At 36.1% G+C, this 57671-nt stretch carries 55 protein-coding genes (1 of these 55 running past the window's edge); 30 read left to right on the top strand and 25 right to left on the bottom strand.

All coding sequences use genetic code 11. The features are described from left to right. Positions 1–174 precede the first annotated feature (174 nt). From AS161_RS06810 to AS161_RS06820, 3 genes are all read left to right on the top strand, one after another. The gene (locus AS161_RS06810) at positions 175–2712 is read left to right on the top strand and encodes a hypothetical protein (protein ID WP_164542244.1); all 2538 of its coding nucleotides are present in this window, start codon (positions 175–177) and stop codon (positions 2710–2712) included. A gap of 117 nt (positions 2713–2829) precedes the next feature. Beyond that, a complete protein-coding gene (locus AS161_RS06815; protein WP_011993442.1) occupies positions 2830–3570 on the top strand; it encodes an ABC transporter ATP-binding protein in 741 nt (246 codons plus the stop codon). Between the two features lie 42 nt (positions 3571–3612). Beyond that, complete coding sequence (locus tag AS161_RS06820; RefSeq protein ID WP_164542245.1) at positions 3613–5178, top strand: hypothetical protein; 1566 nt, start codon at positions 3613–3615, stop codon at positions 5176–5178. Between the two features lie 63 nt (positions 5179–5241). On the opposite strand, the gene AS161_RS06825 is transcribed toward AS161_RS06820, so the two are convergent. Together AS161_RS06825 and AS161_RS06830 are read right to left on the bottom strand one after the other, a co-directional pair. After that, positions 5242–6168, bottom strand: coding sequence for a DUF4382 domain-containing protein (locus AS161_RS06825; RefSeq protein WP_164542246.1), 927 nt, complete (start codon positions 6166–6168; stop codon positions 5242–5244). A 236-nt stretch (positions 6169–6404) separates the two neighbouring features. Continuing rightward, positions 6405–7475 carry a glucoamylase family protein gene (locus tag AS161_RS06830; protein WP_241241352.1) on the bottom strand — a complete coding sequence of 357 codons (1071 nt, stop codon included), beginning with the start codon at positions 7473–7475 and terminating at the stop codon, positions 6405–6407. A 165-nt stretch (positions 7476–7640) separates the two neighbouring features. Here AS161_RS06830 and AS161_RS06835 point away from each other — a divergent pair, with 165 nt between their 5' ends. After that, positions 7641–7901, top strand: coding sequence for an SHOCT domain-containing protein (locus tag AS161_RS06835; RefSeq protein WP_164542248.1), 261 nt, complete (start codon positions 7641–7643; stop codon positions 7899–7901). Positions 7902–7954: 53 nt separating this feature from the next. Here AS161_RS06835 and AS161_RS06840 read toward each other — a convergent pair whose 3' ends face one another. The 6 genes from AS161_RS06840 to AS161_RS06865 form a co-directional block, all read right to left on the bottom strand. Further along, positions 7955–8887, bottom strand: coding sequence for an MraY family glycosyltransferase (locus tag AS161_RS06840; RefSeq protein ID WP_011993436.1), 933 nt, complete (start codon positions 8885–8887; stop codon positions 7955–7957). 74 nt (positions 8888–8961) lie between these two features. Further along, positions 8962–10341 (bottom strand): aspartate ammonia-lyase, encoded by a 1380-nt coding sequence (locus AS161_RS06845; protein WP_164542249.1) that lies wholly within the window; start codon positions 10339–10341, stop codon positions 8962–8964. 16 nt (positions 10342–10357) lie between these two features. After that, positions 10358–11569 (bottom strand): [FeFe] hydrogenase H-cluster maturation GTPase HydF, encoded by a 1212-nt coding sequence (hydF, locus tag AS161_RS06850; protein ID WP_164542250.1) that lies wholly within the window; start codon positions 11567–11569, stop codon positions 10358–10360. Positions 11570–11608: 39 nt separating this feature from the next. Continuing rightward, positions 11609–12529 (bottom strand): ABC transporter substrate-binding protein, encoded by a 921-nt coding sequence (locus AS161_RS06855; protein WP_164542251.1) that lies wholly within the window; start codon positions 12527–12529, stop codon positions 11609–11611. Then, complete coding sequence (locus AS161_RS06860) at positions 12526–13248, bottom strand: ABC transporter ATP-binding protein (protein WP_206518794.1); 723 nt, start codon at positions 13246–13248, stop codon at positions 12526–12528. The genes AS161_RS06855 and AS161_RS06860 overlap by 4 nt, the downstream gene beginning before the upstream one ends. A gap of 33 nt (positions 13249–13281) precedes the next feature. Next, positions 13282–14028: an ABC transporter permease subunit gene (locus AS161_RS06865; protein WP_164542252.1), complete on the bottom strand. Its 747-nt coding sequence runs from the start codon at positions 14026–14028 to the stop codon at positions 13282–13284. 167 nt (positions 14029–14195) lie between these two features. On the opposite strand from AS161_RS06865, the gene AS161_RS06870 reads away from it, so the two are divergent. Further along, positions 14196–14465: a hypothetical protein gene (locus AS161_RS06870; RefSeq protein WP_011993430.1), complete on the top strand. Its 270-nt coding sequence runs from the start codon at positions 14196–14198 to the stop codon at positions 14463–14465. 51 nt (positions 14466–14516) lie between these two features. Here the strand turns inward: AS161_RS06870 and hydE are convergent, their stop codons facing one another. From hydE to AS161_RS06905, 7 genes are all read right to left on the bottom strand, one after another. Beyond that, complete coding sequence (gene hydE / locus AS161_RS06875) at positions 14517–15566, bottom strand: [FeFe] hydrogenase H-cluster radical SAM maturase HydE (RefSeq protein ID WP_011993429.1); 1050 nt, start codon at positions 15564–15566, stop codon at positions 14517–14519. Continuing rightward, the gene (locus AS161_RS06880) at positions 15563–15823 is read right to left on the bottom strand and encodes a hypothetical protein (protein ID WP_164542253.1); all 261 of its coding nucleotides are present in this window, start codon (positions 15821–15823) and stop codon (positions 15563–15565) included. Before AS161_RS06880 ends, hydE begins: the two co-directional genes overlap by 4 nt. Further along, complete coding sequence (gene hydG / locus AS161_RS06885) at positions 15810–17219, bottom strand: [FeFe] hydrogenase H-cluster radical SAM maturase HydG (RefSeq protein ID WP_164542254.1); 1410 nt, start codon at positions 17217–17219, stop codon at positions 15810–15812. The genes AS161_RS06880 and hydG overlap by 14 nt, the downstream gene beginning before the upstream one ends. Before the next feature lie 28 nt (positions 17220–17247). Next, positions 17248–17511 (bottom strand): TM1266 family iron-only hydrogenase system putative regulator, encoded by a 264-nt coding sequence (locus AS161_RS06890; RefSeq protein ID WP_164542255.1) that lies wholly within the window; start codon positions 17509–17511, stop codon positions 17248–17250. Between the two features lie 384 nt (positions 17512–17895). Further along, on the bottom strand, positions 17896–19656 hold the full coding sequence (locus AS161_RS06895) for an NADH-dependent [FeFe] hydrogenase, group A6 (protein ID WP_164542256.1): 1761 nt from the start codon (positions 19654–19656) through the stop codon (positions 17896–17898). A gap of 256 nt (positions 19657–19912) precedes the next feature. After that, positions 19913–20335, bottom strand: coding sequence for a hypothetical protein (locus AS161_RS06900; protein ID WP_164542257.1), 423 nt, complete (start codon positions 20333–20335; stop codon positions 19913–19915). An 18-nt stretch (positions 20336–20353) separates the two neighbouring features. Beyond that, a complete protein-coding gene (locus AS161_RS06905) occupies positions 20354–20704 on the bottom strand; it encodes a hypothetical protein (RefSeq protein WP_164542258.1) in 351 nt (116 codons plus the stop codon). 121 nt (positions 20705–20825) lie between these two features. On the opposite strand from AS161_RS06905, the gene AS161_RS06910 reads away from it, so the two are divergent. Genes AS161_RS06910 through AS161_RS06920 form a run of 3 tightly spaced genes read left to right on the top strand, consistent with a single transcriptional unit; the run spans position 20826 to position 22771 of the window. Beyond that, entirely contained in the window at positions 20826–21656 is an 831-nt protein-coding gene (locus AS161_RS06910) for an HAD-IIA family hydrolase (RefSeq protein WP_049751066.1), read from the top strand. Positions 21657–21683: 27 nt separating this feature from the next. Then, on the top strand, positions 21684–22307 hold the full coding sequence (locus AS161_RS06915) for a sigma-70 family RNA polymerase sigma factor (RefSeq protein WP_164542259.1): 624 nt from the start codon (positions 21684–21686) through the stop codon (positions 22305–22307). 14 nt (positions 22308–22321) lie between these two features. Continuing rightward, positions 22322–22771 carry an HAD hydrolase-like protein gene (locus AS161_RS06920; protein WP_164542260.1) on the top strand — a complete coding sequence of 150 codons (450 nt, stop codon included), beginning with the start codon at positions 22322–22324 and terminating at the stop codon, positions 22769–22771. A 5-nt stretch (positions 22772–22776) separates the two neighbouring features. Here AS161_RS06920 and lpdA read toward each other — a convergent pair whose 3' ends face one another. Next, positions 22777–24141 (bottom strand): dihydrolipoyl dehydrogenase, encoded by a 1365-nt coding sequence (lpdA, locus tag AS161_RS06925; RefSeq protein ID WP_164542261.1) that lies wholly within the window; start codon positions 24139–24141, stop codon positions 22777–22779. A gap of 169 nt (positions 24142–24310) precedes the next feature. On the opposite strand from lpdA, the gene wecB reads away from it, so the two are divergent. After that, positions 24311–25378: a UDP-N-acetylglucosamine 2-epimerase (non-hydrolyzing) gene (gene wecB / locus AS161_RS06930; RefSeq protein ID WP_011993419.1), complete on the top strand. Its 1068-nt coding sequence runs from the start codon at positions 24311–24313 to the stop codon at positions 25376–25378. Between the two features lie 30 nt (positions 25379–25408). Here the strand turns inward: wecB and AS161_RS06935 are convergent, their stop codons facing one another. Continuing rightward, complete coding sequence (locus AS161_RS06935; protein WP_164542262.1) at positions 25409–26410, bottom strand: glycosyltransferase family 2 protein; 1002 nt, start codon at positions 26408–26410, stop codon at positions 25409–25411. A gap of 299 nt (positions 26411–26709) precedes the next feature. Here AS161_RS06935 and nuoE point away from each other — a divergent pair, with 299 nt between their 5' ends. Genes nuoE through AS161_RS06955 form a run of 4 tightly spaced genes read left to right on the top strand, consistent with a single transcriptional unit; the run spans position 26710 to position 31740 of the window. Then, positions 26710–27183, top strand: a complete 474-nt coding sequence (nuoE, locus tag AS161_RS06940; protein WP_011993417.1) for an NADH-quinone oxidoreductase subunit NuoE — start codon at positions 26710–26712, stop codon at positions 27181–27183. 1 nt (position 27184) lies between these two features. Beyond that, a complete protein-coding gene (locus AS161_RS06945) occupies positions 27185–29083 on the top strand; it encodes an NADH-quinone oxidoreductase subunit NuoF (RefSeq protein ID WP_164542263.1) in 1899 nt (632 codons plus the stop codon). A gap of 22 nt (positions 29084–29105) precedes the next feature. Next, on the top strand, positions 29106–31109 hold the full coding sequence (locus AS161_RS06950; RefSeq protein ID WP_164542264.1) for a [FeFe] hydrogenase, group A: 2004 nt from the start codon (positions 29106–29108) through the stop codon (positions 31107–31109). Continuing rightward, positions 31057–31740, top strand: coding sequence for a redox-sensing transcriptional repressor Rex (locus tag AS161_RS06955; RefSeq protein WP_164542265.1), 684 nt, complete (start codon positions 31057–31059; stop codon positions 31738–31740). Before AS161_RS06950 ends, AS161_RS06955 begins: the two co-directional genes overlap by 53 nt. A 169-nt stretch (positions 31741–31909) precedes the next feature. Here AS161_RS06955 and AS161_RS06960 read toward each other — a convergent pair whose 3' ends face one another. Next, complete coding sequence (locus AS161_RS06960; RefSeq protein WP_164542266.1) at positions 31910–33484, bottom strand: bifunctional aspartate carbamoyltransferase catalytic subunit/aspartate carbamoyltransferase regulatory subunit; 1575 nt, start codon at positions 33482–33484, stop codon at positions 31910–31912. Between the two features lie 197 nt (positions 33485–33681). Continuing rightward, positions 33682–35229 carry a Na+/H+ antiporter NhaC family protein gene (locus tag AS161_RS06965; RefSeq protein ID WP_164542267.1) on the bottom strand — a complete coding sequence of 516 codons (1548 nt, stop codon included), beginning with the start codon at positions 35227–35229 and terminating at the stop codon, positions 33682–33684. A 174-nt stretch (positions 35230–35403) separates the two neighbouring features. Here AS161_RS06965 and aglB point away from each other — a divergent pair, with 174 nt between their 5' ends. The 3 genes from aglB to guaA all read left to right on the top strand — a co-directional run bounded on the left by aglB (position 35404) and on the right by guaA (position 38706). Continuing rightward, entirely contained in the window at positions 35404–36828 is a 1425-nt protein-coding gene (aglB, locus tag AS161_RS06970) for a cyclomaltodextrinase (RefSeq protein WP_164542268.1), read from the top strand. A 37-nt stretch (positions 36829–36865) separates the two neighbouring features. Next, positions 36866–36997, top strand: coding sequence for a hypothetical protein (locus tag AS161_RS09385; RefSeq protein WP_277601798.1), 132 nt, complete (start codon positions 36866–36868; stop codon positions 36995–36997). Positions 36998–37137: 140 nt separating this feature from the next. Then, on the top strand, positions 37138–38706 hold the full coding sequence (gene guaA / locus AS161_RS06975) for a glutamine-hydrolyzing GMP synthase (RefSeq protein ID WP_164542269.1): 1569 nt from the start codon (positions 37138–37140) through the stop codon (positions 38704–38706). A 4-nt stretch (positions 38707–38710) separates the two neighbouring features. Here guaA and AS161_RS06980 read toward each other — a convergent pair whose 3' ends face one another. Further along, positions 38711–39769, bottom strand: a complete 1059-nt coding sequence (locus tag AS161_RS06980) for a SpoIIE family protein phosphatase (protein WP_164542270.1) — start codon at positions 39767–39769, stop codon at positions 38711–38713. A 4-nt stretch (positions 39770–39773) separates the two neighbouring features. Beyond that, on the bottom strand, positions 39774–41054 hold the full coding sequence (locus AS161_RS06985) for a hypothetical protein (protein WP_164542271.1): 1281 nt from the start codon (positions 41052–41054) through the stop codon (positions 39774–39776). A 131-nt stretch (positions 41055–41185) separates the two neighbouring features. On the opposite strand from AS161_RS06985, the gene AS161_RS06990 reads away from it, so the two are divergent. The 3 genes from AS161_RS06990 to AS161_RS07000 are packed head-to-tail and all read left to right on the top strand — an operon-like array spanning position 41186 to position 44372. Beyond that, the gene (locus AS161_RS06990) at positions 41186–42760 is read left to right on the top strand and encodes a PatB family C-S lyase (protein ID WP_241241353.1); all 1575 of its coding nucleotides are present in this window, start codon (positions 41186–41188) and stop codon (positions 42758–42760) included. After that, positions 42757–43413 carry a phosphatase PAP2 family protein gene (locus AS161_RS06995; protein WP_164542273.1) on the top strand — a complete coding sequence of 219 codons (657 nt, stop codon included), beginning with the start codon at positions 42757–42759 and terminating at the stop codon, positions 43411–43413. The genes AS161_RS06990 and AS161_RS06995 overlap by 4 nt, the downstream gene beginning before the upstream one ends. An 8-nt stretch (positions 43414–43421) precedes the next feature. After that, positions 43422–44372, top strand: a complete 951-nt coding sequence (locus AS161_RS07000; RefSeq protein WP_206518795.1) for an alpha/beta hydrolase — start codon at positions 43422–43424, stop codon at positions 44370–44372. 9 nt (positions 44373–44381) lie between these two features. Here the strand turns inward: AS161_RS07000 and AS161_RS07005 are convergent, their stop codons facing one another. Both AS161_RS07005 and pgeF read right to left on the bottom strand, forming a co-directional pair. Beyond that, positions 44382–45053 (bottom strand): Mpv17/PMP22 family protein, encoded by a 672-nt coding sequence (locus tag AS161_RS07005; protein ID WP_164542274.1) that lies wholly within the window; start codon positions 45051–45053, stop codon positions 44382–44384. A gap of 37 nt (positions 45054–45090) precedes the next feature. Continuing rightward, positions 45091–45891, bottom strand: a complete 801-nt coding sequence (gene pgeF / locus AS161_RS07010; RefSeq protein WP_164542275.1) for a peptidoglycan editing factor PgeF — start codon at positions 45889–45891, stop codon at positions 45091–45093. Between the two features lie 298 nt (positions 45892–46189). Between pgeF and atoD the strand changes: the two genes are divergently transcribed. From atoD to AS161_RS07065, 11 genes are read left to right on the top strand one after another with little or no spacing between them, the layout of a single operon-like run. Further along, positions 46190–46843: an acetate CoA-transferase subunit alpha gene (gene atoD, locus AS161_RS07015; RefSeq protein WP_164542276.1), complete on the top strand. Its 654-nt coding sequence runs from the start codon at positions 46190–46192 to the stop codon at positions 46841–46843. A gap of 1 nt (position 46844) precedes the next feature. Next, positions 46845–47495: a 3-oxoacid CoA-transferase subunit B gene (locus AS161_RS07020; RefSeq protein ID WP_164542277.1), complete on the top strand. Its 651-nt coding sequence runs from the start codon at positions 46845–46847 to the stop codon at positions 47493–47495. A gap of 55 nt (positions 47496–47550) precedes the next feature. Further along, on the top strand, positions 47551–47973 hold the full coding sequence (locus AS161_RS07025; protein ID WP_164542278.1) for a hotdog fold domain-containing protein: 423 nt from the start codon (positions 47551–47553) through the stop codon (positions 47971–47973). Positions 47974–47998: 25 nt separating this feature from the next. Beyond that, positions 47999–48826 (top strand): 3-keto-5-aminohexanoate cleavage protein, encoded by an 828-nt coding sequence (locus tag AS161_RS07030; RefSeq protein WP_164542279.1) that lies wholly within the window; start codon positions 47999–48001, stop codon positions 48824–48826. Continuing rightward, complete coding sequence (locus AS161_RS07035) at positions 48823–49860, top strand: L-erythro-3,5-diaminohexanoate dehydrogenase (RefSeq protein WP_164542280.1); 1038 nt, start codon at positions 48823–48825, stop codon at positions 49858–49860. The genes AS161_RS07030 and AS161_RS07035 overlap by 4 nt, the downstream gene beginning before the upstream one ends. A 38-nt stretch (positions 49861–49898) precedes the next feature. After that, entirely contained in the window at positions 49899–51167 is a 1269-nt protein-coding gene (gene ablA, locus AS161_RS07040) for a lysine 2,3-aminomutase (RefSeq protein WP_011993397.1), read from the top strand. A gap of 14 nt (positions 51168–51181) precedes the next feature. After that, positions 51182–51583 (top strand): MaoC family dehydratase, encoded by a 402-nt coding sequence (locus AS161_RS07045; RefSeq protein ID WP_164542281.1) that lies wholly within the window; start codon positions 51182–51184, stop codon positions 51581–51583. Next, a complete protein-coding gene (locus AS161_RS07050; RefSeq protein WP_011993395.1) occupies positions 51583–52581 on the top strand; it encodes a hypothetical protein in 999 nt (332 codons plus the stop codon). Before AS161_RS07045 ends, AS161_RS07050 begins: the two co-directional genes overlap by 1 nt. A gap of 36 nt (positions 52582–52617) precedes the next feature. After that, a complete protein-coding gene (locus AS161_RS07055) occupies positions 52618–54045 on the top strand; it encodes a DNA mismatch repair protein MutS (RefSeq protein WP_164542282.1) in 1428 nt (475 codons plus the stop codon). Positions 54046–54065: 20 nt separating this feature from the next. After that, positions 54066–55616 carry a lysine 5,6-aminomutase subunit alpha gene (locus AS161_RS07060; RefSeq protein ID WP_164542283.1) on the top strand — a complete coding sequence of 517 codons (1551 nt, stop codon included), beginning with the start codon at positions 54066–54068 and terminating at the stop codon, positions 55614–55616. A 31-nt stretch (positions 55617–55647) separates the two neighbouring features. After that, entirely contained in the window at positions 55648–56436 is a 789-nt protein-coding gene (locus AS161_RS07065) for an OAM dimerization domain-containing protein (RefSeq protein ID WP_164542284.1), read from the top strand. A 65-nt stretch (positions 56437–56501) separates the two neighbouring features. Here the strand turns inward: AS161_RS07065 and AS161_RS07070 are convergent, their stop codons facing one another. Together AS161_RS07070 and tsf are read right to left on the bottom strand one after the other, a co-directional pair. Continuing rightward, on the bottom strand, positions 56502–56918 hold the full coding sequence (locus AS161_RS07070) for a type II secretion system protein (protein ID WP_164542285.1): 417 nt from the start codon (positions 56916–56918) through the stop codon (positions 56502–56504). A 255-nt stretch (positions 56919–57173) separates the two neighbouring features. Continuing rightward, on the bottom strand, positions 57174–57671 hold the 3' portion of the coding sequence (gene tsf / locus AS161_RS07075; protein WP_011993389.1) for a translation elongation factor Ts. 96 nt of this gene lie beyond the right edge of the window; the window shows 498 of its 594 coding nt (coding positions 97–594); the start codon falls outside the window, past its right edge; the stop codon is at positions 57174–57176.

Below are 57671 nucleotides of genomic sequence, written 5' to 3' on the forward strand. Positions count from 1 at the left end.
ACTTATTACCGGAAATCTTATTGAGAGTATATTGGGGGGTGTCCCCTATTTAAGAAGATAATATGATTTTTGAAATTTATCAATACCTTTGGTTAACAAAATCACAAAATTGTTACTGTTAATATATCTGATCCTGAAAATGATGGAATAATATCATCGGTAAAAGTCTTGAAGTTGGACGGAAGCATAATTTGGAAAAATGAGAAAGACCTCCAAGTAAAAATACCAATTAAAAGTTTTCCAAGAGACAATTACATTATAGATATTTACGTTAAAGATATTTACGACGCAGAAAGAACCGTTCAAAAAATGGTAAACATAATAAATCGACCACCGACAGTTCAAATAGTACAACCATTTCAGAACGAAGTAGTGCCAACGTACTTTATTTTACGTTGGAATGGCATAGACAACGATCCTAATGACAGACTTAAATATAAAGTTTCAATTTTAAAAGGTTCAAACACTATACTAACTTCTGAAACAACAACCACAGAATTCGTAGTAAGCGGTTTAGAATACAACGCACAATATAAAGCATCAGTTACCGCTTACGACCTTTCAAACGCATCTTCAACGGCTGAAGTTAATTTCAAAACTAACTCAAAGCCAAGATATTCGTATGTAATCTCAAAGAGCTTTGATGGAAAATCAATAATTAATATATCAAGCACTATAAACCTGCCAACTATAAAGCTTGAGGGATTTTTCGTAAATTCAGATGATTCAGAACTTGTAGATTTAGATGTCGTAGAAGACTATATTTATACTGTTGGTGGCACAAGCCTTTATGTTATAGACGCATCAGACAAAAGTCAACCAAAGCTAATTAAAAAAATAGACCTTGGAACAACATTAACATCAATAAAAATTTACAAACATTATGCAATTATAGGTGAAGGTACTCGTGGATTAACTGTTGTGGATTTAAAAGATCCCGCGAATCCAATAGTTGCAAGCAAAGAGTTCGGAAAAATAATAAAGAGATTACAAGTTCCAGTATCTACGTACTCAAAATTTGGAACAAAAACAAACTCAAAAGTAGATATTACCCAAGGTAAGATAAGCTCCATAAAACTTTCAGGCACAAATGCATATTTGGCTGTCAGTAATTACGGACTATTAAAGCTTAACTTAGTCAATATACCAAATATTACCATCAATGATGTAATTATTCTTTATCAAGGGCAGGTAAACGATTTAGATATAGGTCAATTTAATTCGAAATTTGTTATTGCATTTTCAGATTATAAGAGCGTAAAATATGTAAACCTTTCAGATGCAGAAAATGCCCCCAATGAGCTTCCATCATCTTCCGTAACAAATTTAGCCAACAATCTATTTGATACAGAAGTTAAAGGCGTAAAGTTGTCAAACAACAATTTATACGCATTCACAATCGACAGAATTAGAAAATGGATAAACGATTCCATATCATCTGAGGTTGCATTTGAGCTTGGAGCTAAATTTACAGATATGTTATTTATAAAAGAAGACGATAGTAACAATCATGCGATTGTTCTCGATAGTGGTAAAGGGCTTACAACTTACTTAAACGATTCGAAAAATGAACCAAATAAGTTATACAAAGCTTTTGATATAAAATATCTAAACAACTTTGTTTTTGCAGTCGGTGATGGATTCCATTGTAATGGTTTATATGTTTTAGATGTAAGAGATCCACTTGAACCGACAATTAGAAGATGGGATACCGGTCAATTTTTGAACAAAATCGATGTGAAAATGAAAGCTGTACCAAAAAGTAACTCAACAAGAGTAGCAAAAATAGTCGTTGCAAATACTGAATCAAAAATCGCAAAATTGTATGATTTTGATTATACAACTTTGAATTTATCTACGGCAACTCCTTTGAACCTATCCGAATTCAACTATATATATGATGTTGCGATAGACGCGCAAGGAAGAGCTTACGTTTTGGGAAATAAGAGTTCAGGAAACGTTGTAGAAATTTTTAGCTATGATGGTAATTCACTAGGAGTATCGGTAACGCTTCCAGCAACAATAAGTCAAAATATACCATATTTCTCATCAATTGAGGAAAACGTTGAACCAAAATCGTTGCAAGTTGTCGTTGATTACATATCTGAATCTCAAAAACCATCTCATGTTATTGTATCATGTGGCCAAGCTGGGATAGTTAGATATACTTTACTTACGGATAATGCTGGAAATATTCTTGGATTCAATGACAATGATGAGAGAAAAATCCCAACACCATATTACATCATTACAGAAAGTCAAAACGGATACACACTTAAGAAGTACAATCCTGGAAACGACTTGGCAATAGCTGTAGATAAATACTTCGATAGAATTTTTGTCGCTGATGGTGATTTCAACGGTATATGGATACTTGATAGAAACGGTGTCACGCTTACAGAAAAAGATGATGATAATTTGACAAAAACACCTGTTTTCGAAGGTGCACCTGCACGGAATATATCCTGGTACGGAGAAAAAATCTTTGTATCTGGTGGTGGATTTGGAATAAAGATATTATCTTCAAGCGGTGAGAAAATAACTGACATAGATTTCAAAGGTTTAACTTACGCATTTCATACGGAAGCTGATAACAGACAAATGGTTGTAGGAACAGATAACGGAATATTACTTTACGATATTAATAATTTGCCAGAAGTAAAGCCAATTTCAACACTTAACTTACCAATGTATAAGATTTTAGGAAGATAAAGTATAAAGTCTAACATAAAGTCCCCAAAAGGGGACTTTACGTTATTTAGTGTTAGTGCTATAATGTATTAGAAAAATTTCACAACTTTTAAAAGAAGGTAAGAGGTGATGAATTAAATGATAAAAGCGGTTAATTTAACAAAAAAGTTTGGTGATTTTACAGCTGTCGATAGTATCAACCTAAATGTAAAAAAAGGAGAGATATTTGGATTTCTTGGACCAAACGGCGCGGGTAAGACAACCACGATAAAAATGTTAACTGGTGCACTGAAACCTACGTTTGGTATGGTTGAAATCCTTGGTATGGATATGAAAAACAAAGAAATAGAAATAAAGCGAAGGATAGGCGTTGTTCCAGATGAACCTAAAATATACGAACACCTTAGAGGATACGAATTCCTTGAATTTATTATTTCTATCTATAAGTTGGATAAAAAAACTGTTAAATCACGCATAGATGACCTTTGCAATGTTTTTGGTGTGGATTATCTTGACAAATTTGCTGGCGAAATGTCACACGGTATGAAGCAAAAACTAATGCTCATATCTGTTTTGATGAGAAAACCGGAAGTGCTCTTCCTAGATGAACCAACAGTCGGGTTAGATGCCAAAAGTGCAAAAATTTTAAAAGAACTTCTTAAGAAATATGCAGAAGAAGGTACTACTGTATTTATGACCACACACATACTCGAAATAGCAGAAAAGATGTGCGATAGAATAGCGATAATAAATAAAGGACAAATCATCGCTGAAGCAAGTGTCACTGAACTTAAAGAAAAATATGGTCAATCACTTGAAGATATATTCCTTAATTTAACCGCTTCAGAGGATATAAAAGAACTTGTTGAAGAATTGTGATTTTAATAAACCAACAAGCATAACAAAGGCAGGTGTCTTAAAATGAATGAATTATCGATACTGTTTAAATACATTGGTCTTTCACCAACAACAATGCAAACAGCTCAACAAACGAAAAGAAAAAAAGCAAAAATCGGAAATACCAATTACGCCTTAAGATATATTTCAACAATGATTATCGGTATTTTACCGATGTTTTTATTCATACTTTACTCAAATAAAAGTATCTATTCGAAACTTTACGAAGCTTTGAAGTTTTATCCACAATTCGAAGAGATTGGTATTATGTTTTACATGATGAATATAACAATGTTTTCCATATTTTACATTGTTGGGTTTATAGGAACTGGAATGTATGCATTCTCAAGGACAGATGAGTTGGAACTGCTCTTAACAATGCCTATTAAAAGAAGAATATTAACAATTTACAATCTCATCGTTTCCCTTTCAAGTCAACTCTTCACAATTGCCTTCTTTTTAGGTGCAACTCTTGGATTCATGTTTGGTTGGAAGAACGTATCTTACACTTTTCTATTAAAAACCTTATTGCAATTATGTTTTATCACTTCGATTTCTGCACTTTTTTCGATATTGAGTGGTGGTATTAATTCGAAGAGTATCGTAAGGAAAATAAACGTAATTATAGTTTTACTACTTGTGTTTATATATTTTGGATTTTCTTACCTTCAAGATATTGATGTTACAAAAATTGCAGGGAATGAGAATATTATTAGGTGGTTTGCTTTTACTACTTCCAAATACAATGTTTTAACTTGGGCTTATTCAAGTGATAAATTATTGATCTCAATTATTATCGCTATATCAATTGTTGCTTCTATTCTATTTTGGTACTTAGCTGATAAGGTAATATACGAAGAAACTCGCACAAAAACTAAGAAAAAAGAAGAAGTAAAACTCTCAAATAATCCTTCGTATGCTTCAAAATTCGGTCCGTTTTTCTGGAAAGATTTAAAAGCATTGCAGAGAAACGAACAATTTATATTTCTCATATTTTATCCCGTCGCATTTGGTTTATTCATGATGTTTGTATCCAATTCTGTTATTAGTTCAAGTGTGCCGTTTCTCGCTATCGCTGTTTTGTATTGTGCTATGGAATCTGGGTTATTAACTATGAACGAATTTAAATACTCAGAAATAGCTAAAATATTACCATCTAAAAAATCATCTATAATAATTCCAAAATTAGTTATACCCGTATCAATGAACTTTCTTTTGCTCATTTTAATAAATTTAGTGGCGCTGTTAACCAACAGATATTCCAAGGAAGCTTTTATTTTCTTACCACTTGCGCTTTTGCTTTTCCTACTCAGTGCACTTATAGGGGCGTATTACAGTATAACAAAGCCTGGAAGACAAAAAAATCAACCATTTACAACCGTAACCACATTCATAATCGAAGGAATAACATTAGGATTAGCCTTTGGTATGCTCTTCCCAATAAGCTATCTATCAGCTGGTCCCAAGTCAAAAGGTTGGACTATAATCTTATCCTGGACATCATTGATAATTTCAATTGTGCTTTCCGTAATTCTTGCAATCGTTTACTATAAAAAGTTGAAAAAAACAATAATTAATATGAACGATTAAAAGTTATATAATCAAAAAAAGCCCACCTAATCGGCGGGCTTTTTTAAATTGTTAGATTATTTTTTAGTAAGTCAAATTCAATTTTGTCGTAGCATTTGTTTTACCGTGGTCAAATGTTGTTCGTGTAGCTTCAGTCGCATTGAAACTTACATCTGTCCCTTCATAAGTAAATGTTAAGTTATTCCAAACAACTACTGTGTATTCGCCTGGCTTATGTTTACCAAGGTAGAAGTTCCCTTCCCTCCTAACCGGTATCATCTTTAGAACAAGAGGAGTTGCTGTAGTATCTGTTCCATTGTACAATCCTATCAAAAGTGGTTCAGTTGGAGCCGTGCCATTGTGTGTTATACGACCTTCTATCGCCCATAAATCTTTCAAAGCGCCTCTCCATCTGTAAGCAATGCGTGGGACAAGCATATATGAATCTGTTCCAGTCTTTATAATACTTCTTGTCCAATCAATGCTTAGAGCAATCTCACCATCTTCATTGATTGTCCAGTTCATATTTTTTAGAACAATCTTAGCCTTTCCCGAAGGAATTGTCACAGGATAACTTTGGTCATTTATTGTAACTGTAGCCTGAGTTACCTCAAATGCTAAGGCTACAATAACTGCACCTTTAGGTATATCGAATGTCAACCAACTGATATCGGTTGAGTCTAATGACACTAAATCAATTACTTGATCAACTGAAGTTGGAGTTGCCCATTTTCCTTCGCCAGGACCTGTAGAATATTTGTAAGAGAACTTAGAGACCTTAACTTCTAATTTCTGAATATCTTTGATCCAAGGTGCCTCATTTCTGAAAATTCCCAGAGTGCTTACATCTGAATATTCTTGCGGTTTTGTGGTATCACCTTCGCCTTCCGTACCAGATGTTAGCACAACTGAAACCTTTGCTTTTGAAGAGAGCATTTCAGAAATCTGTGTACAGCTGAACATAACAACTAAAACCAACACAACAGCAAAAATCAATAAAACCTTTTTCATAGCCAATCCCTCCTTTCGAAGTAATAAAGTACACTTTTATATTACAAAAAAACCTTAAAAAAACCTTAGAAAAATTCGTATTTAAATTTTGAAATTCTAAGGATTTATTAAGCTTTAAGGAATACAATTAATATTGGAAATCATAAATAAATTATAAATTCAACAATGTTAAATGAATGACCCTATCCCCTCCCCCCGTAAGTATCAAATCCCCCGGAAAGGGGGATTTGATTTTTTTATTTTTCTTCCATTTCAAGCATTTTAATTGCTTTCCTAATATATTCGTTTTTCATAACTATATCCCATATCAATCCACTTAGGTAATTTTCAATCATCAACAATTCAATACCTTTATCTATACCTATGTAAACCTCAGATGTCCAATCCTTATCCAAGTTATAAGCATCTTTGAATCCGTACTTTCCCCATAGTTGTGGTACTTTTTCATAGTAATATCTTACCGTTTCTTCAACAATCTCCGGTACAAAAACTATGGAACCTAGTGCTCCACATGGCGGTACAGTACCATCAACATAATGCTGTGTATTATTGTTTGCAGATGGTGGTGCCCCAAAATCTCCTCTGTAACCACTTGGCGAATCACATGCGGTCAATCCCCAAGAGTACTCGTGCAAAGTTTTATACTTATCATGCATATCTTTGCAATATTCCCAGTTTGCCAAAGAAGCTTTCACAGAATTTTCAAACCAATTAACACCGGATTTGTCGGTAATTTTCCTAAAATCTATCCATGCATGTGAAAATTGGTATGTGAACAACGAACCTGTGTATGTGTATATCAGTTCGTAATCTTTATACCTTCCAATATCTCTTTGGAACGCCCAATAAACGGAAGGCTCTAATGGATACGTCGGTGACGCAACTCCGAGGAAGTACATCATCAACTGCTCTGCATATTTATCCCAATGCCCCCAAAAACCTCGTTCGTAACTGTATCCCATGTAAAATTGATTATTTTCCTTATCTAAATACCACGGAAAATTTACCCTTGAATATATCTGTTCAAATAAATCCTTAACCTCTCCGCCAAAATATTCACCTACAGTTAATGCTCCCATTAAAAATAATGCCGTATCAATAACAGAAACTTCCGATTGCCATGTACGTTTACCGTCTTTCATATTCACAAAATGGATGAAAAATCCTTCTTTTTGCTCAACGTTATTGAGAAAAGTTTCAAGTGTTCTCTTGGCTCTTTCTCTTCCTTCAGCTTTTGTAATCCAGCCATGTTCTATACCAATCGGTATACCACTAAGACCAAAACCCACTGAAGCTATACTCGCCACAGCTTTTTCTCGCGTATTATCAAGAATTAGTCCATAACTTTTATCAAATATTTTCCTCTGTCGCATATTTTATAATTTTTTTATAATTTTTAATTTTCTAAGGTTTTATTAAGCTTTGAGATGTATAATTAATTTGAATTTGAAAAACAGAAGGAGGTGAAATTTATGTGGAGAGGTTTTTGCCACGGATTTTACGGAATAGGACCAAGTTTTTGGGGTGGTACGTGGCTCTTATGGCTGAAACCGATAATTTCGTTTGCACTATTTTTGCTTGCAGTTTATATAGTCTACAAACTATTCTTCGCTAAATTTTTGGTTTTCCAACAAAAAGACAAGCATCTTGATATTTTAAACGAAAGATTAGCAAAAGGTGAGATAACAGAAGAAGAATATAGAAAGCTAAGAAGTTTAATTGAAGGAAAGTGAGTAATAATATAAAAACCCCCTAAATGGTTTATTAAAGACATTTAGGGGTTTTTTTATTTTAATTCATCGTACTTCAAAAGTTTCAGTTTTAACGTTAAAAAGATAATTAAAACAATCGTAAATAGCGCCGAGATTATTTCAAATTTTATGTAAATCATTCCTAAGAAACAAAATGCAGAGCTTATTAAAGCCATAGCTGTGAAAGTTTTTCTTTTGCTATTTAATCTGCGGTATAATTTATCGTAAATATGGTCGCGGTCTCCGTAAAATGGTGATTTACCTGTCAATATTCTTCTAATCATACTTGTAAATGTGTCTAAGAAGAATGGAGTCAAAATTATCAAAGCAGCTACAGTGTGGGATAAACTTTTTGAAAAGGAGGATATTACCGACACTCCCAAAATTGCACCTATCGTGTAACTCCCCATGTCACCCATAAAAATTTTCGCAGGTGGGAAGTTGTATATCAGATAAGCTAATAATGCCCCCATCAAGGATATTAAATAGAATTTATCGTATGGGAACATAACAGTCCAAATAAGCCCAAAAGCCGCGATAGCAGAAGTTATTGCACAAATTCCATCCATGCCATCCATCATATTTACCGAGTTAATTAAAAATGCGTAAAAAAACGTGGCTACAAATATTTCAACAGGGCTTGTCAAAAATCTTGTCGAGACTAAAAATCCTATAAGAAATTCTACAATTAACCTTATCCAAGGATTTGTTGATTTGATATCATCGTACAATCCCATTAAACTTAATACCGTAATGTACAATTTCCTAAACAAGCTGTATGGCGTAAATATCAAGAAAGAAAGAACAAAAGCTACCCCACCTAAGTATGGGGTAGCTTTTTCGTGGGTTTTCAATTTATAATCAGGTTTATCGACGATATTCAATTTAAAGGCTATTTTTATTAAAAAAGGAATAATGATAAGTGTGAATATAAAAGAAGCTAAGAAAGTATAAAGCATTGAAATCATTGATTTATTTCACCATCCTAATTATATTATAAATTTCAAATCCAATGCTATTATAAATCGAAATTTACCTAAAATCAATAATATCCAAGCCCGGTCATTTTGTCTATATTCAATTTTTTCACAAGTTCCTGAGATGAAATACCTTCTTCTTTGGCTAACATTTCTATCGTCTTTTCTATATCCCAATTTGTTTGTACTATTTCCTCGGCGACTTTTTCATACCCAAAATAATTTATCAGTGGGGTTAAATTTGCAGTTGACTTTTTGAGATGTTCTTTACACTTTTCTTCCTTAACTTTTATTTGCGCTATATAATCACTTAAAGAATTACAAGCTTTTGATAAAAATTGCATGGATTTAAGTGTATAGTGAACTATCAATGGAGCAAATTGATTCAACTGCAAATTCCCCTGAGCTGTGGCGTGAGAAATCGCTTCGTCATATCCAAATACCGCAAGAACAAGCTGCATAACGTACTCTGGAATAACTGGATTGACTTTTCCTGGCATTATAGAACTCCCAACTTGTACTTTTGGAAGTTCAAACTCACCTATGGCCGCATTAGGTCCGCTCCCAAGAAGCCTTATATCATTGGATATTTTGAATAGATTAACTCCTAGTGCCTTTATCAATCCATGGATTTCAACAAACACATCGAGGTTTTGAGTTGCATCTATTAGATTTTCTGATTTAGCAATTTTGACGTTTGTAACTTGTCTCAACACATCAACTATTTTCAACACGTATTCTTTTGGCGCGCCTATTCCAGTACCAATCGCCGTTCCACCTATGTTTACACTTCTAATCCGCTCTTCAACTTTGTTTAACCTCCATCTATCGCGTGCAAGTGCGTCTGCCCATGCACCAAATTGTTGTCCCATAAGTATAGGGACACCATCCATCAACTGAGTTCGAGCGATTGTTCTTATAGAATAAAATTCTTTCTCTTTTTCTTGTATCTTCTCTTGTAATTTTATAACTGCCTCCACTAATTCTCTTAATCTGACGATTACAGCTATCTTTCCAGCTGTGACAAATGTGTCATTCGTCGATTGGTGTAAGTTTACATGATTGTATGGATTAACAATGTATTCACCTTTCTTACCACCCAATAATTCCGTAGCTCTGTTAGCTATAACCTCGTTTACGTTTAGGTTTACCGATGTACCAGCACCACCTGATAGTGGATCGACAACGATATAACTTTTCAATTTTTCCCATTCATCGCATGCTTTTTGTATAGCTTGAGCAATCTGATTATCCAAATATCCTAGCTGGCTATTTAAAATCGCTGCCGATTTTTTTATCATAAAATATGCCCAAATGAATTTATCATCTAAAATTTCACCTGTAGAAGGGAATAATTCCAAAGCTCTTTGAGTGGTAACACCATAATAAGCATCTTCAGGTATAAGGCATTCACCTAAATAATCTTTCTCTGTTCTACAATTCATTATCACATCACCCTCATTACTTTTCAACGACAATTCCCAGTGGCTTTAAAACCCTTTCAAGCACCCCATGCATGTAAGATATTACAATTCCATAATTTGTCATAGGTATACCAAGTCTTTTGAACATCCGCACTCTTCTCATAATTTGATTTCGTGTATTGACACATCCACCACAGTGTATAACAAGCTTCGCATCTGCTACTTCTTCGTATTCTGGCATATCAACACCGGCCCAGACTTTGAAATTTAAATTAGCTCCTGTATGGTTGACAAGCCATCTTGGGATTTTTACTCTACCTATATCTTCCGTAAGTGGTCTGTGTGTGCATCCTTCCATTATAATAACAGTATCTCCATCTTTTAGTTCTTCTATTTTATAAACACTTTCAACGAAATACTCTATATCACCACGGTAACGAGACTCTAAAATAGAAAATGTTGTGAGGTAAACATCTTCCGGCGCATCAGAATCCACTTTCATCACAGCTTGAGAGTCGGTTATAACCAACTTAGGCTTTTCGTTTAGTTTTTCAAGAGTATACCTAAGTTCTCTCTCTTTAGCAACTATCGCAACTGCTTCCCTATCAAGTACTTCCCTTATCGCATGAACTTGAGGCATTATTAATCTTCCCTTTGGTGCACCTAAATCGATAGGGACAACAAGTACAACTAGGTCACCACCTTCGATAAAATCTGGAATAAATGGTATTTCTTCATCGCTTGGAATTATACTATTCAGTGTCTTACCTATCTCCTCAAATCCTTGACGATTCAAAGAGCTTACAACAAACACTGGAACAGAAAATATTCTTTCGTACTCTTTCGCTATCTCATTTGCTTTTTCACCAAGTATATCAGATTTATTCACCACAACGATGAATGGTATTTCCAATTCATCAAAGAGTTTTTTAATTTTCATCTCATATTCACGGGGAAAATCATCAACTACTAAAATTCCTGCATCTGATTTATAAAATGCTTTTATAGCCTTTTCAACACGTTTCTCACCAAGTTCACCAACATCGTCAAGTCCAGGTGTATCGATTAAAGTCACAGGACCAAGTGGATATAATTCCATAGCTTTGTGAACTGGGTCCGTAGTCGTACCAGGGGTATCACTGACGATGGAGATTTCCTGTCCAGTTAATGCATTCATAAATGAAGATTTTCCAACGTTTCTTCGCCCAACAATGGAGATATGTTTTCTAAAACCGCTTGTAGGTAACATTTTGTGCCTCCTTACAAAATTATTATGTAAAATTATAAATCACTTACCAGTGAAAAAGAAATTTTCATCTGGTACTTTTGGCATTCCATCTGGGTAAAGTTCATTGAGATTTTTCAAGTAAGTAAGTACCTCATCTTTGCAATCTTTTGCTGGTACGTAATTGTATTGACTTCTGCTGAGAGATGTTTTTAATACGTTTACAGGTATGCCCAATTGCTTACTTGTTATTTCAACGGCTTTATCAACGTTATTGTATGACCAATTCAAACTTGCAATAAACGATTTTTCAAACAATTTGACAGTGTTTGAATAATCCTGTAGTTTGCCTGTAACAAATATACCTGTGATTGGTATTCCATATTTTGTTCCACTCGCTTTATTCCACTCATCTTGCAAGTCTAATATTATCTTACCTTTTGAAAGTACCATTGTCACAAATGGTTCTGGAATAGCTGCGACTTTGACTTTACCACTGTTAAACAAAGAAACTATCTCCTGAGGTTGAGCGTAGGCAAATGTCACATCTTTGTCTGGTTCAAGCCCATTCTTTACAAGTAAGTATCTCATAACAACATCCGCTGTTTGACCTCTACCGTGTGCAGTGTAAATTTTTTCACCATTCAAGCTCTGGTATCCTTTAAATTCGAAATCAGGTGATGCTACAACATAGAAAAGTCTCCAGCTGTAAACACCAACAAGTCTGACATCAATTCCCTTTGTATACAAATTTGCCGCGAAAGTCACAGGTAAAGCTGCAAAATTAACCTTCTTCGAAACTATGTAAGCTGTCGCTTCATCCAATGTCTTCCAAAATTTCATATCGAGTGATATATCTGTCTTAACTTCTTTGCCTATTAATCCAGCAACGGGAAAAATAGTTGGACCAAATGGATTAATAAAACTTACCGCATAAATCCAAACCGATAAAAATAAAATACCAACCAATAATACTTTTTTCATACCGCACTCCACCTCCTAATGACTTCAGAAAGTATCTTTGATTCAATCTTTTGAAAAGTTTCGTCACTTATTGTTTTTGGCACACTAGCTGTGATGAACTCCCCAATTATGGTACTAGGTTTATCACTTAAAAGAATAATCTTATCAGCTAAAAGCAAAGCCTCTTTGATGTCGTGCGTAACAATTATCATTGAATATCTTTTCTCCTCACGCCTTTTATTCAAATCGTTTATTATATCTATCTTCGTGTGGATATCTAACGACGCAAACGGCTCATCCAAGAAAAGAATTTCCGGTTCTGTCACCAACGCCCTTGCAAGGTTAACCCTTTGCCTCATACCACCACTTAATTTGGCCGGAAGATAACCTGCATACTTGTCTACTTTCATCACTTTAAGAACATCCATTATCTTTTCCTCATCCTCACAAACAAATTTCAAATTTTCAAGTATACTCTTCCATGGTATCAACCTTGGTTCTTGAAAGACGTATCCTATCTTCGAATATTTTCTTTCAATCTTACCTTCGTAATCCTTTTCCAAATTAGCAATAATCCTTATCATAGTTGTTTTACCACAGCCAGAAGGTCCAAGAAATGCTATTGACATATTTCTTTGAAGGTTAAAAGATATATTTTCTAATACCTTTAACTTTTCAAACGATTTACTCAAATTTTCAACACTCAAAATCACATCTAATTCATCTCTTATTTCTTGCACATCATCACCCCAAACCAAAATATCAAGCTATGTTCACGCTATACTCCATTTTTGAATAGCTTTCTTTGTGACTACGTTAACAAAGTTTTCAACAAATAGCCCTATTGTAATTATTATCATCGTGTAAGCGTAAACTTTTTCAACAGAAACAGACTGCCTTGCCCAAGCGATAAGCACACCTATGCCCTTATCACCGCACATGTATTCCGAAACAACGACAACCTTCCAAACATTTCCGATAACAACTTGAATTGTACTTACGAATTGTGGCAATATAGACCCAAGGTATATATCTTTCACAACTTTAGACCTTTTAACATTGTACACCTGAGCCATTTCGATTAAGCGTTTATCCGTTGTTTGTATACCTATAGCTGTGGATAGTATCGCGTGAGGAAGTAAAGATAGGAAACTAACAACTACCGGACCTGTCCATCCAATTCCCCATATGAACATAACCAAAGCAAGCCAAGTTATTATCGGGAAAGCTTGGATAAAAAGAACAAATGGTCTGAAGATTTCATACAAAGTCTCGTTAAGCCCAATAATAAATCCAATAAAAACACCAAATAAAACTGTTAGAAAAAGCACGACAATAACCTTTAAAAGCGTGTAAAATAGGCTGTTCCAAAGTATATCTTTTGAGAGTTCTTGCAACATCGTTCTTAAAATCACTAATGGATCAGGGAGTATAAGTTGTGAATTAATAAAATACGAAGCTATTGTCCAAATAAGAAATATAACAACTATACCTATTAAGTAATTTATTCTTTTCTGCATTTATAATCACTCCAAATTTTTTGTTTCGTTTAATATTAATTATACTACATCTATTTCATTTTATCTCACATTAATTAAACTTAGTGAAAAACTTGACAATGTATAGAAAAATTTAGTATAATTTAATTGATTTACTCTATTTCAACCTTTTGAAAGGGGGATGGACTATGGCGAAAGATATTACAGTAAGAACAGTTATGGCTATTTTAGTTGACAAACGCGAACAAGCCGCAGTGGAAGTTCAAAAACTTTTGACAGAGTACGGTTGTTACATCAAAACGCGTCTTGGATTACACGAAGGTGCAGGTCAGTATTGCTCACCAGTTGGACTTATCATATTAGAACTCGTAGACGATGAGTCAAAACACGAAGAACTCTGCCAAAAACTAAACAGTATCGATGGAGTACAAGCAAAATACATGAAATTAGAAGTTTAACTTTATCTCGAAAGCTCAAAAAATTTAAAAGGTTTATAACAGCTGTTGGTGTTAATCACCAACAGCTGTTATTTTATATTCTTCAATATTTATTTTTCTTCTGTATCCGTAACCTTCTCCAACGACAAGTCCCACACCTTTAATCATCGCTTTTGTACACTCAACGCAGGCGGTATCTTTTTCAAATAAGCAGATTTTACCGGGATATAGAGAGTAATTTGGTCTGTAGGGATTCGGTGTTAAATTCGGCATAATTACATTCGCTCCACACTTTAATCCCATTTGCCTGCCAAACGGGTCTATAGAACCCAACGCTGTTGTAGCTGGTATATTTGCTGTTGGTACCACAATTCGTGCAAGTGCCACCATTTTTAAAGTGTCTTTTAATGTCCCTCCACCTTGATTCGCAAGAGGTGTATCTGGATTTGGTATAAACGGTCCAATACCTATCATATCCGCATCCAATTCTTTGAGAAAAGCCAAATCTAAAGCCATATCGTAAGGTGTTTGACCGGGAAGCCCAACCATACAGCCTGCTCCCGTTTCATACCCGAGTCTTTTCAACTCAAATAGGTGTGCTTTTCTATTCTCGAAAGAATCACCTGGATGGAGTTTTGCGTACAATTCTGGTGAAGCGGTCTCATGACGCATAAGGTATCTATCAGCACCAAGTTCCTTCCAAATTTTGTACTCTTCAAAATCTCTTTCCCCTATGCTCAAAGTTATAGCTACATCGAGCTTTTTTATCTCAGTAATAAGGTAACTTATCCTTTCCGTTGTATAGTAAGGGTCCTCTCCAGACTGCAACACTATTGTCTTTATACCAAGTTTGGCAATCAACCTTGCTCTTTCTAAAATTTCTTCCTCCGTCATTCTATACCTATTTAAATTTCTATTCTCAGCTCTCAGACCACAGTAAAGACAATGCTGTGAACAGTAATTTGAAAATTCAATAATAGCTCTCAGATGTACTTCTGTACCTACGTATTTTCTTCTTACCTCATCAGCTACTTTAAATATCTCTTCGTTATGTTCATCTGTACTCAAGAGATAAGTTAGATAATCCAAATCAACATTTTGTATCTTTTTTATTTCTATCATTTACAATCACCTACTTTTAAATACTTAACGATGAAATCTATTATCAACTCGCTTTCCTCGGAATTATTTAATTGCCTTTCAGCAAAAACCACGTATTTATCATCTTCGTAAACTTGATATGCTTCACTGTAACTTTCTTCACCTGCTCGAGCTACGCAGGACAACCTTCGACCTATTTTTTCACATATCCACACCTTTGTGTTAAGTACTTTAGCAACATCTTCAAGATACTTACTAAGTGTTCTAAAATCTGACATCTCTCTCACCACTATCGATTCTTTGGAGGTATTTCTCAACTAAATCCCTATTGTTAACTCTTTCAAGCTCGGTCTTTATGAGTTCATAACCCAATCTTTTTGTCTCTTCTGAAGCGTAATCGTTTAAATATTCTCTCAACGTGAAAAGAGCGTTAGGCGTGCAGAACCTTTTAACAAAACCAGGGATTGCGAATTCCATAAAGTGCTCTCCAGTTCTTCCCATTCTGTAACACGCTGTACAGAACGAAGGAATATATCCCTCTTTGAGAAGATCGTAAATAACCTCTTCAAGAGTTCGGTTATCACCTAAAATGAATTGACTTTTCTTAACTTTTTCCGGATCTTCTTGAGAGTACGAACCTATACCTATGCTTGATCCACCATCTATCTGAGACACACCCATTTTCAGTACTTCTTTTCTCAATTCCGCCGGTTCCCTTGCGGTAAGAATCATACCTGTGTATGGAACGGCAAGTCTAATTATTGCAACCAACTTTTTGAAATTCTCGTCACTAACTCTGTGTGGTGGATTATACGATATCTCACTACCAACTGCTGGTTCTATCCTTGGGAAAGATATTGTGTGAGGACCCACACCGAATCTTTCCTCGAGGTGTATCGTATGGTAAATAAGTCCCATAACTTCATACTTCCAATCGTACAATCCAAATAAAGCTCCAATACCAACATCATCTATACCAGCTAACATAGCTCTATCAAGCCCATACAATCGCCAAGCGTAATTTGATTTTGGACCACGTGGGTGTAATTTCTTATAAGTTGGCTGATGATAAGTTTCTTGGAATATCTGGAATGTACCTATTCCCGCTTCTTTTATGATTTTGTACCCTTCAACAGTCTGTGGTGCAGCATTGACATTTACCCTTCTTATTTCACCGTTTCCGACTTTAGTATCATATATTATCCTTATAGTTTCGGCTATAAACTCTGGGCTGTAACGAGGATGCTCACCATAGACAACTATCAACCTCTTATGCCCTTTAGACACCAAAGCTTTAACTTCATTCCTCAATTCATCAAAAGTCAGAGTTTTGCGGTACACCTCTGGATTTGACGTACGGAAGCCGCAGTAAACACAATCATTAACACAATCATTTCCAATGTACAAAGGTGCGAATAAAACTATCCTGTTACCGTATATCCTTTCTTTTAAAGTCCTTGCAGCATGAAAAATCTCTTCAAGCAAGTCTTTGTCTTCAACGTTTAGTAAAGTTGCCACTTCTTCTGGATCTAAGCGATTCTTATTCAAAGATTTCTCAAGGATTTCTCTAACTCTAACAGGATCTGGATTTTTTGTTGTTTCGAGTAACTCGAATATTTCATCTTCTGGGATGAACGTCTTTTCACTTTTCAATTCTTTCGTGAACACAAACATACTAAACACCTCCAATATACAAGATAATTTAATTAACGGCTATACTTTTAACCTTTACACCCTTTATATTTCCTATCTTTCCAGTAAATGCACCCACAACATCGTTCGTAGCTTTAACAATCAAAAAAACTATCGCGATATTTTCGTCTGGAACAGGATACCCAACTCGAAGTTTTATAATATCCGAATATTGATGAAGCAATTCATTTACCTTAGAATAAGCGTTGTTCCTATCGATTACAATGATGTCCACTGTGTAATACCTTTCATTTTGTTCATTTTTTTCAACCATTCCAAAAACCTCCCCATAGTGTATTTACACAATATGAAAAAAGCCTCTTTCCTTTGCATCGAGGAAAGAGGCTGATTGAAGAGCAAAAAACAGAATGATATTTTTTTCACAAATAAATTCTATCCAATCACTCCTCTTTCCTCGATGTCAGATACAACTCCTCCATCTCAGAAAGAACATACCACTTTGAGAAATTATTCACTTGTCAATAAAATTTTATCACAAGAGAATAAAATAACATACATTAGAATTTGTACAATTTCAGTCTTGATTGACATATATTCAAAAATATTTGTAATTTTCTCTGTCAATCTCTTTCTTACGTGGTAAAAAATAAAAAAGTTCGGCAGTGTTGAACCACTGCCGAACTGATTTACCATCTTATTAGTTTACTTTTTCTTGTTGCTTTTGCGCTTTTCTCACGGCTCTTGACCTATCGGTGTAATGAGTATGCAATAAGTGGTGAGCCTTGTGGCTGTTTGGTTTTTCGAGGAATTCTTCGTAAAGTTTTATTATATCTGGGTTTTCATGTGACCTTCTAAGTACACTAAGCTCATCGATAGAGTAAATAGCAGCTGCTCTTTTCTTAAGTATATCTGGGTCAAGGTTCTTTGGCTGTCCGCCTCCACCTATACATCCACCGTAACACGCCATTATCTCAACAAAGTCGTAGTATCTCTTTCCTTCTTTCATTTCAGCAAGTAATCTCTTTACATTTGCCATACCGTGCGCAATGGCTACTCTTAACTTCTTACCTTTAATATCAATTTCAGCTTCTCTTACGCCATCAAGTCCCCTCACAGAATCAAATACGAGTTTTGGTAATTTTTCACCTGTGATAACTTCATATGCGGTTCTAAGTGCTGCCTCCATAACACCACCGGTAACACCAAACAATGCTCCGGCACCTGTGGATGTACCAAGTGGACTATCGTATTGTTCTTCTGGTAAGTTTACAAATGGAATTCCTTTGAGTTTTATAAGCTTGCCAAGTTCTCTTGTCGTAATAACGTAATCCGTCACTTTTATACCGTCAACAAGCTGTTGTGGTCTTGTAATTTCATCTTTCTTTGCCGTACAAGGCATAACGGAAACCATAACTATATCTTCTGGTTTTACACCTATCTTTTGTGCAAAATATGTCTTAACAACGCTACTCATCATCTGTTGTGGAGATTTTGCTGTAGAAAGATTTTCTCTTAATTCTGGCCATTCTTTTTCCATCTCATTAACCCAACCTGGACAACACGAAGTGAACATTGGGAACTTTCCACCGTTTTGCAATCTGTGGATTAGTTCGTAACCTTCCTCCATAATTGTCAAGTCTGCAGCAAAGTTTGTATCGAAAACATAATCAAATCCAAGTCTTCTAAGAGCAGCAACCATCTTTCCCGTACTAACTGTGCCTGGTTCCATCCCAAATTCTTCACCTATCGCAACACGGACAGATGGGGCTGTTTGAGCAACGTAAACTTTTCCTGGTTCCTTCTTGTTAAGTAAATTAAGCACTTTCTTCCAATCTGGAGCTTCGTAGATAGCTCCAACAGGACATAAGTAGGCACATTGTCCACAGCTTATACAATTTGTCTCATATACTGGTATACCAAACTCTGTCTCTGGAAGAGATTCATAACCTCTGTCTACCATTGAATAAATGTTCATTCCTTGTATTTCACTACAAACTCTTACACATCTTTGACATTTAATACATTTTGAAAGGTCTCTGTTTATAGACGGGCTACTAACATCAATCTCTTTATCAAGAGCAACATTAACACCGAATATAGGTTTAATATCGTACATGTGAACAAGCTTCTGGAGTTCACATCTACCATCCGCCTCACAGTACATACATTCGTGTGGATGATTTGCCATAATCAATGAAAGATTAAATTTGACTGCACTTTCTACTCTTTCTGTGTTTGTCCTTAATTTCATTCCATCTGACACTTTCGTTGTACACGCTGGTTGGAGTGTTCTTGCTCCCTCAATTTCAACAACACAGATTCTACAAGCACCAATTGGCTCAAGTTCTGGATGATGACAAAGTGTTGGAATGTAGTATCCAAGCTCTTGTGCAACTTCTAATACTGTTTTGTTTTCTGAAACTTCATAAGGCTTGTCGTTGATATAAACTGTTACCATCGGCCACCCACCTCCATAGTATAATAACACATAGTACGTCTAAAAAAATTCTACCATAAAAGTAAAAAATTCACAAGCACAAAAGTGGTCAAAATTTAGAAATATTCGTAGAAATATCAGTTATATTCAACGGTTTTAAGCAAAATAAACTATTTTAACGATTGTAGAAAAATTCCTAATTGAATATAAAAATTTAAAATTTTACAGAAAAGCTCAAATAATAATCTGTAGTAATGAATGGTATATTTACTTTTTGTTAAGAAGAAGCATTTATAGAACTCACTATGTTGTATATCCAATCCGTTATTGTGAAACCTTGAACGAGCTTTAATGGACTATCATTACCGTATAATATTACTCTATAACCAATTTCTAATCCGGAATAATTATCATAATACCAATCCAATCCCGTTCTAAAGGTTATGTAGAGCGTTTTTTGCCTTAACTCATCTAAAAATGTATTCCATTCTTCTTGGCTTACGGTTGAACTTGTCCAAATCGTAAGTGCCATCCCTGACTCAAGTGTACCAAATAATTCAATATTTTTAGACAACAATGTCCCCATACTTAAAAATCCTCTTGCTACCGTTGAACCTGCATACTCTGAAAAATTATAATTTCCAACGAGTATCGTCAGCAATTCTGCGTACGGTTTAATTATCACAGGTCTTACAATCATATTCCCATGTACGTAGCTTCAGTTGAATAAAATATAAACCTGTGATGATTCGTCATATGGTTCTCCCATATAAGTTTTTGAAATGAAAAGTGGGTCGAAAAAATAAGTTTCTATTGAAGAAACAAATAACGGCAATACATAGTATCTATAGCGAAGATTAAAAATTCCAAGAACATCAAATAGTGGTTGAGTTGAGACTTCCGAATTTCCAAAGGAAACACCAACCGATGTGAACTCGACGAAGAAACCTTCCTTGTGTTGTGGGATTATACTTAACACAAAGTCAGAAGATTTACTATCAGCAAATACCAAAGATGTTAATATTACAAACGCTGTTGCAAAAATAACTAAAATAGGCTTTCTTCTCATAATATTAACCTACTTGAATTTTATAACACAATAGAATTATACCACCAAACAAAAAATTATTTTATGATATAATGAAAAAGAAGACCAAATAAAATAGTGGTGGTGATAAATCTTGAAGAGCATGGAAAAAATAGACGGCGTTATTGAGCTAAGAAACGGTGTTGTCGAACGTATTAAACAATGTAATTTATTTATTTTAGATATCGATGGTACATTCTATTTAAGTGGGAAACCATTTGAAGGTTCACGTAAATTTGTTGATATAGTTGAACAACTCGGTAAAAAGTTTGTATTTTTAACCAACAATTCCAACAGAACTATCGATAGCTATGTCGAAGAGTTTAAGAACATTGGATTTAACCTTTCAAAAGAGCATTTCATAACAGCAGGCGTAGCAACCGCTGAGTATTTATTTGAAGAATTCGGTCCTGCTAAGGTTTACATCGTTGGAACAGACGAGATAAAAGAAGAATTCAAAAGAGTAGGATTAAATGTTGTAGAAGAAAACCCAGAAATTGTTGTCGTGACATTTGACAAGACATTAACATATGAAAAAATCAAAAAAGCAACGCAATTTGTTGCTAATGGTGCGCTTTTTGTCGTAACAAATCCAGATTTGAACTGTCCATCCGACGAAGGGCCACTTCCTGATGCAGGCGCTATTGCATCAGTTATCAGAAAAGCTGCTGGAGTTTACCCTAACATAGTATTTGGAAAACCAGAGCCTAAACTTTTGGAAATGGTAATGAGACGCTACAACATAAGCCCAACTGAGACTTGTATGATTGGTGATAGACTTTATACAGACATACTGGCAGGTATCCAATCTGGAACATGGACAGCACTTGTTTTGACAGGAGAGGCTACATTAGAACAAGCTGAAAAAGGACCTATCAAACCTCATATAATAGCAAAAGATATTGGGGTAATTGCAGAAATGCTTATAAAATAAAATGAAGGAGATATAGAGCATTAAAATATGATTAAATACGCTCTTAGAAATAAACCAATAGAAAAACTTGTTGAACTTGCCCAAAGTGGATTGAATGACGCTGTTGATTTGATAATTGAAAAGTATTACCCAATGGTTGTGAGAATCGCCTCACAATTTTATGCACCATGGGCTGAATTTGATGATATCGTTCAAAATGGACTTATCGGGCTTATAAAAGCGATATATTATTTTGAAGAGAATAAAAGTTCGTTTTCAACATTCGCTTGGAGGAGCATAGAATCTGAAATAAAAACATTTATTACTTACCAAAACAGAAAGAAAAACAAGATGCTTTCAGATTCAACAAGTATGGATTCGGTTTTTGACGATGTTGATGACGAGCAAATAGATTATTTTGTGGCCGATGAAAACACAAGTACTAACGTCGTGAAAAAGACCATTTTAAGTATCGTACATGAAGAAATATTGGAAAAGCTAAACGAAGAAGAAACGCAGATATTCGAGCTCTGGCTTGACGGGTACAGTTACAAAGAAATTGAAGAAATGGTTGGTGTAAATTTCAAAAAAGTCGATAATACGGTACAGAAAGTTAAAAAAATCGTCCGAAGTAAATTGAGTACATCTATCTTACCGTTCTTGGAGGGATAATTCTGAAGCCTGATTTGAAAGTAAAAAGTGTTAAAGATATAGATTTCAAAAAATTACTCTCTGAAGGAAAGAGAGTTTTTCTTTTTGATTTCGATAACACAATCAATGTATGGAAATCTAACATCGTGCCAAAAGAAATAGAGGAGATATTCAAATATCTCCTCTCTAATGATGCCTCTGTTTTTATTGTCTCAAATGGGAAAAAAAGAAAATTAGAAATCAACAACGTAAAGATTATCTGGCGCGCTCTTAAACCCTTGCCATTCAAAGTAATGATGAGATTGAAAAAACATCTTAAAAATAAGGATGAGATAGTAGTTATCGGTGATCAAATATTCACAGACATACTCTTTGGTAAATTGATAGGTGCTTACACTATAAAAGTTGAACCATTAGATACAAGTAAAGAATTCATAACTACTAAGATTTTCAGATTCTTTGAGAGATTGTTCAAATTACACTGAAATCTTTATAAATGTAATGGCTTATCTGTTATTCCTTCGAGTGCACCAAGTAAAGTCTCACTCAACGTTGGATGTGGATGTATTGATTCTTCAAGTTGATGAGCCGTGAGTTTATTCTTAACTGCTACAACACCTTCCATGATAAGCTCAGTTGCAACTGGTGAGACAATAGACATTCCAAGAACTGTACCTGTTTCTTTATCGGCTATAACCTTTGCAAAGCCTATGTTTTCAAGCATCGTTCTTGCTCTTCCATTTGCTGATAGTGGGAACTTCGAAATCTTTACTTTTTCATGGTCGATATCTTTTTCCCTTAAACCAACGGATGCAACCTCTGGATTTGAGAATATGATTGATGGAACCGCTGAATAATCCATTTCTGCTTCTATTCCAGCTATATTCAACGCGGCAGTTATTCCTTCATAAGATGCCACATGTGCTAACATAATATGACCTCTTATATCACCGATAGCGTAAACACCTTCTATGTTAGTTTGCATCTTTCTATTTGTCTTTATTCCCCTTTCAATTTCTACATCTAATGCTCTTACATCTTCCGGTATATTTGGCCTTCGCCCAACAGCTAAGAGTATATGTTCAACTTCCACGATACTTTCTTTCTCATTGTTATCTTTTATCGTAACTCTGTAAGATTTTTCGAGTTTTTCAACGTTTGTAACTTTACTTTTTTCTTGGATTTCTACACCTTTTCTTATCATCGCTTTTTTAACTTCTTCGGCAACGTCTGAATCTTCGGTTGGTAATATGTGTTCAGCTAATTCCACAATTCTTACTTTTGTTCCAAGCGAACTGAAAAAAGTTGCAAATTCAACACCAATTACTCCCCCACCAATTATAAGCAAACTCTGTGGCACACTTTGTAACTTAAAAACATCATTGCTTGTCCATATACCCTCGATACTATCAAACGGTGGAAATACGACAGGAACGGAACCGTGAGCAAAAACAAGATTTTTCCCTTCAAATATCTCACCTGATTCTTTTATCTTCACCTGATTTTTATTTACAACCTCTGCAGTTCCCTTTATTAATGTTACATTATTCTTTTTCATGAGAAACTCTATACCTTTTCTCGACAACGTTACACTCTTCTGTGCGTGTGCCATTATTTTGGAAATATCGTATCCTTCAAAAGTTGCTTTAACTCCGTATTTATCTGCTTTTTCTCTTATTTCATCTATTAAATGTGTAGCTGTAAGCAACGCCTTTGTTGGAATACAACCCCAATTAGTACAAGTACCACCAAGATTCTCTTTCTCAACAAGTGCAACATTTTTACCCAAGTGTGCAAGTTTTATCGCGCAAACGTACCCTCCCGGTCCACCACCTATAATCACTGCATCGAACATAAAATTTCCCTCCTTGCTTTGTTTTTTACCACGGATAATTATCAATTATATGGTAACACACTAAACAACCAAAATCAACATTAATATTAGCTATTTAAGAAAAGCAAAATTCATGCTATAATTTAAAAAGCACAAAAATCGTAAACAAAAACTGGGAGGACGTTTGAAGATGCACATAGGAATCATATTTGGCACCAGACCGGAAATTATAAAGGTTGCACCTGTTTATTTGAAAGCAAAAGAGATGGGTATAAGTACCGACTTTATCTGCACAGGTCAACATAGAGAAATGGTCGATATGATGAAAGATATTTTTGCCATCGATTCTGATTACGATATGAACATCATGACTAAAGACCAAACATTGAACGATGTAACTTACAAAGTAGTTATGGAATTCGAAAAACTTTCAAAAGAAAAACACTACGATTGGATATTTGTTCAAGGAGACACAACAACAGCAATGGCAACAGCTATAGCAGCGTTCAACAGAGGTATAAAAGTTGGACATATAGAAGCCGGGTTAAGAAGTGGAAATCTGTACGATCCATTCCCTGAAGAAATGAACAGAAGAGTTATAGACCAAGTTTCAGAAAAACTCTTCGCACCCACGAAAAATGCAAAAAACACACTCTTAAAAGAAAACTTTCCAGAAGAAAAAATAATCATAACAGGCAATACCGTTATCGATGCCCAAATGTACGTAATGAACAAATTTGATTTGGAGTCTATACGTAAAAAAATAATCAACCATACGAATTATTTTGTCGTAACTCTACATCGAAGAGAAAACATCGGTCAGCGAATGAGAAATATCCTAAGAGCTATCAGGAAATTCTCAGAGGAGCAAAATATAGAGTTCGTGTTTCCAGTGCATAAAAACCCAAAAGTTAGAGAAATTGTGTACAGCGAGCTGGAAAATTGCAAAGGTGCTCATCTCATAGAACCAGTTAACTATGTTGAAATGACCTCATTAATTAAAGATAGTCTATTTGTCGCAAGTGACAGTGGGGGGTTACAAGAAGAGGCTCCAACATTTAAGAAATTTGTTGTTGTTTGCAGAGAAACAACGGAACGCCCAGAAGTTATTGAAAGTGGGTTTGGAGTCTTGGCAGGTACAACACAAGAAGATGTTTATAAAAACCTAAAATTAGCGCTCGAATTTAAACCAGAAGATAGGGAAAACCCGTTTGGCGACGGAAAAGCTTCGGAAAGAATTTTAATGAGTATATTATAAACAAATAAGAGCACAGTTTTCACTGTGCTCTTATTTTTTGTCTTTCAAAAATTTAAAAATCCCAAAGAGTGAACCTATACCGTACGATATATGCAAGGTAAGAAAACCTATCAAAGCGTAAAAAAACAAAGAAAAATCTTTGTGATTTAGAGAAATTCCAAATGAAGATAAAATATTCAATACAAAATACAAAATTAAAGGTATTGAAAAAATGACTTTGAGAAAGTCATCGAAGAATAGAATAAATGCAAAAAGTGTAATCAAGTAAACGACGAAAAACAATGGAATAAGATGCCTCAATCTGTAAGGATTTTCAGCAAACTTTTTACTGTAAGTAACCCAAAAACCGTTTGAAAAGTTATTTTTCCACAATTCTTTATACTTATCTCGCGCGAAATAGTAAGCTCTTGCTTGTGGAATCAACATAATCCTGTATCCTGAACCCTTCAACCGCAAGTTAAATTCGATATCTTGATTTCTTATCAAATTTTCATTAAAAAGACCAACTTTTTCAAATACTTCTCTTTTATAAACACCATATGCGACAGTATCAACATAAGTTTTTTCGACCGCGCCCAGTTTATACCTCGCTCCGCCAATACCAAATGGATGCTTTAAGATTTCAGCTATCGCCAAAGCTTTCTTCGATTCACTTCTTGGCAAAACTTCAACGACTCCACCCGCTATATCACACTCACCACTTTCAATTGCTTTTACACATTCTTTAATGTAATTTTTTGAATAAGAAGCGTGTCCACTTGCTATCATTACATATTCACCTGAAGAATTACGGATACCGATATTAAGCCCAGATGGGGTATAAACCTTTTCGTTTTCAATTAATTTAACCTTTTCTGGAAAACGCCCCACATACCTTTGAACTATATTACGTGTTTCATCGGTACTCATACCATCAATAACTATAATTTCAATATCTTCATATTCCTGCCCTAGTAAGCCATCAAGCACCTTTTGTATAGTCTTAGCCTCATTCCTAACAGGCAGCACAATGGATACCTTTTGCTCAGCCAATTTTATTTCCTCCTTGAAGTGATTTACCAATTACAATTATAACTTTTTTCGCCTTTTAATCAATACAACAAAGCATTTTAAGATATATATTTGTCTCTTAGTCAAACCTAATCAAATTTCGTGAAAAAATTCTAAATTATCTCTTGACTAATAGCAATTTTTGGTTTATTATAATTGTGAAAAAAATAACGTTATAAAAATAACAATTGTAATATTTCGTAGAATCGAGTTATAGATGAACATGAAAAATACATGATAAAGCTAATTAAAATGAACTAATTTTTGGAGGTGTGGTTAAGGTGACAAGGACATTCGATAAGGTCGAGAAGATATTGGAAAAGTACGGTTACAAGAAAGAGATGCTCATAAAAATTCTCCTTGAGGTTCAAAAAGAGTACAGACACATCCCAAGAGAGGTCGTTAACTACATAGGTGTCGCTTTAGGTATCCCACCTGCAAAGATTTACGGTGTTGCAACATTTTACGCGCAATTCTCCCTCAAACCAAAGGGCGAATACACAATTCTCATCTGCGATGGTACGGCATGCCATATGGAAGGTTCAATGAGTCTTGTAAAAGCTATAGAGGAAGAAGTGGGAATTAAGCCAGGTGAAGTCACGCCAGATTTGAAATTCAGCCTTGATAAAGTTGGTTGTCTTGGCGCTTGTGCTCTTGCTCCAGCTATGGTTATTAATGGAGAGGTTTACGGTAATTTGAAGCCAGAAAAGGTTAAGGAGATTCTTAGAAATTTAAAAGAAAGGAAGGCTGAGTAATATGGCAATAGCTGTTGAAAGAAAGTTCAAAAATCCAGCTGATTTGTTGAGATACATAGAAGAATTAAAAATAAAAAGAGAAAAGAAGCTCCAAAAACCATCTATATACGTATGTGTTGGTACAGGTTGTACCGCGAGTGGTTCGAGAAAGGTTTACGCTAAATTCGTCGAAGTTATAAATCAAAAAGGATTGGATGTAAATATAGAAAAGATTGACGATGATGACACACCAGTGAAAAAAACAGGATGCTGTGGATTATGTTCGCTTGGCCCACTTGTAAAGATAATGCCAAATGGAATTACATACAGCCATGTCAGTGTTAACGATGTTGAAGAAATAGTTGAGAAAACTCTTATGAAAGGTGAAGCAATTGAAAGGTTATTGCTCACAGACCCAATTACAGATAAAAAGGTTGAAAGGCTTGAAGATGCGACATTCTTTAAAAACCAAACATTTTACATAATGGAGGCAATAGGTACAAGCGAATGTGAAAGCATAGAGGATTACATGGCACGTGGTGGATATACTTCCCTTGCCAAAGTACTCTCTGGTATGGATAGAAAAGAGATAATAGAACAAATTAAAGCGGCTGGCCTGCGTGGTCGTGGTGGTGGTGGATTCCCAACGGGTTTAAAATGGGAGGCTGCCTATAATAGTAAAGGGGATATCAAATACGTTGTCTGTAACGCAGACGAAGGTGACCCAGGAGCATTTATGAACAGAACTTTGCTTGAAAGAGACCCACATTCTGTTCTTGAAGGTATGATTATCGCTGCGTACACAATCGGTGCGCAAAAGGGCTATGCGTACATCAGAGCTGAATACCCAATTGCAGTTGAGATGTTCAATAAAGCTATAGAAGATGCAAAAGAATACGGTTTGCTCGGTGAAAATATTTTAGGTACAGATTTCTCATTTGAATTGTACGTAAAAGAAGGTGCTGGAGCGTTTGTTTGTGGTGAGGAAACAGCTTTACTTGCATCTATCGAAGGTAAAAGAGGTGTACCAAGACCAAGACCTCCATTCCCAGCACAATCAGGTTTGTGGGGTAAACCAACGTTAATAAACAATGTTGAGTCTTACGCAAATGTACCAAAGATAATTAGAGATGGTGTTGAAAATTATAGAAAACGCGGTGTTGAAAAATCACCTGGAACGAAGATGTTCTCAGTCACAGGGCCTCTCAAACTTACAGGTATCATTGAAATCCAATTTGGTACAACGTTAAGATATATACTTGACAATATCTGCGGTGGTACATCAAATGGTCAAAAGATAAAGGCTATACAAATCGGTGGACCATCAGGCGCATGTCTCCCAGAAGAATTATTCGATTTACCTCTTGATTACGACACGTTGAAATCAGTAGGTGCAATGGTTGGTTCAGGTGGTATCGTTGCAATCACGGAAGATAGGTGTATGGTCGAAGTTGCAAGGTTCTTCCTTGATTTTACAAAGCGTGAGTCATGTGGAAAGTGTGTACCATGTAGGGAAGGAACAACACAAGCGTATAACATACTAGAAAAATTCACACAAGGTAAAGCTACTTACGAAGACCTTGAAACACTCGAACAATTGTCAGAAATAATCAAGACAGCATCATTATGTGGACTTGGTAAGACGGCTCCAAACCCAATTATCAGTACATTGAAGTATTTCAAAAATGAATACATCGAACATATAGAAGGTAAATGTCCGAGTGGAATGTGTACCGCGTTTAAGAAATACATTATCATACCCGAAAAGTGTAAGAGCTGTAGCTTGTGTGCGAGGAGTTGTCCAAATAATGCAATCAGTGGCGAAAGAGGTAAGCCTTACGTCATCGACCAGGATAAGTGTATTAAGTGCGGCTTGTGTGTAACGAAGTGTAAATTTGGCGCCATAGAACTTGTCGGTTAATTATTCGGGAGGGTGATGAGCAATGAAAATAAAAGTTAACGGTAGAGAAGTTGAAATTAGGAACGATGCAAGAAATGTTCTGGAAGCACTTAGAGAAGTGGGCATAGAGATACCAAACTTATGTTATCTCTCAGAAACTTCCGTTTACGGCGCATGTAGAATGTGCCTTGTAGAAGTCGATGGAAGAGAAATAACAACTTCATGTACACTTATGCCGAGGGAAGGAATGGAAATAAAGACACACACACCGAAGATTTACGAAATGAGAAAAGGTATACTCCAACTCTTACTTGCTTCTCACGATGGCGATTGTACAACATGTGAGATGAACGGAAAATGTAAACTTCAAAAGTATGCTCAAGATTTCGGACTTACAACAAATAGATTCGAAAAGATATCAAAGAAAACAATTACAGATAAAAATTCTATTATCGTTAGAGATAATGCAAAGTGTATACTCTGCGGTGATTGTGTAAGAGCATGTGATGAGATTCAAACAGTTGCAGCAATCGATTTTGCTTACAGGGGATTTGAAGCACAAGTTGTTCCTTCATTTGAAGAAAAACTTGAAAATACAGAATGTGTATTCTGCGGTCAATGTGTCGCTTACTGTCCAACAGGCGCTCTAGCTATAAGAAACGACGTTGACAAGGTTTACAAAGCAATTGAGGAAGGAAAGTACGTCATCGGTATGATTGCACCAGCAGTTAGGGCTTCATTACAAGAAGAATTCGGTATGGAAGACGATATAGCAATGGCTGGTAGAATGGTATCTATTCTAAAGATGATAGGTTTCAAAAAAGTATTCGATGTTGCATTTGCGGCCGATTTAGTTGCATATGAAGAAGCGCATGAATTTATGGAAAGACTCGAAAATGGTGAAAAGTTACCACAATTCACATCATGTTGCCCTGGCTGGATAAAATTCGCTGAACAATATTATCCAGAATATCTTCCAAACTTATCGAGTGTTAAATCACCACAGATGGCACTTGGAGCAATTATCAAAAAGTACTATGCACGAGAAATCGGTGTTAATCCAGAAGATATAGTTCTTGTTTCAATTATGCCATGTACCGCGAAGAAATTCGAAGCGGAAAGAGAAGAATTTGAAGGGGATATTGATATAGTCCTTACAACAAGAGAACTTGTTAAGATTTTCAAAGCAACGGGAATTGATATAAAGATGGTTGAACCGGAACCATTCGACAGACCTTACGGTCTTTCTTCTCAATCAGGATTGAGCTTTGGTAAGACAGGTGGAGTTTTGGGTAGCGTCGTAAAAGTTATAGAAGACAAAGTAAACGTTAAAAGAGTAAATACAAGAGAAATTGCTCAGGGTGTAAATTTAACAGAAGTGGAACTTGAAAATGGAAAAGTTGTAAGAGGTGTAGCTGTCTTCGGTCTTGGCAATGTTAGAAAGGTAATTAGTGACATAAAAGAAGGAAGGCTCAACGCAGACGTTGTTGAAGTCATGGCTTGTAACTATGGTTGTATCGGTGGCGGTGGACAACCATATCCAAACGACGTAAGAACAAGAGCAAGAAGAGCAAAGATTCTCAAGGAAACACAAAGTGTCGATGTACTTATATCACCAACGGAAAACTTCCATATGAGAGAACTTTACACAAAATACTTTGGAGCACCACTCAGCCACGAAGCACACGAAGTATTACATACTGAATACAAACACAGAAAGAGAATTGAAGAGGAAGAAATAGAAATACTCCCATTACCAGATGTTGAAGATAAAGTTTCCGTCAGTGTATGTCTCGGTACATCGTGCTATTCAAAAGGTTCATACGAAATTCTTGAAAACCTTATATCTTTAGCGAACAAAGAAGAATGGGCAAAGAACTTAGAGATTAAAGGTACATTCTGTGTAGAAAACTGTGGCATGGCACCAAACGTCGTAGTTAATGATAAAATAGTAGAGCAAGCAACAATCGAAAAAATAAAAGAGGTGGCGCTTAATGAACTTGGAAGAAAGAAAGGGGATCCTGAGGTTTCCAAAAGCAACATTTGAAAGGTTGAAGATTTACCATTCGCTGCTCACTCAACTTCAAAACGAAGGAAACGTTAAATACATTTCATCCGACGAGATAGCAGATATGCTCAGAATTACTCCAGAACAAGTTAGAAAAGATTTTTCATTTCTTGAAACAAACGGAAAGCCTAAGGTTGGATATTATATCCCGGAGTTACTTGCCGAATTAGATGAGTTATTTGGAACAAAAGATAGAGATAGCATAATCATAATTGGAGCGGGACATTTAGGACAGGCATTGGCAAATTACAAAGGTTTTAAAAACATAGGTACGCAAGTAGTTGCTATTTTCGATAACGATCCAGCGAAAATCGGTCAAATGGTTGGCGAGCTTATGATATTACCACTAAAAAATATTCCAAGAGTTATAAGAAGGTTCAAAGTAGAGATTGCAGCAATATGTGTTCCAGAAAGTTCAGCCCAAGAAGCCGCAGATTTGCTCGTTGGATATGGAATAAAAGCAATTTGGAATTTCTCGACAAAGATTTTAGATTTACCTAAAGATATCATAGTACAAAACGAAGATATAACAAGGGGACTGCTCGGAATAAAACATATGTTAATCGAAAGAAGACAAAGCGAAGCTGAAAAGTCTAACGTAACTAAATAATAAAAAATATTACATATAGTGAGGATGCGACCTCACAACGGCCACCACACCTTCCCACCCCGGTTTTTACCGGGGGATTTTTTTATCATTTTGTCATTTTATCAAACAATTATACAAAAAATCGGCTGCTCATAATTAAAGCAGCCGATTGATTTGTGATTTTAAAACATCACTTTACATTCCAAATTTCGTGGTACTCGTGAGGAGTCTCACAGTATTCACATACAAATTTACCATCAACTTGAATAAACGATGCCGAAACATTCTCTCCATGCGCTGGGTTTGTGATACAGTTTTCGTTTTTGCACCTAATTTCATCGAAATTATAAATCCTCGGTGGAAGCTGCAGTCTGTACTTTTCTACAACTCTGCTATCTTTAATTATATTCACTGTCGTATTCGGCGAAATGGCAGCTAATTTCTTTATTTCTTTGAACGAGAGGTATTTATCAGGAAGGCTTATGTACCCTTTGTAATTTCCATCAGCAGATTTGAATATTCCATCAGCGCTATCCACATCGTAAATTTTGAGAATTTTTCTTATCTTTACAATAGTATTGTAAATCTCTTCAGTTGTTTTACCTTTCGCTATATGGTCAATAACCGTACCATTACTGATGGGTTTAATTCCTCGCTTGCCTTCTTTAGCAACACCTTTTGTACCATCAACTATTGGAGCTGGGATTATAAAATCGTCAGGTAATTCTTCTCGTTTCTTTGTTGTGTCAAAATCCGCTAAAAGTGCACCACCAAGCATGGAAAGCAAAACAACTCTCACCCAATATCCATTAATCGCCTGATGTTCCCAACCATTTAGTGGAAGCGTGTCTAAGAATGTTGGAATTTCGGGATCGACTTTAGGTCTTGGAAGTGGATGGTAAAACTTTGTACCTTCTGGTATTTTATCAAGCATGTCTTTTCTGAATGTGACTGCTTTTTTCAAAAGGTGGGCTTTTTCGAGGATATCTTCTCCCATTCGTTCAAGTTGTAATCTTGTGAAGTACCAAATTGGTGCGGGATTGGTGGTTTCTAAATACTCATCTATCGAGCTATACAATCTAACTTCGAACCCATTTCTCTTCATTTTTTCAATATAACTTTTCGGCATTTGCAGTTCTTCCGGTGCTATTAAATCGACTTCAACATTTTTAAAGACTTTCAACCCATTGGCTTTTGAGTGAACAGTTCTTCCATGTAACAAATCACCGACAAGTGCAATTCGAATATGGGAATTATCAAAGTTCATCTGTTCTAAAAAAGTGAATTCGTCTAGTAATTCTTGTGTTGGATGTTCGTGTTTACCATCTCCACCATTAATAAACGCTGGGCGTTCGATTCCGTGTCTCTCTGCGAATTCACCAACTTTTTGCTCGAGTAAGCGTGTAACACCTTCTAATCTTGTTCTGAGTATGAAAATTGAATATTCACTGTAACCCGTTAACATGTTAAAAGTATCTACATAGCTTTCTTGCTTATTAAAAGATGAGTGTTCTGAATCAAATACATTTACTTTTGCGTTTTTGTGGAATTTAGCGGCGTTTATAAACGATTCCTTTGTACGTGTGGAAGGTTCTACAAAGACGATGTATATACCTGTCTCTCGTTTGATTTGAAATTCTGAAACATCTTCTTTGTTTCTAATCTTTTCCTTTAACTTTTGCGTACTCTTATACAAGAAAAGTTGTTCCTCAACAGAAAAGTCGTTTATAACCGCAAGTGTCCTTCCCAAAAAGTCTCTCTTCATACAAAACCACTCCCCCCACGTTCTAAGTTTTCTTTCCTGTTTTCTTTTTTGTAAGCATAGTGTACACATTATGCACAAAAGTACGCTATGCTTTGTATTCTATACCTATTGAATTATACCACAATCCAGAAAACGTAAAAGAGATATAATGTAAAAAAAGAGGTTCTGAAATCTTTCAGAACCTCTTTTTTTAAAGATTACATGTTGTATTTTTTCATACTTGATATATGAAGCAATCTTGATAAGATAACAAGTATTACAATTCCGACTGGTATGAGCACAAACGCTGAAATTTTTGAAAAACCGAAAATTAAGTATAAGAAAAGTGAAACCAGTGCTGTTGTCATTGCGTATGGTATTTGCGTATTCACGTGATCCATATGATCCGAACCAGAGAATATCGAGGAGAGAACAGTTGTGTCAGATATAGGTGAACAGTGGTCACCAAATATTGAACCTGCGAAAACAACTCCAGCCATTACTGTAACAGAGAAAAATGCATCACCAGTAATTTTGTAAGCAATCGGTATTGCAAGAGGTGTCATAATTGCCATTGTTCCCCATGATGTGCCTGTTGCAAAGGAAATAAGCATAGAGACTACAAAGATTATACTTGGTACCAAAGCAAATGAAGCATCTTCGCTTATCATAGAAACTACAAATTTTGGAAGCTCCATATCTTTTGTCACACTTCCGATTGACCATGCAAGTACAAGTATAGCACATGCGAGTAACATTAATTTCAAACCATCAAGGAATGTCTTCATCATTTCAGAGACGTTCATAAGTCTAAATCCTGCAGCAATTAACATGCCTGTGATAACCATTGCGAAAGCACCCCAGAGCAACGCAGTTGCCGCATCCGCGTTTCCTAACTTTTCAATCAAAGTTGTTCCACCGGCTTTTGCACCTGTATAATAAAATCCCCAGAGAGTTACTCCTATGAGAGCAACGATAGGTAAAACAAACGTCAGTATCATAGGTTTTTTAGTTATTGGTTCCCCAAGTTCGAAATCAACGTTAAGCATGGGCACTGCCCCATCTCTGTATGTCTTTCCTTCTTTTCTCGCCCTTAATTCTGCCTTGAGCATCGGACCAAAATCCCATTCGGTAATAGCAATTAATCCAACAAATAAAACAGTAAAAATACAATAAAAGTTAAACGGTATGCTTCCAAAGAAAGCTTTTATAGGAGTTACATCCTTTATTCCCGCAGCATCTATACCATTTTGAATCATAGATAATTGATATGCAATCCAATCAGAAATAAAGAATGTTGCCACAGGTGCAGAGGTAGAGTCAAGGATATAAGACAATTTTTCTCTTGATATCTTATGTTCCTCAAATATATCTCTTGTAACATTTCCAACAATGGCGGCATTGATGTAATCATTGAAGAAAACAATTATTCCAAGAAGCCATGCGGTTACATTAGCCGTCTTTCTTGATTTTATACGTTTCTTTGCCCACTCTGACAAAGCCATACTGCCTCCGAGTTTCCATATAAAAGCTATACCCGCTCCCATTAACAAATTGAAAAGGAGAAGTTTAGCATTCCATTCATCCGCCATAGAACCTATAATTTTGTCAAGCGAATACCCAACTGCAGCCATTGGGTTGAAAGAACTCAAGAGTAACCCACCGGTGAATATACCCAGGAAAAGAGAAAGAAGAACGTTTTTGGTGATGAAACTGAGAACAATAGCTACAAGCGGTGGCAATATAGACCAAGCTGTACCTTGCATCCTCCACACCTCCCAAAATAAAATAAATAAGAAATCTGGTACATTATAACATAATTTCTTTCAAACAGCGCGATTGAATTTATATTGTAACATTTAATCTGTATGTTATAATTTTCATGAATGAAATTTCAAAGTTATCAGAAAATATAAAATAATGGAAAGGAGCTATGTCAGATGATTTATCCACTCCCATGTTGGGTTTACGAATCTGTGATTTATCAAATCTTTCCAGATAGATTTGCAATAGGTAAAGGAAAAACAGTGCATGATAAAGCACATCTTTACACAAAAAGAGGTGGAAAAATTGTTGAATGGAACACATTACCAAAACATAAGCCGAATATTGAGCATTGTTTTGAATTCTACGGCGGAGATTTGTGGGGAATTGCTGAAAAGATAGACTATTTGAAAGACCTTGGCGTAAATTTGATTTATACAACTCCAATTTTCCTCTCACCTTCTAATCATAAATACGATATTATAGACTATATGAAAATCGATCCCCAATTCGGTGGTGAAGCGGCGTTCAAGTATTACCTAAAAAAAGCAAAAGAAAATGGATTTAGAGTTATGCTTGATGGTGTCTTTAATCACCTGAGTAAAGAAAATAAATGGTTTAAGAGTGCACTTAGAGGTAAAAAAGAGCATTTAGCTAAATTTTCATTTTATAAAAATGGTTACAGGGCGTGGCAAAACGTTGATGGTATGCCCGAATGGAATTGGGAAGAAACTCCGGTTAGAGAATATTTATTAAATGTTGTGGAGCATTACTTGAAAATGGGAGTAGATGGTTGGAGGTTGGATGTCGGATTCGATGTTGGATACGTTAATAATGCGCTTATAACATCAAGAGCAAAATCTGTATCAACTGAAAAGTATGTTGTAACGGAAACATGGAATTTTCCATCTAATTGGGAAGTGGTTGATGGGATAATGAATTATCATTTCAGGGAAAGTGTAATTGGCTGGTTGAATGGTAATCTTAAAAACATCGGTTACGCGCTTCAAAGCGCTTACGATAAAACACCGAATATTTACGGTTGTTGGAACATGTTGGATAGTCACGATACTCAAAGGATTGCAACCGTTTTGCCAGATAAAGATTTAAGGAAACTCGCGATAGTCCTACAATTCACTTATCCCGGTGTACCTTTTGTTTACTACGGAAGTGAAATTGGTATGGAAGGCGGTTGGGATCCAGAAAATAGAGCTGGTATGATATGGGATGAAAAACAATGGGACAACGATTTAAGAGAGTTTTACAAAAAGCTAATCAAGATAAGAAAAACAGAGACTGCTCTTAAAATAGGAACATTTGAAGTTATAAACGATGAACCTTTAGCCTTTTTAAGAAAAGCACCGTATGTACTCGATGATGTTATAGTTGTTGTTAACAAATCAGAAAAGCAAGAAATCGCTCTTTCTGTACCTGATGGAAGACTCCTTGCTGGTACGTGTTTTGTTGACTTATTCACCAACGAAGAGTTTTGGATTGTTGGTGGAATACTAAGAATAAATGTTCCAGCCAAAGGTTTCAGAATACTCAAGGCAACAAATAAAACCAAAGGTAATTACAACCAATATAAAAGAATTTATTGATTATTAATTTAATATATATTTCCATGGGGGAATTTCAGTGAACAAGGGGCGTAGGGGATTACGCAAAGGAAGTGTACTTGTCGCTGTGCTCATCATTCTCATTGTCATAGTGATGATTTTAACGAAATTGCAGTTTTTATTGTCAATAAGACTGAAAGGCTATCCATGATAAACGGGAATAAATTAAAAATAATTTCAAAGATTTAACGAAGACTTAAGTTGAAAATTAAAGAGGTGTGTGGTAAAAGTATTGTATCTCAAAATACAAAACACCAAATACACCGAATATTTTGTCGTGGGGGGAAAAGTATGTCAGAGGAAAAGAGAAACCAAAAAAAAGAAACAGTCGTTGTGCTTGATTTTGGATCCCAGTACACTCAACTTATCCTTCGAAGAGTAAGGGAGTTGGGTTTTTATTGCGAACTGTTGCCTTACGATGAGCCTTGGGAGAATGTTGAAAAACTGTCACCTGTCGCATTTATTCTATCCGGTGGACCTTCCAGCGTTTACGATGAAAATGCACCAAAAATACCTCAGTATGTTTTCGATTCCAATCTTCCAGTACTCGGTATCTGTTACGGACTACAAGCAATCGTTCACCAACTTGGTGGGAAAGTAGAAAAATCAACTCATAGAGAGTATGGGCCAGCAACGTTAAATGTAATCAAACATGTTGGAATCTTCCAAGATTTACCGAACTCTTTCACAGTTTGGATGAGTCATTCAGATAGAGTGGAAGTTTTACCTGAAAACTTCGAAGTTATAGCTAGAAGTGAAAATTCACCTTATGCAGCTGTTAGAAGTATCGACGATAGATTTTATGGAGTACAATTCCATCCTGAAGTTGCCCACACTCAATTTGGTAAGCAGATTCTTGAAAATTTCCTAAAGAAAGTAGCCAAACTCAATCCAAATTGGAAGATATCAAACCTTGCCGAACAGATAATAGAAGATTTGAGAAGAAAAATAGACGGAAGAGTTATACTTGGGCTATCCGGTGGTGTAGATTCTTCGGTTGTAGCCATGTTACTTCACAAAGCAGTACCAGACAAATTTATACCGATATTCGTCGATACGGGACTGCTAAGGAAAAATGAATGTATCGAAGTAGTTAAACAATTCGAAGAAATAGGCATACATATACACTATGTTGATGCCTCCGAGAAATTCTTGGAGGTGTTAGATGGTGTGGAAGACCCGGAAGAAAAAAGAAAGAGAATTGGTCACACGTTCATAGATGTTTTTTATGAAGAAGCAATGAAATTAAAAGAAAAGTATGGTGATATCAAATACTTAGCTCAAGGAACACTCTATCCGGATATTATCGAAAGTAAAGTTGCCGAAAGAAAAGCCGGTGCGAAGATAAAGACACATCACAACGTTGGTGGGTTACCAGAGAAATTACCATTCGAAATTATCGAACCACTGAGATATCTCTTCAAAGATGAAGTAAGAATGTTAGGTCAAGAAATTGGCTTACCGTCAAGTATTTTGAAACGTCATCCATTTCCAGGTCCAGGATTAGCTGTGAGAATCATCGGATCTGTAACAAGAGAAGCTGTAAAAACATTGCAAGAGGCTGATTTCATATTCATAGAAGAACTTAAAAAATGGGACCTTTACGACAAAGTCTGGCAAGCATTTGCCGTATTATTACCGATTAAAAGTGTTGGAGTTATGGGAGATTACAGAACATATGAAAATGTTATCGCACTCAGAGCGGTAACAAGTGAAGATGGTATGACAGCGGATTGGGCAAAATTACCACACGATTTTCTAAACCATGTGGCGAAAAGAATTGTCAACGAGGTAAAAGGAGTAAACAGAGTGGTTTACGATATCACATCGAAACCACCTGCAACAATCGAATGGGAATAAAAAACTATTTCTGTAAGAGAATCATCGTTACGTCGTCCTCCTGTAAGGGGGACGTTCTTTCTTTTAGCACTTTAAGGTATATCATCTCTAAATTGTCGTCAGGACTTACTAAGTTAACTAACCCTTCGGTTGTAAGCATACCACCTTTTGTTTTTTCTTCGGTTATCCCATCGGTGTACAGTAGCAACTTTCCATCAGATAAGTTGAAAACGTTTACAACCTCTTCAGTATAATCTTCAGAAAAACCAAACCCAATAGGTGGAATGTTAGTTGTACTTAATATTTCTTTTTTTGAGATATTCACCGGTGAAGGGTGAGCAATATCAAGGAACTTAAATATATCATTTTCGAGTTTTCCAAATATCGCTGTGAAGTATATACCTTCAAGTTGATATTTTTTCAATTCATTCTCAATCAAAAATGGTACACCATGTAATGGTGGATCAAAGGAAAGTACGATGTCAAAGATTGTTCGTAGCAACATACTAACAAGAGCAGCCGCAACACCGTGACCACTGATGTCTATTATACCAACCCATGGTGGGTTAAAGTAAATCATATCTCCACCAAGCCCAACGGATGGTCTGTAGAAAAACTTAACGTTATCCATATCCTGTGGTACAAATGCCTGCTGAATTTTTATCGCAAGGGACATATCATTATCCATCTTTTCCGCGTCAGAAAATAGTTCTATAGCTCCTATAACTTCACCATCAGGTTTAATTGGAATACCAAAAACAGAAAACGGCCTTCGCTTACCACTTTTCGTTAAACCGTAAACAGCAAACGGCACTTGAACTGGAATACCATTCTTTATTGCTTGGTAAAGCGGACATAGTTCCGTTGAACAAACTGGTATTCCCGTTCTATCAACGTGATTTAGCACCTGTTTAGCGCACGGTTTCCCAATAACATCTTCTGGTGAATAGCCTGTTAATTTCTGAGCCGCTTTGTTCCAAAATACAATTACCCTATCTTTAGAGACAATGTAAGCAGGTATATTTAAATCCATAAGAAAATTAATGACATTCTCTTTTTCTAAGTAACTTAAAAGTTTATACATATATTCACCTTCCTATATTTTCTATTATCTTTGCTATCTTCTCTGAATAAATTCTGTACGAATCCAAATTAATTAATTCTTCACAAGTTAGTTTTAAATCTTCATTTATTTGGATATCAGGAATATCATTAGCCAAGACTTTACCAGTTGGAATAATTAAATGTGCTTTCGTGTTTGGGAGAATTTTTACGATTTCATCGACGTAAAAGACATTTGGGAAATTGTATTCATTATCTGATGAAATTATAGTAACGTTATTATTCTTTTCTCCACTTTTTGCAAAAAAGCTTAATAGAACCTTGTGAGGAGTATAAAGGCAAGTCTTATCAACCAAGAAATAAACTTTTCCAGGTAATTGGTTCTCATCTGGTTGTATGGGGATTTGGTCTTTTTTAACAAGATGGTCTCTGTATCTAACATAGAGTTCCTGATAGAGTTTTTCAGGCTGAGAAATGAGCATGGAGATAATTGCCAATGGAATTGTTTCATCACCATCTGAAGCGTAACGTAAATCAAAAATAGTGATGGAAGAATCAGATGATTCACCAGCAATTTCTTCCATTTTTTGCGCTACGTATTGCATATCTTCTTTTGATGAAATTTTAAATGAATTGATTTTAACAACTAACGATTCGTCTAATTTTATCAAATCAATTATGTTTCTTTTTTCTTGGAACTTTTCAATTCCTTTTAAATAAGTCGTTTTTTGAACGGACGATTGTGGAGATTTATAAACAATTTGAATAGAATTGGCATCGATTATCTTTAAATAATATGTCAATAACTTTTCCACAAATGCGTATTTTGCCTCAAATTCGCTAAGGTTTGGGTAAAGTTTGGCATATCTTTCGAGAATTGTATCAATAGGTTCGCCGTTTATCGAGATTATTTTCGAACCTTCTGGAATTTCACAATTTGTCTCGTAAACAAATACCTCATTATCAATGTATTTAAATTTTAAAGGCAGAATTTTATCAACACGCCTAATCGGTATTTCTATACGCGTCGTACCGTCATTTAATTCCGATAAAACAGGTGCTACATTCACAGCAAACTGATAGGGTGTCATACGTGAGTTAAATTGTACATTTCGTGTTCTAAATTTGGTTCTGAAATTTGGGTTGTAACACTCCACATGTCTATCGTAAATATACTCTTTTACGACCTCAAAATCAACTTGAAGCGCAAAAGGGGAGTATCTAAAATGTTCGTAAACGTATATGGCTAATCCACCTATAACAAAGACAATTATTATAAACCAAAAGGTAAAATTTGGAACTTTCATAAACTTCACCTACCTTAGGTATTACGTAAACTTGTTTATTTAATTATAACACATGAGAATTTAAAAGGTGTTATAATATTATTTAGAGTTCAATTTCTTAATAATTTCCTATAAATAATTTCCTATTGGGGGTGTTCATTTTGTCTTCATTCGATGAAATTGTTAATCGCAGGGGAACAGATAGTTTTAAGTGGGATATGATCTTAAATATGCACGGTGAAGATATACTTCCTATGTGGGTTGCAGATATGGATTTTAAAACTTCGGAGAAGATTATAAAAGCACTTATCGATAGGGCAAATCACGGCATCTTTGGTTATACGTACCGCTCGGAAGAATATTACAAGGCAATCATTAAATGGTACAAGTCAAGGTACGAGGTTGAAATCGAAAAAGAGTGGATTGTTAATGGTCCAGGGGTTGTCCCTATGATATCGTTCGTAATAAATATATTCACACAACCCGGAGACAAAGTCATCATACAACCACCAGTTTATCCACCTTTTTTCAGAGTAGTTGAAAACAACGGTAGAAAAATAATTGAAAATAGACTTATCAAAAAAGATGGAAAATGGCTAATAGATTATGAAAATCTTGAAAAATCAATAGATAATAGAACGAAAATGATAATCATTTCAAACCCACATAATCCAGTTGGAAGAGTGTGGAGTATTGAAGAACTCGAAAAGTTATACGAAATAGCAAGGAGATATAATTTAATAATCGTATCTGACGAAATCCACGGTGATATCGTCTACACACCTTCCAAATTCACAAGCTTTTTAAAAATAGCAAAAGAGAATGTTATCGTACTGAATTCTCCAGGGAAAACGTTTAATATAGCTGGATTGCCAAATGCATACGGAATTATTCCAGACAAAACTTTAAGGCAAGCTTATAAAAATTACATCGAAAACCTTGAGCTCTTAATTGGAAATATTTTTTCCTTAGAGGCATTGAAAGTTGCTTACAATTCACCTGAATGGGTCGATGAGTTAGTTGAGTATTTAAAAAATAACAGAGATTACGCTTATAAATATATAAAAAGGAATTTACCACTTCTTGAGCCGTCACTTCCAGAAGGTACTTATCTTATGTGGATCGATTGTTCAAAAGCTAACTTGGAAAATCCACACGAATTCTTTTTAAAAAACGCACGCGTTTATTTAAATGATGGTGCAGAGTTTGGTGATAAAAATTGTGTCAGACTCAATTTTGCATGTCCTAGGAGTTTGTTAAATGATGGACTTGAAAGAATGAAAAAAGCGTATGACAACGCCTTGGAATTTGAGGCATTTAGATTACCAGATGAAAGGTTTGAGATATGTCGTAATATAAGAGAGGAAGTATTCGTAAATGAACAAAACATAGATAAAGAACTTGAAATGGATGGAAAAGATGAAGAAGCCATTCACTTTATTTTGAAGCACTTCTCAAAGCCTGTAGCAGTAGCAAGAGCAAGAGATACAGGAGATTACTGGAAAATAGAACGTGTTGCTGTACTTTTGAATTATCGTGGGTACGGATATGGAAAGACGATAATGGAACACATTGAAAGATTTCTAACAAGTTTGGAGAATAAAAAGATCGTCCTGAACGCTCAAAAACAAGTTAAAGACTTTTATGAAAAGCTGGGATATAGACAAGTTGGGGAAGAATTTTACGAAGCCGGTATACCACATGTAAGAATGGAGAAAAGAATATGAGAATGGAAACATCAAAAACCATGGTAATATTATTTTTATTGACATTTGCATCGGCTTTTGCCAACTTTACCGATTTTAATCTCATTGATGAAACTCAATACGACTTAAATCAGTTGATTTACAATAGCGATTTTATAACCAAGCCACTCACCATGTTAAGTGGTTTGTCTTTTTTGTTCGATGAACATGTAAACAAATCTATTCCCAAATCATCATTTTTAAACTTTTTAGATAATTTTGATACCCTAGAATTTTCGCTGCTTGCTTTGACTACAGCGTTAATAATCTATCCATTTGATAATTACACTGCGTTTACAGTTGTTGAAAGCTTCGCCGTAAGTGCCGGGTTAACCGCTTTAATCAAAGTTCTCATAGGTCGCGCAAGACCTTACAATAATTTAGGTGCGTTTGTTTTTGAACCATTTAATCTTAACCGTGATTACCAATCATTCCCTTCGGGACACAGTGCACTTAGCTGGGCTATTTTTACACCTGTTGCCAAAAGATTCGGAGATATATGGTACGCAATTCCAGTCGTATTTTCGTTGCAACGAGTTTGGTCCAACAATCATTGGTCTTCCGATGTGTTGTTTGGCGCTTCGATAGGTTATAACATAGGAAGCCAATTTTACGATGCAAGAAAGGGGGAATAAAATTTAAAATGTACATATACGAATACGATAAAACTATCCCATTCAACTTAAAGAAGGAAGAGAAAGAAGGTTATACACTTCTGACATTTGATACTGTTTACGAACCAGATATACCTGAATCAAAGAGAATTTACGTTTATCAATACCATGCACAGAATCCATGGATGAAGATGATTTTTCTGCATGGTATCGGAAACGGTCATATTCCTTATCTAATGTGGTTTGGTGAACATTTTGCAAAAGAGGGCATCGAAACATTCTTTGTAATCCACCCATACCATGCGGAACGTGCGAAACCAGAATGGGAAGGTGGCGAACCATTCTTTCACCATTCACCAGCTCATTGTATAGTAAGGTTTCATCAAGCTATAAAAGACGTTAGAAGGACTGTGGATTTGTTAGAAAGCGATGAATCTTTCAAACACTTGCGAAGACTGCCTTTAAGCGTTATGGGTTTCAGTTTCGGTGGAATGATAACCACTATGACTTTGGCATTAGACAAAAGATTTGACGCCGGTGTACTCGCGTTTACCGGCGGTGATTGGCGATGGATAAACTGGTACTCTCCTTACGTGGAACCTGTAAGACAAGGTTACGCAAAGTACAGCAACGAATGGGGCTGCAAAAATGAACAAAAGTGTATTGAATTAAGAAAAGAAAGCAGAAAAAAAGTACATGCACTCAAGTCAATAGAACAAATATTCGAACTTAAGCCCACTTGCTTCCATTACGATCCAATATCGTACGCTGTTTTTGTTAATCAACCAGTTTTGATGTTCCAAGGTGTATTTGACAAAGTTATCCCTTCACAAGCATCAAATGGACTTTTTAGATTGTTACCAAACGCTAAAAAAGTCATAGTTCCATCTGGACACAAATCTTCGTATCTTTTCAGAAGATTTATCTCGAGAAATACGGTGAAGTTTTTAAACAATATAATTATGGAAAAAGCCGTATAGAGTTTAAATTTATCTCGCAGACACACTCTTTGCCTTCTTTTTCAATGAGAGTATAACACCCAAAGCTACCGATAACAACGCTGCAACAAGCACTCTATAAGACGATGGTAGTAAAAACGTCACAGTATGAGCAGGTATCCAGAAAAACGGAATGGTCTTCAAGACCACAAAATTGGCAAATGTCTTCCAGTCGATGTACGATAGGGCTTTATCTAAATTGATTTCGAACATTTTAGATAATTTCCCTTCGGATAAATCAATATACGCATCTGTTATACGATGAAACGCCATAAACGTTGGTGCAAATATTAAATTCATCAGTACACTTGTGTAAAACGCTTGGAAAAATTTTCTTGCTTTTGAATAATATGGGAGCAAGTTTTTATCAAGTAAAGCTGTGGTACCACTTCCAAATAATTCAAAAACGGCAACAAAAACTATCCCAAGAAATCCCCAAACTATAAACCTGTAAATTAAGCCAACTGGCATTACATAATGACCTTTAATTATCCTTAAAGCTAATATCTCACCGAAGGTTGCAAGTATTCCAACTTTAAGAAAACCTAATATATACGGATGAGCTGCGTTAAAAATTAAGTACGCAGCTCTTGTTTTATCGTATACGAGCAAGAAGGCCAAAAGAATAAAGAAAAGTATGGAAAATATATCCGCTTTTTTCAAAATGCTCCCCCCTCAAACTATGTAATTTTCAAATCAACTATTTCAAACCAATTATCGCCGCAAACCTTTTCTTTGTATTTTCCTTTCGATAAGAGTAAAAATACTCTGTGTGTTTGTAAGTATCAATCATGGAGAACTCGATGTGCTCTACTCCTACAGACTTAAGTGTCAGCTCTACAGCCTTCCAAAGATCCACGTGAACTTTGCTCCCAAATTCTTTTATAACTTCCCTACCGAATTTTAAGAAAAACTTCTCAGCAACATCTTCGCCCACTTCAAAACTATCTGGTCCTATGGAAGGTCCAACTGTAACGAATATATCTTGCGGAGAAGAATTAAACTCTTCGTTCATTTTCAAAATAAGTTCTTTCGCAATTTCAATTAACGTCCCTCTCCATCCGGAATGCGCAACACCTATAACCTCATTATTTGGATCGTAAGCTAATATCGGCATACAATCCGCATAAGTTGTTACAAGAAACAATCCTTTTTCATTTGTGATAAGTCCATCAACTTCTCTTAGCTTCCTTTCCCAATAAGGCTCACCAATATCTTCCAATGTAACAACCTTGACGTTCTTGCTATGGACTTGATGAGAAAATACACATCTTTGAGGTGAAATATTGACACATTTGGTTAAAAACTCAAAATGTTTAGGAAATTCATCATTTTTAACGGACATATCCAATTCGCCCAACTCTTTCTTGGCTTCGTCATCCTTTATTATCCGTGTAGTGAATAAGTGCTCGATGCCTTCGAACTGCAAAAACATAGGCGATTGGGCTATTATCGTACCACCAATTTCTTTTAGAATATAATTCCCAACATGAAACTTCATCTGGTCACCTCCGCGTTTTAGAAAAGCAATCATAAAAGTCAAAACAATTATACATTCTTTTTTGCTTATTTCAAATTTTTCCAAAGACTTTTTGGATGTGTAAAGACGTAATTTTAAGCTATGAAAATGTAATTTTTCTCGGCTATAGCTCTTTAAATCTCTTCTATGCTTTTGAATGCATTTTTTTAATTGCACCGTTAACATTAGAAATAAAGTGGTAATAGTGTTATACTGAATATTGGAAAAATCTTTTTTCTAAACTACTAAAACTATTACAGAATGAAAGGGGGCATTTACCTTGAAAGTCATAACCCACGACGAAGCAATTAAGTTTATAAAACCAGGAATGACGATTATGATTGGTGGTTTTTTAGGTGTTGGCACACCTGAAGGCATTATCGATAAAATCGTTGAAAATAGAATAGACAATCTTACAGTCATAGCAAACGATACTGCGACTCCAGAACGTGGTATTGGGAAACTGATTGTAAATAAACTCTGTAAAAAAGTCATTGTTTCACACATTGGGACAAACCCAGAAACCCAAAGACAGATGATAGCTGGTGAACTCGAAGTTGAACTCGTACCTCAAGGAACACTAGCAGAACGCGTGCGCGCTGGAGGGGCAGGGCTTGGTGGAATCTTAACACCGACTGGTGTTGGAACAATAGTTGAAAATGGCAAGCAAATTATAGAGATTGATGGGAAAAAGTACCTTCTCGAATTACCACTCAAAGCGGATGTCGCTTTAATAAAAGCAAAAAAGTGTGATTACTATGGAAATTTGGTATACAACTTTACAGCGGAAAATTTCAATCCACTTATGGCTATGGCGGCAGAATTGGTCATAGTCGAAGTTGAAGAAATAGTTCCTGTAGGAGCAATAGCACCAAACGAAGTTAGGACACCCGGTGTATTAATAGATTACGTTGTCGTAGCGGGGGTGAAGTGATATGCCAGTTGATCCAAAAGAAAAAATAGCTAAAAGAGTTGCCCAAGAACTAAAGGAAGGAGATCTGGTAAACCTTGGTATAGGCTTACCAACGTTGGTTGCGAATTATATACCAAAAGGAGTGCATGTGTTCTTCCAAAGTGAGAATGGAATAATAGGAATGGGACCTGAACCAGAAGAAGGTTTTGAAAATAAAGATTTAACAAACGCAGGGGCAGGCTTTGTAACAGCTTTACCGGGAGCCATGACATTTGATAGCGCCTTTTCTTTTGCGATGATTAGAGGCGGACACCTCGATGTAACTGTACTTGGTGGATTGCAAATAGACGAAGAAGGACATTTGGCAAATTGGATGATACCCGGCAAAATGATTCCAGGTATGGGTGGCGCAATGGATTTAGTAACAGGTGCAAAGAGAGTTATTGTCGCAATGACGCATACCGCTAAAGGCGAACCAAAAATACTTAAAAAATGTACATTACCATTAACATCTATAAGAAGAGTTGACTTAGTGGTAACCGAGTTAGCCGTGATAAGACCTACAGACGAAGGATTAGTACTCGAAGAAATAGCAGAAGAAACCACTTTGGAAGAAGTGATTAAATTAACGGAAGCAAAGTTAATAGTTTCCGAAAATCTCAGAAGATTCTGAGAAAACAATTGATTTGATTTTTCGAGTCCTGCAGAAAGGTTTGGAGGTGAATGTAATGTCAAATAATTCAGATAACAGAGAATTTCCAAAAGCTGTGATTAGACTTAGAATGAGCCAAGCAGATGCACACTACGGTGGAAATCTTGTTGATGGTGCGAAGATGCTCCAGCTTTTTGGAGATGTGGCAACAGAGCTTCTTATCAGGTTTGATGGAGATGAAGGTTTGTTCAGAGCATACGATAACGTAGAATTCCTTGCACCGGTATATGCAGGAGATTACATAGAAGCACGTGGTGAAATTGTTGAAGTTGGCAGAACTTCGAGAAAAATGAAATTCGAAGCGTACAAAGTAATAAGGTCAAGACCTGATATAAACGATAGTGCAGCGGAGGTACTTGAAGAACCCATATTAGTCTGCAAAGCAAGTGGAACTTGTGTTGTACCAATTGAGAAGCAAAGATATAAACATGAGAAATGAATAAAGTATCTGCGAGGTGGCTAATATGGAAAAGCTTATAATTACCGTTGCTGTAACAGGCGCTGAAGTAACCAAACAACAACAACCAAATTTACCTATAACTCCAGACGAAATTGCGGAAGATGTTTACAGGTGCTGGAAAGCTGGCGCATCAATTGCTCATATACACGCACGCCTTCCGGATGGCACTCCAACACAGTCTAAAGAAGTTTACGCTGAGATAAAACGTAAGATAAGAGAAAAAGGTTGCGATATCATTATCCAATTTTCAACAGGTGGGGCAGTTTGGCATAAACCTGAAGAAAGAATCCAATGTCTTGACGCAGAACCAGAAATGGCAACTCTTTCGGCTGGTTCATGTAATTTTGGCGATGACGTATTCATGAATTCACCATCGTTTATGGAACTATTAGCCATGAGTATGAAAGAGAAAGGAATAAAACCCGAGATAGAAGTATTCGAACCTGGAATGATAGAAAACGCATTGAGACTTGTGAAGAAAGGCTTACTTGAATTGCCTTTACACTTCGATTTTGTATTAGGTGTACCTGGTGCGATGACTGGAAATATAGAAGACCTTGTTTTCTTAGTCAACAAATTACCAGAAGGCTGTACATGGTCAGTTGCCGGTATAGGTAGATACGAATTACCGTTAGCCGTACATGCCATCGTTATGGGAGGTCATGTACGGGTAGGTTTCGAAGATAACATATATTACCGAAAAGGTGAACTTGCCACATCAAATGCCCAATTGGTAGAGCGAATTGTGAGAATTGCACACGAAGTTGGAAGGGAAATTGCAACTCCAGATGAAGCAAGGAAAATTCTCGGCATTAGGAGGGAAGATAAATGAAAAATGTAAAGGGTTGCCCATTTGGCACGCATAGAGTTATCGAACCGAAAGGTACACTCCCACAAGCAGCACTTAAGATAGACAACGACATGGAAATATACAGAAATGAAATGCTTATCGATGTGAAAACACTCAACGTCGATTCCGCAAGTTTTACGCAAATTGAAGAGTCATGCCATGGCAACGTTGAATGTATTAAAGATACCATATTAAAAATTGTTCAAGAACGTGGAAAGTTGCAAAACCCAGTTACCGGTTCCGGTGGAATGCTCATCGGTGTTATCGAGGAAATCGGTCCAGACTTTCCCACAGATTTAAAAGTCGGAGATAAGATAGCAACACTTGTGAGCTTGTCTTTAACTCCGCTAAGAATCGATGAGATTATAAAAGTCAACGTGGAGACAGACCAGGTTGATATAAAGGGAAAAGCTATACTCTTTGAGAGCGGTATTTACGCCAAGTTGCCAGATGATATACCAGAAAAATTAGCTCTTGCCGTTCTTGATGTAGCGGGCGCACCAGCGCAAACACAAAAACTCGTTAAACCGGGGATGACTGTTTGTATAATCGGTGGCGGTGGAAAATCTGGTGTACTTTGTGCGTACGAAGCTATGAAAGCTGTCGGAAAGGATGGAAAGGTCATAGTCGTTGAATACTCACCTGAAAATGCAAAGCGTATTGAAGATTTGAAATTGGCACACCATGTGATAATTGCCGATGCGACCAAACCTGTTGAAGTATACCAAAAGGTAATGGAAGTTACAGGTGGTAAATACTGTGATGTTGTTATAAACAACGTCAACGTGCCAGCAACCGAGATGTCATCGATACTTATAACAAAAGACGAAGGTATAGTTTACTTCTTCAGTATGGCAACTTCGTTTACGAGAGCCGCACTTGGAGCGGAAGGTGTTGGAAAAGATGTGACAATGATAATAGGAAATGGATACACAAAAGGGCATGCTGAAGTTGCGCTTAATATACTGAGAGAATCAAAGGAAATAAGAGAATTATTTGAAAAATTATATGTATAAAATAGACAAATTTAGGCAAATTTTTGGAGGTGCTCGTGATGGCAAGGTATTTTAAAGACATTCCCCTTTGGAAAAACGTGACAGAAGAAGAATGGAACGACTGGCGATGGCAAATTAGAAACAGGATAATGGACGTTGACACGTTAAAGCAAGTTATTAACCTCACACCAGAAGAGGAAGAAGGTGTGAGAAACGCGCTCAAGACACTAAGAATGGCTATAACACCTTATTATGCAAGCCTTATGGATCCAGACAACCCAAAATGTCCAATTAGAAGACAGGCAGTACCCACTGCGAAGGAACTTTTCACATCGCAATGGGATATGACGGATCCACTCCACGAAGATGAAGATTCACCAGTGCCCGGTCTTACACACAGATATCCAGACCGTGTACTCATGTTAGTTACTGATATGTGTTCTATGTACTGTAGACACTGTACAAGGAGAAGATTTGCGGGTCAACACGATAGGGCAAGAACCAAACAGGAAATTGATGCGATGATTGAATACGTAAGAGAAACTCCACAAGTGAGAGACGTTCTCATATCAGGTGGAGACGGTTTGCTCGTTGGAATTGAGATGTTAGAATATATCCTCAAAGAATTGAGGAAAATAAAACATGTTGAAATCATCAGAATTGGTACAAGAACTCCAGTAGTGCTGCCACAAATGATAACGCCTGAACTGACAAACATGTTAAAGAAATATCATCCAATTTGGATAAATACACACTTTAACCATCCAAAAGAAATAACACCAGAATCATCAAGAGCATGTGAAATGTTAGCAGATGCCGGAATACCCCTTGGGAATCAATCTGTTTTACTGAGAGGTATAAATGACAGTCCTTACATAATGATGGAGCTCGTTCACCAACTCGTTAAAATCCGTGTGAGACCTTACTACATCTACCAGTGTGACCTTTCACAAGGCTTAACTCATTTCAGAACATCTGTTAAAAAAGGACTTGAGATAATGGAAGCACTGATTGGTCACACATCAGGCTTCTGCGTTCCATGGTTTGTTGTTGACGCGCCAGCTGGCGGTGGAAAGATAAGAGTTATGCCTAATTACGTCATATCAATGTCGGACCATACAGTCATACTGAGAAACTACGAAGGTGTTATCGTCGCATACCATGAACCAGAAGACACGGAAAGCGACGTTGATGATAGCGAATACAGAGAAAAATACAAATTCTCAGGCGTTGCTTCACTCTTCACCGATAAGAAAATAAGTATCGAGCCCGCACACCTTGAAAGACATGAAAGAATAAAAGAATGGAAGGAAAAGAAAGGCAAATAAGAGGAGTGAGATATATGGATATAAACGATTTCTACATTGGTCAGGAATATATAGTTAAGAGAATAGTTACAGATGAAATGGTAAAATTATTTGCTGAAGCAACTGGAGATAAGAATCCTGTGCATCTTGATGAAGAATACGCAAAAAATACAATATTTGGTGGAAGGATAGCACATGGCATACTTTCACTTGGAATAATCTCATCAGTACTCGGTACAGAATTCCCGGGCGCTGGGACAATATACTTAATGCAAAATGCAAAGTTTAAAAGACCAGTTTACGTTGGCGAAGAAGTAACGGTTAAACTCATAGTAAAAGAAATAGATAAAGATAAAAGGAGAATATTGCTTGACACCGTTGTTGTTAAAGAAAATGGCGAAAGTGCTATCGAGGGAGAGGCTTTAGTGAAAATATAATGGTATCCGACGTATTCAACGAAGATAAAGGAAAACTCATTAACGCTGTCTTAAATTCTAAAACTTTAGCCATTATTGGTTTAGAAAAAAACACTGGAAAGACTGAGACACTCAACTTTGTGGTTGAAAATATAAAATCCAAAAGAAAAATAGGATTAACATCAATAGGCACGGACGGTGAGGAAAAAGATATTGTATTTGGAACCCTCAAACCGTCCGTGTATGTTGATGAAAATTTTCTGTACACAACAACGGAAGTTTTTTTCAAACAAAAGAAGTTACTCTCTGAAATTATACACGTTTCAAAGCAATCAACCCCAACTGGTAGATTAATAATAGCGAGGGCTCTTGAAAAGGGAAAGATAATCCTTTCAGGCCCACAATCGACACATTGGATGCAAGAAATAGTAAAATTTCTGAGCAATTACACCGATATAGTCGTAATAGATGGTGCGCTTTCACGCTTTAGCCAAGGTAATCCGTCAATTGCGGATAGTATAGTATTGGCAACAGGCGCGGCATATTCTATCGAGAAAAGGGAGATAGTGAAACACACAAGGTATATCTACACACTATGTAACCTTCCACAAGTTGACGAAGAAAGTCGTAAAGTTCTCGAAAAATCACAGAATATATGTATAAAACTAAACAACGAATGGAAAGAAACAGAGTTAACTTCTGTATTGAACATTCAAAAAATCAAGGAAACGATTGGTGATAATTTTGAGGCAATATACATTCCAGGAGCGCTTACTGATAACGCTGTTAAATTGATAAAAGACAAAGAGATAATAGTGCGTGACTTCACAAAGATATTTGTAACATACGATAGTTTTGTGAAGTACAAACCGAACATAAAAGTGTTAGCAAAGACAAATATAATAGGGATAACCGTTAACCCCGTTTCACCAAATGGATATATTCTTGATTCGGAGACATTGATAAACGAACTGAAAGAGTATATAAGCGATATACCAATAATAGATGTCCGAAAGTAAGACTCAAAGTGAAATTCGAAGTTCGAAGGTGAGAAGGTGAATTACACAAATTTAACGACGATTCCCAAAAAACGGGAAGATTTTGAAAGACTCATTGGATTTGACTACATAAAATCATTGCTTGACCCAAAAACACCTTATGGGCAAAAATATTTTCAACATCTTGTGCCACTGAGTTTTGAAAACATTCTTACTCATCATAGTGACGTTGAAGAACTTATCAAAACTTTTCAAAATGAAAAATTCTTAGAGGATATACTCAATAATCTTGAGTGTGTTTTAGACGTATCACACACGTTTGAGCGTATAAAAAATAAAGAAATTTTGGATGAAATAGAACTTTTTGAGCTGAAGAATTACGTACTTGTTGTCGATAACATACGCGAAAAGATAAAAAATCATCTTCCAAAAAAATTTGTGCCACCAGAATTAACGGATGTTATAGATTTATTAGATCCAGAAGGTTTGAGAATGCCAACTTTTTACATATACGACGCATACAGCAAAGAACTTGCGGAGATAAGAAAGAAAAAAAGAGAATTGTTGAAAAGCGAAAATACTTGTGAAGACGAAATACTTGCACTTACAGAAAAAGAAAGCCAAATTGAAAAAATGATTTTGGAAGAAATAAGCCAAAGATTGTCAAATTACCACCATATAATAAGCGAATCGATAGAGAAGATAAAATACTTTGATGTAATACTTACAAAAACAAGACTAGCGAAAGAGCTCGGGTTAGCTTGCCCACAGATTACAAGAGAAAAAAACAGAAGCATAAAAATAAAGGGTATGTTTAATCCAAAGTTGAAAAGTGAACTTGAAAAATTAGGAAAAACATATCAACCAGTTGATATAGAAATTACTCCGGGTGTCACGGTAATGGTCGGTGCAAATATGTCTGGAAAGAGTGTGGTACTCAGAACAGTTGCATTAATCCAATATATGGCTCAACTTGGTTTCTTTGTACCAGCTCAGTCTTGTGAATTAACTTATGTTGATAATATTTCAATAATAGCTGAAGACAATCAAAAACCACTCTCCGGACTTTCCTCATTTGGAGCGGAGATATTGTTAATCAACGAAGCACTAAAAGAAACTGAAGGGAAAACAAGTTTAATTTTAATAGACGAGCCAGCTCGTACAACAAATCCATACGAAGGTACGATTATCGTAAACGCCTTAGTTAAAATATTTGAAAAGAATAAATCTTACACAATCATCGTCACACATTTCGATGACATACAAGCAAGAAGAAGACTTAGGATAAAAGGTCTAAAAGAGGAGTTATTAAAAGATAAAAGCAATCGTAATTCGGAGTATATTATAAACAACTTGCAAGATTACATAGATTATCAGATAATTGAAGCAGACGATTCAACTGTTCCAAAGGATGCTATAAAGATAATGGAATTACTCAATATAGATGAAAAAATAATGAGGTTAGTTAAAGAAATTAAAATTTAAAAGGAGAGGGAGGCATAGAGATGGAAAGCAAACTCGGTCTTGATCCAAAGAAAATAGAAAAGGCAAGGCAATTAGCCCGTGATATAGCCTTAGACGTTGTGAATTTTGTCAAAAAGTACTCAACTGTAAGCGTTGAAAGAACTATATGCAGATTCTTCGGAATAGATGGTGTTAACAACGAAGATATTCCTCTTCCAAACGTCGTGGTTGATCATTTAAAAGAAAAAGGCGCACTCAGCAACGGCGTAGCTCTCTATCTAGGTAACGCAATTCTTGAGACCGGTATGACTCCGCAAGAAATCGCGCAACAAATTGCCGATGGTAAACTCGATTTAACTAAATTACCTATGCACAATATAGATGAAATAAAAGCACAAGTCGATAAGATTGCTGATAAAACTATAAAGATGATCGATGAAAAAAGAATGGAAAGAGAAAAAATGATAAAAGAGCTTGGAGACCCGATGCAACCTTACATATACGTCATCGTTGCAACGGGAAATATCTACGAAGACGTTATACAAGCGCAAGCTGCGGTAAGACAAGGTGCAGATATAATCGCGGTTATCCGCTCAACCGCCCAGAGCTTGCTTGATTACGTACCTTACGGTGCAACAACTGAAGGTTTCGGTGGAACGTACGCAACACAAGAAAACTTTAGAATAATGAGAAAAGCTTTAGATGAAGTTGCAAAAGAAGTAGGAAGGTACATAAGGCAAACTAATTACAGCTCAGGTTTGTGTATGCCTGAGATAGCAGCATTAGGCGCGCTCGAAAGATTAGATGTGATGTTAAACGACGCGCTTTATGGAATACTATTCAGAGACATAAACATGATAAGAACCATGGTTGACCAATATTTCTCAAGGATAATACTTGGTTACGCTGGAATTATCATAAACACTGGTGAAGATAACTACCTCACAACGGCAGATGCCTACGAACAAGGATACACAGTTATCTCTTCACAGCTCATAAACGAACAACTTGCACTGCTTGCCGGCATTCCAGAAGAGCAGATGGGACTTGGTCACGCGTTTGAAATGGATCCATGGCTTGAAAACGGATTCTTATACGAGCTCGCACAAGCTCAGCTTTCAAGAGAGCTATTCCCGAAAGCTCCTCTTAAATACATGCCACCAACAAGATTCATGACCGGTAATATTTTCAGAGGACTTGTCCAAGACGCGATGTTCAACGTTATAGGTATATGGACAAAACAAGGTATCCAATTGCTCGGTATGATGACGGAAGCAATACATACGCCGTTCCTCTCTGATAGATACGTAGCTATCGAAACGGCAAAGTATATATTCAATAACATGAGGAATTTAGGCGATGAAGTCGTATTCAAACAAGATGGAATAATCCAAAGAAGGGCAAAAGAAGTACTTGACCAAGCGATAGAACTATTGGAAAAAATGAGGGAAGATGGGCTATTCAAATCACTTGAGAAAGGAGTATTCGCAAACACAAAAAGACCAATCAAAGGTGGAAAAGGTTTAGATGGTGTCTTTGAAAAAGGCGAATACTATTACAACCCATTTGAAGAAAAAATGCTTAAAAGATAAAAAATAAAATATAAAAGAAGGAGGAAATACAATGAGTGGTGGATTGTATTCTCTTGATAAAAAAGATTTCGATAAGACACTTAATTTGAAAGCCATAAAGCCTTACGGAGACACAATGAACGATGGAAAGGTCCAAGTCAGTTTTACTTTGCCTGTCCCAGATGGTGATGAGGCCGTTGAAGCGGCAAAACAATTAATGAAAAAGATGGGACTCGATAATCCCATGATTGTCTACCACTACCAACTCACACCGGGGTTTACGTTCTTCATAGGATATGGTGATTGCGTGCATACTGTAGATTATACCGCAATCCACGTACCAAAAGTTGAAGTACACAGAATGTCTATGGAGGAAATCGATGAATACATCGAAAAAAACATCGGCAGAAAACTCGTTGTCGTTGGTGCGACAACTGGAACAGACGCGCACACGGTTGGGCTCGATGCGATTTTGAATATGAAAGGCTTCGCTGGGCATTACGGACTTGAAAGATACAAAATGTTCGAAGTATACAACATGGGAAGCCAAGTACCGAACGAAGAATTTGTCGCAAAAGCTATCGAAGTTAAAGCCGACGCATTACTTGTATCTCAAACTGTAACCCAAAAGAATGTGCATATAAAAAACTTAACAAACCTAATTGAGATATTGGAAGCGGAAGGAATAAGGAAGGAGGTTATAGTAATCGTTGGTGGACCGAGAATCACACATGAACTTGCAAAAGAACTTGGTTTTGATGCTGGATTTGGTCCTGGCACATTCGCCGAAGATGTCGCAGCGTTTATAGCCCAAGAATGGGTTAGAAGGCACAAAAAATAAACATCAAAATGAAATCCCCCTCATATCAGAGGGGGATTTTTAGTTATAAATTTTAAATTCCTAAATTACCACCATTTTTGAACTGAGAAAGTAAGCTCAAGGTCTTTACCGTTTTGTTTAACATCTCCCATACCATTGTCTTGAACTCTTTTCAATTCAACATCATTTCCTGAGTATGTTATAGTAACATTGTAAGTACCTGCCGCGCCTGCAGCTGCTGAAACAGAAAAGTTAGCTGGTGCGGAGTTAAGGTATTTACTATTTACAAGTTCGTTCATAGTTATACTTGCAGTCGGGTTTGTAGGTTTCTCTGTATTGAACATATTCTCCACCGCTGACTTGATATTTCTGAAGTTTTGAGCCACTTGAGAAGCCTTTGCGTTTTTCACCGCGTTTAGCGCAAGCGGAGTTGCAACTGCCATAAGAGCTGCAATAACCGCTAATACTATCAAAAGTTCAACCAACGTAAAACCTTTTCTCATAATACCTACCTCCTTTTTTGAGATTTGGAATCACACTTTAATTATAACACAAGATTTTCAAAAATTAACTTCTTTGAAAATAACCAGCACGATTTCGACGGTAAATTACATTTCAGAAGGTATGAAACGCTAAAATTTCAGGTTAAATGTTTTTTCATTTTTTCAGTTTGGATTCAAAATACAAACGACCGACAAAAAAAGCCGTGCGTTATCACACGGCTTTTTGATTTTTTGACCAATTTATTTTACTCTTTGTTATTCCCCGATTTGCATTCTAACAAATCTTGAAACTTGGATGTTTTCTCCAATCTTCGCGATTGCTTGTTGAATCATATCTTTAATTGTTACATTTTGGTCGAGAGCAAATTTTTGTTCAAGTAAGCAGTTGTCTTGATAGAAGCTTTCAAGTTTTCCTTCGATAATTTTTTCAATAACTTGCGCTGGTTTTCCTGAATCTTTGAGTTGTTCTCTGTATATTTCCTTTTCTTTTTCAATTACATCAGCTGGTACTTCTTCTCTTGTAACCCATCTTGGTGACATCGCTGCGATGTGCATAGCGATTTTGTTACCAAGTTCTTTGAAATCATCGGTTCTTGCAACGAAGTCTGTTTCACAGTTGAGTTCAAGTAAAACTCCTATTTTGCCATTGTGGTGAACGTAAGAAATGATAAGACCCTCTTTTGTTTCTCTTCCTGCTTTCTTAGCTGCTTTTGCCAGTCCTTTTTTCCTAAGAATTTCTATAGCCTTTTCAAA

Source organism: Fervidobacterium sp. 2310opik-2, assembly GCF_011057735.1.
Classification (GTDB): Bacteria; Thermotogota; Thermotogae; order Thermotogales; family Fervidobacteriaceae; genus Fervidobacterium; species Fervidobacterium nodosum.

What these genes read in the sequence shown, in the direction of transcription:
- AS161_RS07030 (WP_164542279.1), top strand. Translation starts at nt 47,999, where the DNA reads ATGGAAAAGCTTATAATTACCGTTGCTGTAACAGGCGCTGAAGTAACC.
- AS161_RS07070 (WP_164542285.1), bottom strand. Translation starts at nt 56,918, where the DNA reads ATGAGAAAAGGTTTTACGTTGGTTGAACTTTTGATAGTATTAGCGGTT.
- aglB (WP_164542268.1), top strand. Translation starts at nt 35,404, where the DNA reads ATGATTTATCCACTCCCATGTTGGGTTTACGAATCTGTGATTTATCAA.
- AS161_RS06915 (WP_164542259.1), top strand. Translation starts at nt 21,684, where the DNA reads ATGATTAAATACGCTCTTAGAAATAAACCAATAGAAAAACTTGTTGAA.
- AS161_RS06865 (WP_164542252.1), bottom strand. Translation starts at nt 14,028, where the DNA reads ATGCAGAAAAGAATAAATTACTTAATAGGTATAGTTGTTATATTTCTT.
- AS161_RS06815 (WP_011993442.1), top strand. Translation starts at nt 2,830, where the DNA reads ATGATAAAAGCGGTTAATTTAACAAAAAAGTTTGGTGATTTTACAGCT.
- AS161_RS06895 (WP_164542256.1), bottom strand. Translation starts at nt 19,656, where the DNA reads ATGGTAACAGTTTATATCAACGACAAGCCTTATGAAGTTTCAGAAAAC.
- AS161_RS07060 (WP_164542283.1), top strand. Translation starts at nt 54,066, where the DNA reads ATGGAAAGCAAACTCGGTCTTGATCCAAAGAAAATAGAAAAGGCAAGG.
- AS161_RS06835 (WP_164542248.1), top strand. Translation starts at nt 7,641, where the DNA reads ATGTGGAGAGGTTTTTGCCACGGATTTTACGGAATAGGACCAAGTTTT.
- lpdA (WP_164542261.1), bottom strand. Translation starts at nt 24,141, where the DNA reads ATGTTCGATGCAGTGATTATAGGTGGTGGACCGGGAGGGTACGTTTGC.
- AS161_RS07020 (WP_164542277.1), top strand. Translation starts at nt 46,845, where the DNA reads ATGCCAGTTGATCCAAAAGAAAAAATAGCTAAAAGAGTTGCCCAAGAA.
- AS161_RS06855 (WP_164542251.1), bottom strand. Translation starts at nt 12,529, where the DNA reads ATGAAAAAAGTATTATTGGTTGGTATTTTATTTTTATCGGTTTGGATT.
- AS161_RS06960 (WP_164542266.1), bottom strand. Translation starts at nt 33,484, where the DNA reads ATGAAGAGAGACTTTTTGGGAAGGACACTTGCGGTTATAAACGACTTT.
- AS161_RS06880 (WP_164542253.1), bottom strand. Translation starts at nt 15,823, where the DNA reads ATGTCAGATTTTAGAACACTTAGTAAGTATCTTGAAGATGTTGCTAAA.
- AS161_RS06980 (WP_164542270.1), bottom strand. Translation starts at nt 39,769, where the DNA reads ATGTATAAACTTTTAAGTTACTTAGAAAAAGAGAATGTCATTAATTTT.
- AS161_RS06820 (WP_164542245.1), top strand. Translation starts at nt 3,613, where the DNA reads ATGAATGAATTATCGATACTGTTTAAATACATTGGTCTTTCACCAACA.
- AS161_RS06945 (WP_164542263.1), top strand. Translation starts at nt 27,185, where the DNA reads ATGGCAATAGCTGTTGAAAGAAAGTTCAAAAATCCAGCTGATTTGTTG.
- AS161_RS07035 (WP_164542280.1), top strand. Translation starts at nt 48,823, where the DNA reads ATGAAAAATGTAAAGGGTTGCCCATTTGGCACGCATAGAGTTATCGAA.
- pgeF (WP_164542275.1), bottom strand. Translation starts at nt 45,891, where the DNA reads ATGAAGTTTCATGTTGGGAATTATATTCTAAAAGAAATTGGTGGTACG.
- AS161_RS07045 (WP_164542281.1), top strand. Translation starts at nt 51,182, where the DNA reads ATGGATATAAACGATTTCTACATTGGTCAGGAATATATAGTTAAGAGA.
- AS161_RS06840 (WP_011993436.1), bottom strand. Translation starts at nt 8,887, where the DNA reads ATGATTTCAATGCTTTATACTTTCTTAGCTTCTTTTATATTCACACTT.
- AS161_RS07050 (WP_011993395.1), top strand. Translation starts at nt 51,583, where the DNA reads ATGGTATCCGACGTATTCAACGAAGATAAAGGAAAACTCATTAACGCT.
- AS161_RS07025 (WP_164542278.1), top strand. Translation starts at nt 47,551, where the DNA reads ATGTCAAATAATTCAGATAACAGAGAATTTCCAAAAGCTGTGATTAGA.
- AS161_RS06985 (WP_164542271.1), bottom strand. Translation starts at nt 41,054, where the DNA reads ATGAAAGTTCCAAATTTTACCTTTTGGTTTATAATAATTGTCTTTGTT.
- AS161_RS06965 (WP_164542267.1), bottom strand. Translation starts at nt 35,229, where the DNA reads ATGCAAGGTACAGCTTGGTCTATATTGCCACCGCTTGTAGCTATTGTT.
- AS161_RS07000 (WP_206518795.1), top strand. Translation starts at nt 43,422, where the DNA reads ATGTACATATACGAATACGATAAAACTATCCCATTCAACTTAAAGAAG.
- guaA (WP_164542269.1), top strand. Translation starts at nt 37,138, where the DNA reads ATGTCAGAGGAAAAGAGAAACCAAAAAAAAGAAACAGTCGTTGTGCTT.
- AS161_RS06910 (WP_049751066.1), top strand. Translation starts at nt 20,826, where the DNA reads ATGGAAAAAATAGACGGCGTTATTGAGCTAAGAAACGGTGTTGTCGAA.
- hydG (WP_164542254.1), bottom strand. Translation starts at nt 17,219, where the DNA reads ATGTTTGTGTTCACGAAAGAATTGAAAAGTGAAAAGACGTTCATCCCA.
- AS161_RS06900 (WP_164542257.1), bottom strand. Translation starts at nt 20,335, where the DNA reads ATGATTGTAAGACCTGTGATAATTAAACCGTACGCAGAATTGCTGACG.
- AS161_RS06890 (WP_164542255.1), bottom strand. Translation starts at nt 17,511, where the DNA reads ATGGTTGAAAAAAATGAACAAAATGAAAGGTATTACACAGTGGACATC.
- AS161_RS06955 (WP_164542265.1), top strand. Translation starts at nt 31,057, where the DNA reads ATGAACTTGGAAGAAAGAAAGGGGATCCTGAGGTTTCCAAAAGCAACA.
- hydF (WP_164542250.1), bottom strand. Translation starts at nt 11,569, where the DNA reads ATGTTACCTACAAGCGGTTTTAGAAAACATATCTCCATTGTTGGGCGA.
- AS161_RS06905 (WP_164542258.1), bottom strand. Translation starts at nt 20,704, where the DNA reads ATGAGAAGAAAGCCTATTTTAGTTATTTTTGCAACAGCGTTTGTAATA.
- AS161_RS06870 (WP_011993430.1), top strand. Translation starts at nt 14,196, where the DNA reads ATGGCGAAAGATATTACAGTAAGAACAGTTATGGCTATTTTAGTTGAC.
- AS161_RS07065 (WP_164542284.1), top strand. Translation starts at nt 55,648, where the DNA reads ATGAGTGGTGGATTGTATTCTCTTGATAAAAAAGATTTCGATAAGACA.
- AS161_RS06950 (WP_164542264.1), top strand. Translation starts at nt 29,106, where the DNA reads ATGAAAATAAAAGTTAACGGTAGAGAAGTTGAAATTAGGAACGATGCA.
- hydE (WP_011993429.1), bottom strand. Translation starts at nt 15,566, where the DNA reads ATGATAGAAATAAAAAAGATACAAAATGTTGATTTGGATTATCTAACT.
- AS161_RS06845 (WP_164542249.1), bottom strand. Translation starts at nt 10,341, where the DNA reads ATGAATTGTAGAACAGAGAAAGATTATTTAGGTGAATGCCTTATACCT.
- AS161_RS06995 (WP_164542273.1), top strand. Translation starts at nt 42,757, where the DNA reads ATGAGAATGGAAACATCAAAAACCATGGTAATATTATTTTTATTGACA.
- ablA (WP_011993397.1), top strand. Translation starts at nt 49,899, where the DNA reads ATGGCAAGGTATTTTAAAGACATTCCCCTTTGGAAAAACGTGACAGAA.
- wecB (WP_011993419.1), top strand. Translation starts at nt 24,311, where the DNA reads ATGCACATAGGAATCATATTTGGCACCAGACCGGAAATTATAAAGGTT.
- AS161_RS06825 (WP_164542246.1), bottom strand. Translation starts at nt 6,168, where the DNA reads ATGAAAAAGGTTTTATTGATTTTTGCTGTTGTGTTGGTTTTAGTTGTT.